Below are 57,671 nucleotides of genomic sequence, written 5' to 3' on the forward strand. Positions count from 1 at the left end.
CTCGGCTCCTCGCTTTCGAGTGGGTTTTTTATATATTTGTTGCCGCGCTCGGGGGGGGGGGTGCGTGGGGGGCGCGGGGCCCCCCCCGGCCCCCCGCCACCGACCTTTTCCGCGAACATCCACTGCGCGCCCCGGCGTTGTGCCACCATGAGGACCCCTGAGGGGCAGGCCGCCGCCGATCTCGGCCGTGCCGCCCTGCGCCGAACACGTCGAGCTGGGGGCGAGAAGTGACCGGGGGCTCGAACAGACCGGACCAGGCGTGCCCGGTCTGCCACCGACCGGACGAGGACGCCGAGTTCTGCCCGGACTGCCGGTGGCGGATCACGGGCGAGGTGTTCCTCGGCGAACCCGGACCGGACGACCTGCGCCGGGAGCAGGAGGCGCTCGCCGCGGGCCGCGCCGCCTGGGACGAACGGGCCGAGGCCCTCGCGGCCGCCGGGCCCGAACCGGGCCCCGAGCCGGGCGGGGCCTGGGACCGCCTGCTCGAGGAACTCGTCGAACTCCCCGGAGCCGTCATCTGGTTCGTCGAACTCGGCGACGAGCGGGTCGGGCTGATCAGGGCCGAGGCGGACGCCAACGGCATCCCCCTGGTCACCGAAGCCGGCGGCACCGCCTGGACCGACCTCCTCCCGGCCTTCGCCGAGGACCCCGAGCGGCGCGCCTTCCAGCTCGCCGGCGGGATCGGCGACCTCCCGCCGGTCGACCGCACCGCCCTCGACACCGCCGTCCGACGACTGCTGACCACCCTGCTGCCCACCGGCCCGCGCCAGCGCACCGTGCTGCTCGACCAGCGCCCCGACTGGCCGCTGCTGGCCAGGGCCGCCGCCACGGCCCGCACCCTGCGCGCCCCCGACGCCGAACTCGCCCCCGCCCCCGGCGGCGTCGCCGGGGTGCGCCGGCTGCTCCGGGGCGCACCGCTGCGCCGGGACCACGCGCTGGTACTGGCCGGCGTGGACGCGATCAGCGGAGCCGTCCGGCCGGAGGCCACGCTGCTCTTCCCGGCCGGCGCCCGGCTGAGACCCGGGGAGACCGTCGCCGTGCCCGTCACCGTGTACGGCTCCATCGAGGCGGACACCCTGCTCACCCTGCCGGTGGTGACCGCCGGCCACGGCACCCGGCACGACGCCGTGTCCGCCCACGGCGTGCGCCTGCCCGCGCTGCGCGCCGCCAACCTCACCTTCGTCCTGCACGGCCCCGGCGAGGTGGAGGTGCTGCTGCCCGACGGCACCGCGGCCGAGCGGATCCGCGCCGACCTCGACACCCTGATCGAGGGTCTCCCGCGCAGCCTCGCCCGGCCGCCCCGGCTGCAACTCCTGCTCGCCGTCGAACTCTGCTACGCCACCTCCCCCGACGAGGTCGCGGCCCGCGTCCGCCACGCGCGGGAGCTCGTCACCGCCCTCGCCGACCCGGCCGCCTCCGCGGCCGGCGTGGACGTCGCCCTCGTCGGCTACTACGACCACCACATCCGCGAGAACCGCTACACGCCCCGGCCCACCCTGCTGGAGACCCTGCCGCTCGGCCCGCCGGCCGCCGCGCTCGCCGCACTCGACCGGTGGGAGCCGGTGCGCCGCGGCCAGGACACCGTCTCCGCCCTGGAGGACGCCCTGAAGGCGATCCGGCTCCAGGCGGCCACGCCGGCCTGGGCGGCCTCCGGCCGGCTCCGCCCGCAGCGCACCGTGCTCGTCCTGGGCGCCCGTCCCCCCGGCGAGCCCGCCCAGCAGGGCCGGGTGCCGGCCTGCCCGCTCGGGGTGGACTGGCGCACCGAGTTCACCGCCCTGCGCGACGCCGGCGTCCGGGTGCTGACCCGGCGCGACGGACCGGTCGGCCCCCGGCCCACCGACCGGTCCCGCCAGACGGTCTGGGACTACACCGAACTGAGCTGGTGCGCGCTCGGCGCCGACGGCGCCCTTCCGCCCGACCGGCCGCCCGCCGCCACCGCCCACGACCTGGTCCCGACCTGGCACGTCGACGGACCGCCCTGCCGGCTGGCCCTGGCCCGCTCGCTGCTCTGACCGACCGTCCCGCCGAGGAGACCGCCGATGTCCGACCACCCCACCGACCCCGTGCCCGGCAAGGGCCCGGTGCCCGACCGGGACGCCCCCGCCTGGGAGAGCCCGCGCGCCGCGGGCGCGCCCGGCCTGCGCTACGGCCCGCCCGCCCCGGCGCCGCAGCCGACCGTCGTCGACGGCCACGCCGCCCCCCACGGCGCCTTCCCCGACGGCTACCTGCCCCCGCTCGAGGTGCCGGTACCGCCCGGCCAGATCGGCCCCGACGGCCCCGGCGCCGTCCGGATCGGCCTCTGGGGGGCGCCACGCTCGGGCAAGACCACCTACCTCTCCGCGCTGCCCATCGCCGCCCTGCAGCACGCCCGGCACGGCAAGGGCCGCTGGGTCATCAGCGGCATGACCCCGGAGGCCGGCGACTTCCTCAACCGCGGGGTCCGCCTGCTCGCCGTGGACCGCGGCTTCCCCGGCGCCACCACCGGTGCGCAGGGCATGAGCTGGGCCTTCCAGGGCGAGGAGCCCCGGATGATCGGCGGCACCCGGCAGGTCGGCTTCGTCCTCGACATCCACGACGTCAGCGGCGAGTACTTCCGCCCGGAGCACCCCCAGCACGCCGCCATCGTCGACCGACTGGCGAACTCCAGCGGCCTGATCTACCTCTTCGACCCCCTGCTCGACCGCGAACGCGGCACCCAGAGCCTGGAGTTCTTCTACGCGACCCTCAACGCGATCACCAGCCGGGTCCGCGACCGGCGCGGCATGGCCGGCGGCCGGCTGCCGCACCACGTCGCGGTCTGCGTCGCCAAGTTCGACGACCCGGAGCTCTTCCGGCCCTCCGTGGACGCCCGCTGGGTCACCCAGGACGGCGTCGGCGCCCGGATCCCCCGGGTACCGGCCGAACAGGCCGCCGGCTACTTCGCCTGGATCTGCGACACCTTCCGCGGCTCGACCGCCACCCTGGTGCGCGACGCCCTGCACACCTACTTCCACCCGAACCGGATCACCTACTACGCCACCTCCGCCATCGGCTTCCGGCTCAACCCCGACGGCATCTTCGACTACCGCTTCTTCGCCAACGTCCAGGACGTCAACGGGCAGCCGCAGATCGCCACCTCGCCCAACCCGATCAACGTGCTGGAGCCGCTGGTCGACCTGGAGCGGCGGATCCGCACTCGCCGGGTCAAGCTGCGGTGACCGGAACGCAGCGGCCCGGCGCCGCCCCCGTGACCGTGCACTGGGCCGTCCTCGGCAAGTACCCCGGGCGGCCGATGGGCTACGAGATCCTCGGCACCAGCCTCGATCCGGACCGCGCCGGGCGCTACCTGTGGGGCGCCCAGACCGGCACCCCGGACGTCCGCCACCCCGAGGAGACCGGCGGCCTGCCCTGGCGGATCTTCCTCAGCGGCGTCGAGGGCGAACGGACCGCGGCCTGCGCCATGGTGGAACAGGACTGGGACCGCAGCAGCCGGGACGGCACCGGGGCGCCGATCATCACCTCCCGCCTGCTCCTGCTCGAATGGCCGCAGGCCGCGGGGGCCGGCGTCAGCTGGTCCGGCCTCGCCTCGGCCGCCGCCGGCGTGCGCTGGCCGCAGCCCGGCGACCCCCCGACCGGGCCGCCGCTGCAGCTCGGCCTCCACCCCGCCTCCGCCGCCGAACTCGCCGCCGTCATCGAGGACGTGGGCTTCGACTGGGCCGCGTGCGTGGCCGCCCTGCTCACCGACGGGCACCACGTCACGCTCACCGGCGAGAGCCGCAACCTGCCCGGCCCGGAGCGGCGGGTGCGGATCGTCGACGCGATCGCCGCCCTGCTGCCCTACGGCTGCCGCAGCTGGCTCAGCGCCGCGAACTGGACCGGCGAGGCCGAGCACTGGGTCCAGCTCACCTTCGCCGAGACCGCGCGCACCGGCCGCACCGCCGTGCGCTACGGCCACCCCGCCACCCCGCCGACCGGCCACGGCGCCGCCGCCTACCTCGCCGAGCTGAAGCGCCTGCGCGCCAAGGGGCTGACGACGGCCGACCTGATCCGCCACCTGCTGGCCGCCACCACCCCGTTGCGGCGCGGCGACGGCCCCGAGATGCTGCGGGCCCTGCGCGAGCTGGACCTCGCCGAGGCCGTGCTCGCCGAGGTCCGCGAGGGCCGCGGCCGGATCGAGGACGTCGCGCGGGCCCTCGGCCTCGGCGGAGCCGCCCGGCTCGAACCCGAACACCGCCGGGAGCTCTTCCTCTTCCTCGCCCGTGCCGCCGCCCCCGTCGGCAAGACCCCGCGCGACGAACGGGCCGTCGACCTGCTGCACGCGCACCGGGCGCCGGAGCTCCCCGGGTGGCTGGCCCGGGCGGTGCTCGCCGACGCCGCCCACGGGTTCGAGCGGTGCTTCGCCTGGCTCGACCTGCTCCGCGAGCTGTACGGGCCCGGCTCGGCCGAGTTCGCGTCCATGTTCACCACCGTGATCGACCCGAGCGGGCCCGCGCCCGCCGCCGTGTCGCACTCGGCCTGGATCGCCACCGTCGTCCAACGGGCCCAGAAGGCCTACCGCGCCGAGGCCGAACCCGCCGCCCACGTCCTCGTCCGGTACCCGGAACTCGGGCGGGCCTGGGCGCACACGACGATCGGCCACGGCGGCCCCGACCCGGACGTCCTCGTCCACCTGCTGCACGCCGCCGAAGGCGAACGGCTGCGGACCACGACCGGCTGGCTGCGCTTCACCGCCTACCTGTGCGGCATCCTCGACGAGCAGGGCCTGATGGGCCCCAACGACGCCGCGGACTTCGCCCGGGGGCTGCCCGCCACGCTCTGGCCGGCGATCCTCGAACTGGCCGTGCGGCACCACCGCCCGCTGACGCTGCTGCACCTGTGGGGCCCGTACTGGGAGGTGGCGCTCGGCCCCCGCGGCCAGGAGCTCGCCACCCTGCTGGCCCGGTACGCCGAGAGCCTGGAGGAGGACGCCGGGTCCTCGCGCGCCGTCTGCGCGGCGGACCTGGACCTGCTGCGGCTCGCCGCCTCCGACCACGAGGTCCCGCTCGGCGGGCTGGAACGGCTGCTCGCGCGGGAGCCCGTGCAGCCCGCCCCCCGCACCGGCGCCCACGGCCGCGACGCCGGCTGGGCCGGCCGCTACGCCGGACGGCTGGCGGACCGGCTGTCCAACGCCGCCTCCGACCTGCTGTGGCAGCGGGTGGTGGAACAGGTGCTCGGCAACTGGCCCGACCCGGCCCGCTCCCCCGTGCTGCGGCGGCTGGTGGAGCGCCAGGCGCGGGGCGAGGAGGCCGTGGTGAAGGCCCTGGACAAGCGGCTCCTCACCGGCGACGCGGCCTGGTTCGACCTGGACCTGCCGCCCGCGGTGGTCACCGCGCTCGAACAGCGGCCCGGCAGCCGCTGGATCGTCCTCCTGACGAGGATCCGCCACGCCGCCCGCGGCCCGGCCGACCCGGACGTCCTCGCCGCCGCCCTGGTCGAGGCCCACCACGGCAGGTTCCCCGTCGACCTCACCGCCGAGGTGGTGCCCGCCCTGGGCGGCTGGAGCGCCCGGCAGGTGGACCGCCTCGCCGCCGAACTGTGGCGCCAGGCGCAGCCCCTGGCCGAGCAGCTGTACCAGGGCATGCTGCACACCACGGCGGCCGCGCGGCTGCGCGTCGGCCTCCTCGACCACGGCCACCAGGAGCTGCGGCGCCTGGAGTACGCGCAGGAGGTGCTGGCCTACGACGGCTACCGGCCGAAGGACCCGCCCGCCGGCCCACCGCCCCAGCCCTCGCGGCCGCCCACCGACCGCCGCGGCCTCCTGCCCTGGAGGTTCCGCAGATGACCCGCAGCCCCGCCCCGACGCGCCGCCGGCCCCGCCGCTCTCCCCCGGGGTGCGCCGGATGACCCTCGCCATCGACGTCGGCACGCGGTTCGTCCGGCTGGCCCACCCGGGGCCGGACGGGCTGCCCGCGCTCGCCGACCTGCCCGGTACGGTGCCCGGCGAGGGCCTGCCCGTGCCGGTCGGACAGGACCCGGCGCAGGTCCTGGCCGCCGCCTGCGCGGCCTTCCGGGAGCGGCACGGCCCGCCCGCACAGGTCGTCCTGGTGGCGGCCGAGGCGATGCCGCCCGGCCACCTGCGCCAGGTCACCGCGGCCTTCGGTGCCACCGCGCCGGTCCGCGAACTGCGGCCCGCCACGGCCGTCCTGGCGCTGCTGCGCCACCACGGGCCAGCGCTGGACGGCACCTGGGCGGTCTGCGTGCTCGGCACCGCGGCCGTCGAGGTCAGCGTGTGCGTCGTCGCCCCGCGCAGCGTGGGGGTGCGGCGCTTCGTCCGGCACACCCCGGACGGCGGGCTGGGCTCGGCCTTCGACGCCGCCCTGCTGGACGCCGCCGCCCCGGACGGCGGGCCCGGCGGCGCCTCCGACGGCGGCGCCGGGCTGGAGGCCCTGCGGGTGGCCCGGTCCGTGCCCGGCGCCGCCGCCCGCTGGGACCGCACCGTCGCCCGGGCCGAGCGGCAGCCGGCGCGCTACGACGACACGCCCGTCCTGTGGATCGGCACCCGGGAGGTCCCGGCCGGGGCGGCCCGGCGGGCCCTGGCCGTCCTGCGCGAGCAGGTCGGCCGCGCGGCGGCCGAGTCCGGGCTGGACGACCTGCCGGTGGTCGCGGTGGGCGGCCCGGCCCGGATCCCGGCGATCCGCCGCGCGGCCGCCGGGGCCGGCCGGGAGGCCGCGCTGCCCTCCGGGACGGACCCGGCCCTGGCCGCGGTGCTGGGCGCCGCCCTGGTGGCCGCCGGCCGCGTCGACCCCGCCGACCGCTACCCGTACGAGGTGCTGCTGGGGGCCCGGCTGGTCCGCCACGGCCGGCTCGCCGCGACCGAGGTGGTGCTCTGCGGCCCGGGCCGCCTCGTCCCCGGCGGCGCGACGGTCTTCGCCGAGCGGGACGGCCGCCGGCTGGCCGTCGGGGGCGCGGGCGCGCACGCCCGGGAGGCCGAGGTCCGGGTCCGCGACGCCGCGGGCGGCCGGGCCGTCCGGGTCGGCGCCGTGACGCTGCCGGCGAGCGCGGAGGGCGAGCGGTTCCACGTCGGCATCGCGATGGCCGCGGGCGGCCGGACCCGGCTCGTGCTGCGCCCGGTGGGCGGCCACGGCGAACCGCACGAACACCCGCTCGGCGACCTGCCGGGCGTCGTCGAGGGAGAGTCCCGGTGAAGCGATCCGCACCCCTGGCCCTGCTGGCCGCCCTCCTGCTGGCCCTGCTGCCGGCGCTCGGCGCGCGGGCCGACGCCGCGGGCGGCAACCCGACGCGCGGCGAGATCTACCGGTCACTCGGCCTGCAGCACCAGCCGGCCGACCACATCGTCCTCGTCGACACCTCCCCGTCGATGGCCCAGCAGGGCCGCTACGAGACCGTCCGGCAGACGCTGCGCACCTTCCTGTCCGGACTGACGTCCGCCGACCACGTCGCCCTCTACACCTTCGACAGCACCGTGGTGCCCCGCTACATCGGCGCCGCCGACGACCCGGCGGCCATCCTGGCCCGGTTGCCCGCCGCCCCGCCGGCGAAGGGCGACACCGACATCGGGGCGGCGCTCGACGCCGCCCTCGCCGAGCTCGAACGCGGCGACGCCCTGCCGGTCGCCTCCGTGGTGCTGATGACGGACGGCGAGAACGCCCCGCCGACCGGCACCCGCTACCCGACCGCCGGCACCACCGCCTGGACGGCCGCCCTGCACGAGCGCGCCGCCAAGCTCGCCGGCCGCACCGACCTGGTCGGCTACGCCCTCCCGCTGGCCACCGGGGCCACCGGCGCCGGGCTGCTGCGGCAGGTCGTCACGGACACCCGTGAGCTCGTCCCCGGCAGCATCCAGGACCTCGGCGCCTACCTGCAGCGGGCGGGCGACGACACCCGGCTGCGCCAGGCCCGCGCGATCCTGGCCGCCGACCTGGGCCAGGGCGTCGACGCCGCCTGGACCGGGCCCGACACCCTCGACCTCACGCACGGCGAGGTGGCCGGCGCGATCACCTTCACCTCGCGCACCGGCCACCTCCCGCTCACCGTCGAGGGCCTGGGCGCCACCGTGTCCGGCGGGCGCTTCCGGGTGTCCGGCCTGCCGACGTCGCTCGCCCTGGAACCCGGCGCCGGCACCACCGTGCCGGTGCGGATCGGCGGCGGCTTCGACGACGGCCCGCTGACGCCGCGGCACGTCGCGCACGCCGACGCCGTCCTGCACCTGACCGGGGCGGTCGGCTCGCCCTGGCAGCCCGCCCTCGCCCCGGACCTCCCGCTCAAGGTGCCCGCCGCCCTGCTGCACCCGGACCTCCCGGTGCGGGTCTCCGCGCAGGTCGGCTCGGCCGCGGCGCTGCCGCTGACGGTCGGCGTGCCCCTGCTGGTCCTGCTGCTGCTCGGCCTCGCGTGGCGGCGGGTGCACCGGCCCCCGCTCGACGGCGTCCTGCTCGTCGAACCGGCCTTCGGCGGGCGGATCCCGGAGCGCATCGCGCTCTCCGGCCGCCGGGTGCGGCTGCGCCCGGCGGTGGGCGGGTCCGGGCTGGTGCGCGGCCGGCGGCGGCGCACCGGGCTCGGCTCCCGGATCGACCTCAGGATCCGCTACACCCCGGACGGCGACCCGGCCCGCGCCGGCACCGTCACCTGTGCCCCCGACGGCCGGGTGGTGGTCGCCGGGACGGCCTTCCTCTACCGGCGCAACGGGTCGCAGGGCCCGACGGCCGTCACCGAGCCGGCCGGGTGGCGGCCGTGAGCGGCACCGCTGCGCGGGTGAACGTCGCCGCCACCCGGGTCGGCACCCGGGCGCTCGGCCCGGGGCTGCGCTCGGTGGTGTGGGTGCAGGGCTGCCCCTTCCGCTGCACCGGCTGCATGTCCCCCGAGTGGATCCCGGACCGGCCGGCCCGTCGCGTCGCCCCCGGGGACCTGGCCGCCGAGCTGCTGGCGGACGACCGGGTGACCGGACTGACGCTCTCCGGCGGTGAGCCGATGGCGCAGGCCGCCGCCCTCGCCGAGACCGTCGACCGGGCGCGCGAGCGGCGCGACGTCTCGGTGCTCTGCTTCACCGGGTACCGCCTGGAACGGCTGCGCGACGCCCCGCCGAACCCGGGGGTGCGCCGGCTGCTCGACCGGCTGGACGTCCTGGTGGACGGGCTGTACGTGGCCGGGCGCAACGAGGGCCGCGGCCTGCGCGGCAGCGCCAACCAGCGCGTCCACCGGCTGCGCGGCCGGCCTGAGGAGGAGCCCTACGACTACGAGAACGGCCCGCGCAGCGCCGAGATCGCCGTCGAGGGGCCGACGGCGCTGCTGGTCGGCGTCCCGCCGGAGGGCCTGCTGACGGCCTTCGACACGGCGGTCGCGGTGGTGCGCCGGCGGCTGCGGACGGCGGACGGCCCGCACGACGGGCACGACGGGCACGACGGGAACGGGCACGACGCACGGCACGACGGGAACGGCAGGAGAGGGACGGGAGAGGGACGTGAGCGGTAGGAAGCAGATCCAGGTGGACGAGTCCCAGTGGTACCGGCTGCTGCGCAGCGCGGACGAGCTGAAGGTGGTCCGCCGGGACCTCCCCAAGCTGCTGCAGGGCGTGCGCGACCAGACCCGGGCCGACCTCGCGGGCGGGTTCGACGCGGTGCGGCGGCGGCAGGACCAGAGCGAGCAGGCCGTCCGCACGCTCAGCGCCCGCAACCGCGCGCTGGAGGAGGACACCAACCGGCGGCTGCGCGAACAGGCCGCCCGGACGCAGCAGCGGATCACCGAGGCGGCCGGCCGGCTGCGGGCCGAGGCCCACGAGCAGCTCGAACGGCAGCGCCTCGCGTTCGCCGCCGAGCTCGACGGGGAACGCCGCGAGCGCCGCGCCGAGATCGCCGGACTCGCCTCCCGGGTCGAGGTGATGACGCAGGACCGGGAGCACGCCCGGGAGCTGTCGGCGGGCTGGCTGACCGACGCCGAGGCGATCGCGGCGCTCGTCGCGGACACCCTTCCGCACGAGCGCCACGCCCCCGGCGAGCTGGCCTCGCTCCGGGCCCGCCTCGACCAGGCCCGCGGCAACCACGACCTCGGCCGCTACGACGCCGCCCTGGCCGTGGCCCAGGAGAACTACCTCGGGCTCAGCGAACTGCGGGTCCGGGTCGAGCAGGCCGACCTGCACCGCCGGTCCTGGCAGGCCGAGGCCGTCCAGGCGGTGCTGCTGGTCGAGCAGCAGGTCCGGCGCAGCGCGCAGCTGCCCGTCCTCGGCCCGGACCAGCAGGAGATCCCGGACGTGGCGCTGGACGTCGACTACTGGTCCGCCGGCGGGCTGGCGGAGCTGCGCGAACGGCTCGACGCGCTGCTGGAGCGGGCCCGCGCCGAGGAGACCGCCGCCGAGGAGGCCGAACGGATCTGCCGGGAGGAGGCACCGGCCCTGGAGATGCAGCTGGCCGACACCGTCCGGCGGGCGCGCCTGAGCCAGCTCGCCTCCCAGATCCGGGTCAACCTCGCCGACGAGGTGATCCAGGCGCTGGCCGAGACGGCCTTCTACAGCTACGTGGACGACGCCTTCGTCGACGCCGACGCCCGCGGGGCCCACATCACCCGGCTCCGGCACGAGAACGGCAACGAGATCGTCCTCGACATCGAGACCGCCGACCCCGCGTCCGGGCGCAACGTGATCCGGGTGATCTCGTCCGACCGCGACACCGAGTCGGAGGCCGACCAGCGCGCCCGGGCCGACGCGGTGCACCGGCTGCTCGCCGAGAACGGGCACCAGGCGCACGCCCCCGCGCCGCTGCCGCTGCCCCAGCCCGGCGCCCCCGACCTCAGGACCGACGACCCCCGCTACGACCTGACGGCGCAGCGGGAGCCCGGCCGCCGGCAGCCCGGACCGGGCGCGTGACCGCAATCCCGCGCGGCGAGCGCTTCCGGGACCTGCGGCTGAGCACCGACGAGCCGTTCACCGTGCTCTACGGGCCCGGCGTCGACGACGTGTTCGTCGACCCGGACTACGGGGTGCGCGCCCTGGAGGAGACCCTGTGGGGGCTGCTCCGGTCCGAGGGATACCGGCGGATCGTCTTCTCCTCGCTCAGCCGCCCGCTGTACTTCCGCGATCCGGAGTCGCGTCGGCTGAGCCGGCCGGGCTGGGAACGGGCGGAACCGGACGGGCGGGGCGGCGCCGCCGAGAACGGGCCGGCAACCGGGAAGGGCGGGAGCACCGCGGGTGGGACCGGCGCCGCCCCCGCCACCGGCCGGATGCGCCGGCTCCGCGGCCCGCTCGGGACCGTCCGGCTGCCCACCGAACCCGGTACCGGCCCCGGCTCGGCGGACGCCGCGACCGCCGCGCCGGCCCGGCCGTCGAGCGCCGTCGCCGATCCGTTCGCCGTGATGACGCACCTGGGCCTGCTGCGCCGGCCCGAGCCCCGCACCGCCGTCGTCTACACCCAGGCCGAGGAGATCCTGCTGCACAACCAGGCCTCGCGGCAGCTGGCCGCGGCGCTGGCCGACCGGGCCCAGGACCGGCTCGGCCACAACCGGTGGATCTTCGTCTTCCGCGCGTCGACGCTCGAGGGGGTCGAACGGACCGTCGCCGACCGCCGGGTCTACCCCGCGCTCGCCGCCTTCCTGCGGGCCGAGCTCGACCACCCCGGCCGCGGCGGCGCCTTCCGGATCGGCTACCCGGACGAGGCCGAACTCGGCCGCCTCGTCCAGCACCTGCGCCTGCGGGACCGGCTGCGGATCGGCGACTGGCGGGAGCTGGCACCGCTGCTGCGCTCCTTCGCCGACCGCCCCCGGCGGGCCTCCGCCTGGCGCGAGGACCTGCGCCGGCTGGCCGCCGACGGCACCCCGCTGGAGCGCCGGGCCGCCCTCGACCGCGGCCTGGTGACCGCGGTGACGACGGACGGCGAGAGCCCCTGGACCCGGCTCGACGCCATGCCCGGCCTGGCGCCGGTCAAGCGGCACCTGCGCCTGCTGGCCAACCGCATCGAAGCCGAACGGGCGCTCCCGGCGCGCCGCGACGCGGCCACCCAGCACCTGGTCTTCAGCGGCAACCCGGGCACCGGCAAGACGACGGTGGCGCGGCTGGTCGGCGAGATCTACCGCGACCTCGGCCTGCTGCGCCGCGGCCACCTGGTCGAGGCGGACGCGTCCGCCCTGGTGGCCGGGTTCGTCGGCCAGACCGCCGAACGCACCAACGCCCTGGTGGACCGGGCGCTCGACGGCGTGCTGTTCCTCGACGAGGCCTACGCGCTCCACGACCAGCGCGAGGGCTTCGGCCGGGAGGCGGTCACCGCGCTGCTGGCCAGGATGGAGAACGACCGCGGCCGACTGGTCGTGGTGCTGGCCGGGTACCCGGAACGGATGCGCGAGTTCATCGCGTCGGACCCGGGCCTCGACCGCCGGATCCGGGCGTGGATCGACTTCCCCGACTACGACCCGGCGACCCTGCACACCATCCTGCTCGGCATGCTGGCCGACCGCCGGATCCACCCGGCCCCGGAGACCGGGGAGTTGCTGTCCCAGGTCGTCACCGGCCTGCGCCGGGTCGCCGGCGAGGGGTTCGGCAACGCCGGCACGATGCGCCTGCTCGCCGACGACCTGTTCGACACCTGGGCCGGCCGGGTCCAGCGGCAGGTGCACCTGCCGCTGCTGCCGGCCGACCTGCCCGAACGCTACCGGGCGCACCTCCCCCGGCCCGTCCCCACCACCGGGGAACTGCTGGCCGAACTGGACCACCTGGTCGGCCTGCGCGACGTGCGCGAGTTCCTGACCGGGCTCACCGAACGGCTGGCGATGCGCCAGGCCCGCGGCCTGCCCGACACCACCGCCCCGCACCTGCTCTTCCTGGGCCCGCCCGGCACCGGCAAGACGACGGTGGCCCGCCTGGTCGGCCGGATCTGCCACACCCTGGGGCTGCTGCACACCGACGAGGTGGTCGAGGTGACCAGGGCCGACCTGGTGGGGCGCTACCAGGGCCACACCGCGGTGCGGACCAGGGAGGTGGTGCGCTCCGCCCTGGACAAGGTGCTGTTCATCGACGAGGCCTACAGCCTCGCCTCCGGGACGGACCAGGACGACTTCGGCCAGGAGGCGGTCGACACCCTGCTGCGCGAGATGATGGAGAACCCGGGGCGGCTGGTGGTGATCGCGGCCGGCTACCCGCTGGAGATGCGGCGCTTCCTGGACGCCAACAGCGGGCTGCGCTCCCGCTTCGGCCAGACCCTGCACTTCGACCACTACCCGACCGCCGACCTGGTGGAGATCCTGCGCCGGCAGGCCGCGACGGAGCGCTACCTCCTGTCGGACGGGGCCGCGCAGCGCGCCGCCGCGTGGTTCGACGCCCGGCGCGCCGCCAGCCCGCGGGACTTCGGCAACGCCCGGGCGGTAGCCGGGCTGCTCCGGGAGATGGAGACCCGGCTGGCACGCCGGCTGGGCCCGGACGGCTGGGACGGCGCCGTCGGGGAGCCGATCACCTTCCTCGGCGAGGACGTGCCGCCGGCCCGCTGACCCCGCCGCGGGTGATCAGGCGTCGGTCCAGGGCAGGGCGGCGCGCTCCCGCCCGTCCTGCCGGTCGCGCTGATCCAGGAGGCCGGCGAGGATCCCGTCCACCCGGTCGAGCCTGGCGTCCAGCGAGGCCACCAGCGCCTCGGCCTCGGCCAGCGCCGTCCGGGCCTCCCCGGCTCCCGGCCCGGCCTCCCCGGCGCCCGCCCCGGCTGGGTCGGACCCGTCCGGGGCGAGCGCCCGCGCCAGCTCCACGTCGGCGCGGGCGTGCAGCCGCAGTGCCGCCAACTGTTCGACCCGCTGGGCGCGCAGCGCGTCCAGGCGGTCCCGCAACCCGGCCAGGCGATCCTCGCCCTCGTCGAACCTCCGCTGTTCGAGGGCCAGTTGCTCGTCCACCGCGCTCGCGCGGGCCAGCCCCTCGCGGGTCTGCGGGGCGAGCGCGGCCAACTGTTCCTCGGTCAGCCGGACCAGCCGGTCGGCGCTGGTGCGCAGGGCGTCCTCGACACCGGTGTCCTTGCCGCGCAGCACCAGCAGCCGGGCGGTGATCGCCTCCTGCTGGCACGCCAGCGCGTCCAGCGCCGAGACGATCCGCTCCAGCCGCCGCAACTCGTCGACCTGGCGCCGGAGTCCGGCCAGTTCGGCGAGCCTGCGGCGCAGCTCCTCCTCGCGCCCGGCCAGCTCGTCGAGGGCCGTCCGCTCGGCGCGCACCGCGCGTCCGGCCTCGGCCAGCCGGTCGGCCAGCTCGCCGACGTCCCGGCGGACGGCCGCCCCGGCGAGGGCCGCGTCGAACAGCCCGGCGACGGCCTCCCCCAGCCCGGCCCCGGCGGTCAGCGCGTCGTCGAGCGCGTACACCGCCTCGAGCGCGGACACCCCGCCGGGGCCGGGCTCGATCCCGCCCAGCTCGGCGCAGACCCAGGTCAGCGCCGCCCCGAGGGCGTGCAGCGAGGCCGTGCCCGTGTCGTCCCCGGCCGCCTCCAGGGCCGCCGCGATGTCCCGCCTGGCCCGTTCCACTGCCACCCCCGACACCACGCCCACCCCCGAAGTCACGCCCTCCACCGGCCCGCACCCGGGCCCCGCCGGGCCCGATGGTAGCGGCGATCGAGCCCGGGGCGCCCCGGTCGGGCCGCCGCGCGCCCGCGCCGCCCCCGCCGCCGCCTGCGCCCCGGAAGCCGGGGCGGCGAGCTCTGCGAACAGCCGCCGCCGCTCCCCGCCCGGCGCTATCCTGCGGTCGTCGAGCCGACACACCGTATCGTCAACCGGGGTTCACCATGCCGGAGTTGCTTCGCTTCCAGGGTCCGGACGACTCCTCCCTGATCGTCGAGGTCGAGGACGACTCGCCCGGCATCGAGCTGGTCTCGCGGTCCGCGGAGGGCATCGCCGAGGCCGCGCACCAGCTCGACGACGCGCTCACCGCCTGCCGGCCCACCATCGAGTCCGTCCTGGCCGCGCTCAAGCACCTCAGGCCCGAGCAGATCGAGGTCTCCTTCGGCATCAAGCTGAACGCCGAGGCCGGCGTCGTCATCGCCAAGACCGCCGCCGAGGGCCACTTCGACGTCACCATGAGCTGGCGCTCCGCGCCGGCCGCCGACGGGAGCTGAGGGGCGGGAGCCGGGGGCGGGCGGGGTCGCGACATGGCGCTCAACCCGGCCCGCGCGCCCTGGGTGGTCAGCATCCAGCCGCACGGGCGGAACCTCCCGGAGGGCGGCGGCACCCTGATCACCGACCGCCTGCTGCTCACCTGCGCGCACGTCGTCGACCCGGGCACCCCCGCGGCCGCCCCGACCGCACCGGTGCTCGTCCGCTTCCCGTTCCTGCCGCCGCACGAGCCGATCCCGGCCCGGGTGATCCCCGACGGCTGGCACCCGCCCCGGGAGTGGACCGGCGACATCGCGGTGCTGCGGCTCGACTCCCCCGCCCCGCCCGGTGCCGAGCCCGCGCCACTGCGCCGCACCGACGCCGACGTCTTCGGCCACACCTTCCGCTCGTACGGGTTCCCCGCCGAACACAAGGTCGGCGGGGTGCCGATCCGCGGCGAGATCGTCGGCTACGCCGAGGGCGACTGGCTGCAGCTGGAGTCGACCGCGCAGACCGGCTGGGCCACCGAACCCGGCTTCTCCGGCGCGCCGTTGTGGAACCACACCCTGCAGGGCGTGATCGGCGTGATCGGCCGGCGGCAGAAGCCCGGCCGGGCCGACCGCCGGGTGGGCTTCGCGCTCTCCCTGGACCCGGTCGTCCGGCTCTGGCCCCCGCTGGGCCCGCTCGTCCGGGACGTCTCCGCGCAGGAGCGGCGCCAACGCCTCGCCCGGCTGCTCGCCGTCCCGCTCGCACCCAGCGGCGAACTGCCCCGGCTCGACCAGGTCGACCGGCACGACCTCGGCGTCAGCGAGTCCGTCTACACCGCCAACGGCTACGAGCCCTACGTGCAGCGCCCCACCGCGGACCGGGAACTGGACGCGGCCCTCGCCGCCGGCGGCTTCGTGCTCGTCCTCGGACGGTCCAAGGCGGGCAAGTCCCGCACCCTGCACGAGCGGCTCGCCCGCGCCCACGGCGAGGCCCGGATCGTCGTGCCCAGGCGCGGCCGGCGGGACCTGGAGGCGCTAGCCCGGGGCGCCCTGCCGCAGTCCGCCGGCCGGGTCGTCGTCTGGCTCGACGACCTGCACCACTACCTGCTCTCCGGGGCGCTCGACGCCCACGGGCTGGAGCTGCTGCTCCGCCACGACCCGCCCTGCCTGGTCGTCGGCACCCTCACCCACCGCCACCGCGAGGAACTGACCGGCCTGGACAACGAGGTCGGGCGGGCGACCCGCGATGTGCTGCGCCGGGCCAGGGTGGTCCACCTGCCGCACGAACTGTCCGAGGAGGAACGGCGCAAGGCCTCCGAGCTCTACCCGCAGGAGGACTTCTCGCTGCGCGGCATCGGCGAGATGCTGGTCGCCGCACCCGCGCTGGAGGCCCGCTTCGAGGCGGGCCTGGACAGCTGCCCGGAGGGCTGGCTGCTGGTCCGCGCCGCCACCGACTGGGCGCGCATCGGCGCACCCGTCCCACTCGACGAGCCCGCCCTGCGCGAACTCTTCGACCGGTACCTGCCGCACTTCCCCGCGCTCGACCTGGACCCGGGCGAGGAGCGGTTCCGCAACGCGCTCGCGTGGTCCCGCGACCGCGCCCAGGCGGGCATCGCGCTGCTCGTGCGGGCCCGGCTGGACGGCGGTCAGGGCGGCTACCAGGTCTTCCCGTACCTCGCCGAGTACGCCGACGCCGCGCCCGGCGACGCCGCCGTCGCCGATCCGGCCTGGGAGACCGCCGCCCGGCTGCTCACCGCCCCCGAGGACCTGCTCACCCTCGGCATGGTGGCCGCCGTCCGCAACCGCCCGGACGTCACCGAGGCGCAGCTGCGCCGGGTCGTCCGGGAGGACCAGGACGAGGAGCTCACCGGCGCCGCGGCCCTGCTGCTCGGCACCACCCTGATCTACCGTCGGGAGTTCACCGAGGCCGAGACGGTGCTGTGGCACGCCGCGGACTCGGGGCTGCCCAGCATCTCCGAGCTGGCCCAGGGCGAACTGGCCACCCTCCTCTCGGCCCGCGGCGAGCACGAGGCGGCCCGGGCGCTGCTGGAACGGGCCGTGACCGCCCAGGACCCGGACGTCTCGCTGCTCGCCCAGATCGGACTCGCCGGCGCGCTCTGGCAGTCGGGGGAGGTCGAGCAGGCCGAGCGGATGCTGACGGCCGTGCTCGCCCACGGCGTCGAGGAGATCCCGCCGCAGGCCACGGCCCGGCTCGGGCAGGCGCTGGTCGGCCAGGGCAGCGCGGCCGTGCTGACCGACGCGCCGGGCGTCGGCACGCCCGAGTACGGGAAGCGGACCCCGGCGCTGCGCGGCACCCCCGCCGGTGAGCCGCCCGCCGACCAGCCGTGGAGCCTGTCACGGGCCGTCGGGTCCTCCGTCGGCTCGTCGATCAGCGGCATGGCGCGGGCCGGCCTCGGCGGCATGCTGGTCCTGCGCGGGGAGCTGGACCGCGCCGAGGAGCTGCTGCGCTCGGTGCTCGCGGACGGCAACCCGGAGGCCCGGCCGATCGCCCGGGCCGCCCTGGGCGAACTGCTGATCGTGCGCGGCGACCACCGGGGTGCGGCGGAGCTGCTGGAGGTCGCCGTGGCGAACGGCGGCCCGTGGCTGGAGCCCGGGGCCCGGGTCTGCCTCGGCATCGCCCGCGTCCTGCTGGGCGAGACCGAGGAGGGCCTCGCGCACCTGCGGCAGGTGGCCGGCTCCGGCCACCCCGACCGGGGCCCGGAGGCGATGGCCGTCCTCGGCCACTGCCGGCTGGCGGACGACCCCGACGACGCCGCGCGCTGGCTGCGCCGGGCCGTCGCCAGCGGCCACCGGGACTGGAGCCTGATGGGCCGGGCCGGGCTGGCCTGCCTGCTGTACACCCGGGACGGGGACGACGAGACCGCCTGCGAGCTGCTGGCCGACGTGGTCGCCACCGGCCACCGCGACCACGCGCCGCACGCGGCCGACCTGCTCGGGGACGTCCACGCGCAGGAGGGCCGTCGGTCGCCGGCCGCCCGGGCCTACCGGACCGCGATCGCCTCCGGTCACCACGCGTGGTCCTGGCAGGCCCGGGTGGACCTGGCGCTGCTGCTCGTCTCCGGGATCGGCGACGCCGGGCCCCCGGCCGTCGACGGGAGCGACGGCGGGGCCGAGAAGGGCGAGGCGGACGGCTCGGCCCTTTCTGGTGGCCTCGAACTCCCGGACGGCGCAGGGTCGTCCGCCGTACCGGAGGGCCTGGTCACCGACGCGGACGTTGCGGAGGCCCTCGCCCTGCTCGCCGAGACGGCCCGCTGCCCCCACCCCCACCTCGGCCCGCAGGCCGCCGACCTGCTCGGCGACCTCCTGGCCGCCCAGGAGCGCTGGGAGGAGGCCGTCGACGCCTACCGGCGGGCCGTCGCGACGGACCACCCGGAGTGGTCCCTCGTCGCCCGCATCGACCTCGCCGTCCTGCTGGTGGACCTCGACCGCCCCGAGGAGGCGGAGCCGCTGCTGCTCGAACTGGTCGCCTCCGGCCACCCGGTGGCCGCCGGCATCGGCACGGCGCTGCTCGGCGTGCTCCTGGTGCTCACCCCCGGCCGCACCGCGGAGGGCGTCGCCCACCTGCAGCGCGCCGTCGACACCGCCGTCGGCCCGGCCCTGCAGCTCGCCCGCTTCCACCTGTCGATCCGGCGGATCGGGGCCGGGGACGACGCCGGTGCCGAGGAGTTGCTGCGCGCGGTGGTCGAGGACGAGCCCTCCGACGTCACCGGGTTCGCGCGGGCCCGACTCGCCGCGCTGCTGCTGGCACGCGGCGACGGGCCCGCGGCGGCGGACCTCCTGGTCGACCCGGAAGGCCCGGACGGCCCGGACGGAGCCGACGGCCCTGACGGTGCGGGCGGTGCGGGCGGCACGGGTGACCCGGTCTCCGCCCACGTCGCGGCCGGGGAGCTGCTGCTGGAGGTCGGCGAGACGGAGTCCGCCGTCCTGCTGCTGGAGGCGGCGCGGGCCCTGCCGCCGGGCCCGGACACCCCCCGCGCCACGGCCCTGCTCGGCATCGCGTTCCGCGCGCTGAACGACACCGTCCGCGCCCGGGACGTCCTGACCGAGGCCCTGGAGACCGCCGATCCGCCGCTCCACGACCTGGTCCGCCGGTACCTGGGCAGCACGCTGTTCCGCCTGCGCGAGTTCGCCCGCGCCGAGGAGGTGCTGCTCCCGGTCGCCGGGTCCCTGGACAGCCCGCACCTCCCGGAGGCACTGCTGCTGCTCGCCCGGGTCGTCGACAGCGTGCCCGGCCGGGAGGAGGACGCCGCCGGCTGGTTCGAGGCCGCGATCCGCTGCGGCGACCCCGACGCCGCCGGGCGCGCCCGCGCGGACTACGCGGTGCAGCTGCAGCGCCGGGGCGAGGACGCCCGCGCCCTGGAGGTGCTCGCCGCGGCCGCCCCGGAGCCTGCCGCGGTGCCCGCGGAGCCTGCGCCGGCCGTCGGCTCCGGAGCGGCCCCCGGGGGCGCCCCCCTCGCCGCAATCGCGAAGCCGACGCCGGTGCCGGCCCGCGGACGCCCCGCCCTGCCCGGTGGCGGCCTCCCACCGGACGACGCGCTCCCGCCGGCCGTCCTGCTGCTCCTGGCCGAGCTGGCCGACGCCGAGGACGAACCGCTCGAAGCCGCCTACTGGCGCACTCGCGCCGAACCCGGCTGCTGAGCCGGCCCGTCCGGACCCGAACGACCGCCTGCCACCTGGCCGTTCACCGGCCGCGGCCACCCGGGAGGGCGCTCCGCGGGCGCCGCCGGACGGCCGGAGGGAGCCCGAAGAAGGGCCCGCCATCAAGAAGATGATGGATTGTCATGACTGAAACAGCGCCCGGATGGGCATAACGCCGTCAGCCCACCGATGGGCCCGGCTGGCACTCCCCCACGAGGCCAACCGGACCCTGGCCGGCGACCGGGCCTGGACGTGACTCCCCCCACGGAGTGGCGACCAGGCCCGCATGCTGTTCAACCAGCGACACGCAGCGTACATGCCATATCAACGTACCGCTACTGCGCGGTGCCCCGACCGGGACCTCCGACCCCACCCGACGGACGGTTTCGGGACACACCACCGGTGCACCGCCCGGGCGGCCCCGGGCACGGAACCGCAGGTGACGGCGGATTACGGGCACCCCGGCCGACGGGTTCAGCCGGTCGCGCCGCCGTCCGGATCCGGACGGCGGCGCCCACCGGCGCGCGCCCGTCCGGCCGGGCGCTCCGACGGCAGGTGACGGGTGAACAACAGCGCGCCCGCCGTGATGCAGGTGCACCCGAGGATGGCCGCCTTGAGCCCCTGGATCTGTGCGTCCTGGTAGTGCTCGACCAGGACGGCCGCCTCCTCGGGCGGCAGCCCCGGCTGCTCCGCCAGCGCCGCCGCCACGTCGTCGGCCGGGACGAAGGACAGCCCCGCCTCGACCTTGATCCCGGCCTGCTCGGCCACGGCCGTCGAGACCCGCGGGTCCTCGGCGATCAACGTGGTGACGGAACTCGCGACCGCACCGACCAGGATCGCGCCGATCAGGGCCGTCCCCAGCGAGGACCCAAGGTTCTGCGCCGTGTACTGCAGGCCGCCGGCCTCGCTCCGCTCCTCCGACTCCACGCTGGACTGCACCGTGTTGCCCAACTGGGAGGCGAGCATCCCCATGCCGAGGCCCAGCAGGGTCATCGACCCGGCGAACGAGGCCCCGTGCAGCTCCGGCCCGATGGTGGTGATCAGCCACAGGGTGGCGGCGAACAGGACCAGCAGCCCCGCCCGGACGACGGTGCGCGGCGAGGCGATCCGCAGCAGCAGGGTGCCGCACATCGAGGCGACGAGCATCGCGGCGGACACCGGCAGCAGCTTCAGCCCCGTCTCGAAGGCGTCCAGGCCCTGGACGACCTGGAGGTAGAGCGGGATCACGAAGAACAGGCCCAGCAGCACGGTGTTCTGGTTGAACAGCGTCGCCAGGCCGGAACGCAGCGTCCGGTTGCCGAAGAGGTCCAGCGAGACCAGCGGGCTGAGGCCCCGGCGCTCGCGCCGTCGTTCATACCGGCCGAAGGCGTACACCAGCACGCCGCCGAAGCCGATGACGAACAGCGTCGGCGCGAACCCCAGGACGGTGAACGGCGGATTGCGGGGTTCCACCCAGCCCCAGGTGCCGCTCTGCAGCACCGCGAGGACCATCAGGGCCAGGCCTCCGGCGGACAGCACCACGCCGCCCGCGTCCAGCCGTGGCCGCTCGGCCGGGTCCGGCTCGTTCGTCGGCTGCGGCACCCAGCCCATCAGCAGCAGGATCACCACCACCAGCACCACCTCGCCGGCGAACACCAGCCGCCACGTCAGGTAGGTGGTGACCCAGCCGCCGAGCAGCGGGCCCACCGCGATGCCCGCGCCGGCGAGCCCGCCGATGACGCCGTACGCCACGGCCCGGTCGCGCCCGGTGTACGAGCCGGCCACCAGCGCGGCCAGGGCGGGCAGCACCAGGGCCGCGCCGAGGCCCTCGATCACGGACCAGCCCAGCGCGAGCACGCCCACCGTGGGCGCCACCGCCGTCAGGCCCGAGCCGATCCCGTAGACGACCATGCCGACCACGAAGACCCGCCGCCGCCCGAACATGTCGCCGACCTTGCCGCCGGTCAGCATGAAGGCCGCCATCACCAGCGTGTACAGGGTGATGACGGCCTGGATGGCGGTCACCTCGGTGTCGAAGTCCTCGACCAGCTGGCTGATCGACACGTTCATCACCGAGGCGTCGAGCACCATCAGGAACTGGGCGATCCCGAGCACGATCAGGGTCTTCCACCGGTTCACTGCGCCTCCCGGCCGTCCGGTGCGGCAACCGGGGCAGAGCGCCGGACCGCATGCCGCCGATGCTGCCAGCTACCGGGCGTCCGCGCCTTCCGGGCGGTGGACGCCTCCGGGTGCGGGAGCCGGCGCGCCCCCGCGCAGCGGTGAGGCCCCCCGCACCGGGGTCACCCCAGTGGGGTAGCCCTGCTCGCCGAACGCCGCGCACCGTCCTTGGCTGGTGCAGTGGCGCCTCCTCTTCCGGCGCCGCCGCACCACCCGGGCCGTCCAGGACGAGGAGCACCGCCCATGCCGCCGACCGAGCCGGACCAGCCGCCGTCCGACGAGCCCCAGCCGGGCCGACCGCAGGCCGGCGAGCCCCAGCCGGGTCAACCACAGCCCGGCCAACCCCAGCCGGACCAGCCGCAGGCCGACCGACCGCAGCCGGGCGAGACCGTGCCCGGCGGGCCGCAGCCGGGGCAACCGGCACCGGGCCGGCCCCAGCCGGGCCGGCCGCAACCAGCACAGCCCCAGCCGGGCGGAGCCGAGACCGAGGAGCTGGCGACGCTGCACCGCCGCGTCGCCCAGCTGGAGGCCGACGCCCGGGCCAGGCCCCAGCACCACCGGCTGCGCACCACCGGTTCGGTCGTCCTGGCGATCGTCGCCTCCCTGCTGGCCCTGCTCTCCGTGATCGCCGTCTGGGCGCACGACGAGATCACCGACACCAACCGGTTCGTCTCGACGATGGCACCGCTGGCCAAGAACCCGGACGTGCAGAACGCGCTCGCCAACCGCATCACCACCGCCGCGACCGACCAGATCGACGTCAAGGCCCTCGTCAACGACCTCTCCCAGGCCGCCGCCGAACAGGGCGTGCCGCCCAAGCTCGCCCAGCTGCTGGGCGGACTGACCGGGCCGCTGGAGGGCGCGCTGACCAACCTCGTCCACAGCGCCGCCGAGAAGGTGGTCACCAGCGACGCCTTCGCCACCGTGTGGCAGGAGGCGGTGCGCGCCGGGCACGCCACCATGGTCAAGGCACTCACCGGCCAGGGCGGCGGCGCGGTGCAGCTCAAGAACGACGAGGTGGTGATCGACATCGGGCCGATGGTCGACCGGGTCAAGACCTCCCTGGTCGACGCCGGCTTCGCACCCGCGAGCAAGATCCCGCAGGTGCACACCGACTTCGTGGTCTTCTCCTCCCCCGACCTCGCCAAGATCAAGGGCGGGTTCCGGCTGCTGGAGATCCTCGGCCGCTGGATGCCGGTCATCACGGCGCTGGTCGCCGCCGCGGCCGTGCTCACCGCCTTCAACCGGCGCCGCGCCCTCGTCGGCACCGCCCTGGGCATCGCCGCGGCCATGCTGCTGCTCGGCATCGCCCTGACCGTCTTCCGCTCGTACTTCCTCGACCACCTGCCGTCCGACGCCTCCCCGTCCGCGGCGGCCGCCGTCTACGACGCCCTGGTGACCTACCTGCGGACCGGGGTCCGGGTGGTCGGCTTCCTGGCCCTCGTCGTCGCGCTCGGGGCGTTCTTCATCGGCCCCTCCCGCGCCGCAGCGACCGTCCGCTCGGTGTCCGGGCACGGCGTCGCGGCGCTGCGCTCCTCCGCCGACTCGGTGGGCTTCCGGGGCGGCCCGGTGGAGCGCTTCGTCCGCCGCTACAAGCGCTGGACGGGCGTCGCGATCCTGGTCGTCGCCGCCGTGATCTTCGCCTTCTGGGACCACCCGACGGCCATGGTGGTGTTCTGGTTCGCCGTGGTGGTGCTGCTGGCCTTCGCGATCCGCGAGTTCCTCGCCCCGGCCTACCCCGTCGCCCCGGCGCCGCCGAAGGCCTCCGCACCGCCCGCGCCCCCGGCGCCGCCCGCTCCCCCGGCCGGTCCCGCCGGTCCCGCCGGTCCCGCCGGTCCCGCCGGGAGCGCCACCGCCTGACCGGAGGGACGGGTCCACCGTCCGGCGCCGGCCGCGCTCCGTCGACCGGCCGGCGCCGGTGGCACTCCGTCGACCGTCCGCGCAACCGCACGCGCACCACGCGCGTCTACGGCGCTGTAGACGTTCACTCCCCAGCCGACTGCCGTTAACCTGAACGACCGGCCGGGGAGAGGACCCGTTCGCCACGGCGGCCCGCCAGCCGCCCGCACCCTTCGGAGAACAGCGCACCCATGACCACTCCCGCCCAGCTCGCCGCCCTCGACGGCGCGGGCATCGACGGCAGCCTCTACACGACGGTCACCGACTTCGCCCGGCACACCGCGTGGCTGAACGGCCCGATGACCGCCTACACCAGCTACGGCATCGGCCTGTTCGCGCTGTTCATGCTGGCCGGCTGGTGGACCGCCCGCCGCGGGAGCGACCGCGTCATGGCCGCCGCGCTCGCCGCCCCCGTCGCCGCCGTCCTCGCCTACCTCGCGAACGACGCCATCAAGAGCGTCTTCACCGAACCCCGCCCGTGTCGCGCCCTGCCGCACGACTTCCTCCTGGAGGCCTGCCCCGCCCCCGACGACTGGGCCTTCCCGTCCAACCACACCACCGTCGCGGCCGCCGTCGCCGCAGCGCTCGTGCTGGTCGACCGCCGGCTCGCCGCCGTCGCCGCGCTCGCCGCACTGCTGATGGCCTTCTCCCGGGTCTACGTCGGCGCCCACTACCCGCACGACGTCGGCGTCGCGCTCGTCACCGGCGCCCTCGTCTCGCTCGCGGTGACCGCCGCGGCCCGCAGCCTCGCCGCACCGGCGGTCGGCCGGCTGCGCGGCGGGGCGCTGCGCCCGCTCCTGCGGGCGGCCTGACGCCGCCGTCCGCCCCCGCCGTCCGCACGCCGGTGCCCGGTCCGCTCCCCGTCGGGAGCGGACCGGGCACCGGCGCGTAGGCCCCGCTACGAGGTGTCGCCGCGCCGGGGCGCAGGTGGCCGCCGCGCGGGCGCCTGCCGCGCGGGCGCCTCCGCCACCGGGAGGCGGGGCAGCGCGTAGGGGTGGTGGTCGCGCAGGTAGCCGATGAGGTGCTCGCGCAGACGGCAGCGGAGCTCGAACGCGTCGTCGGCGTCGGCCGCCGTGGCCAGTGCCCGGACGACGATCGTGGTGGGGGTGGTGTCGACGACCTGGAGGGCGCTGCCCCGGCCGTCCCACAGCTCGCTCTTGGCCAGGAACTCCTCGAACTCCTCCCGCAGCAGGCCAACCGGGGCATGGTGGTCCAGGTGCAGCAGCGCCGTCCCGGTGATCCGGCTGGAGCGGCGGGACCAGTTCTCGAACGGCCGGCCGACGAAGTAGGACATCGGCATCACCAGCCGGCGCTGGTCCCAGGTCGCGATCACCACGGCCGTCAGGGTGATCTCCTCCACCGTTCCCCACTCGCCGGCCACCACCACGACGTCGCCGATCCGGGCCAGGTCCCCGAAGGCCATCTGGACCCCGGCGAAGACGTTGGCGAGCGTGCTCTGCGCGGCCACGCCCGCCGCCACGCCGACCAGCCCAGCCGAGGCCAGCAGACTCGTCCCGACGACGCGGACCACCGGGAAGGTCATCAGGACGGCGCCCAGGGTCGCGACGGCGACGATCGCCTGGCCGATCCGGCCGAGCAGGCTGGCCTGCGTCCGGGCACGGCCCGCCCAGGCCGGGTCGCGCCGGTGCACGGCGAGCCGGACGGCGCCGTCCACGAGGAGCACCACCAGCCGGGCGCACAGCCATCCGCCCGAGGCGATGGCGAGGATCACGCTCAGGTGCCGCAGGCCCTCGCGGGCGGCGGGCGGCGCGTCGATCCAGGGCTGCGCGGCGGCGAGCAGCAGGCACCCGGTGAGCGCCAGGACGGGCCGGCGGCACCTGCGCACCGTACTCAACACGCCGGTGGCGCTCCCCGGAGCCTCCAGGCGCCGCGCCACCACCCGCGCCAGCCGGTCGAGGCCGTAGGTGACGAGGGCGGCTGCGACGCCGACGACGGCGAGGCGGAGCAGACTCCACCACATCTCTCCTGCTCTCCTTCCCGCTCCGGGTTCTCACTCCGGTTCCCACGTCGGCGGTTCGGGCGGCTCGCCCGGCTCGGGCGGCTCGGGCGGGCGGCTCGGGCGGGCGGCTCAGTCGGGCGGCTCGGGCACCCGGGGACGGACCGGTTGCGGCGTGTCCGGGCCACCGGGCCCCGGGGCCGGATCCGGCGGCGGCACCGGCGAGCCGGGCGGCGCCGGGGGGTCGGGCACCACCGGAGGGCCGGGCGGCCGGGTCGGTGCCGGGGGCTCCGGGGGCGGCGGCGGGAGGCCGGGCTGGGCGGGTGCGACGGTCATCGGGTGTTCCTCTCGGTGGTGCGGCGGGTCAGGCGGCCAGCAGGTCCGCCAGGCCCTGGTCCCAGTCGATCCGGGTGTGCTCCGACCCGGGCGGGACGACCCGGGCGGTCGCGGCCAGGAACCCGTCGACCGCGTCGACGGAGGCGGCGAGCAGGGCGATGCCCTCGGCGCCGGCGAGCGCGATCAGCACGCGGGTGTCGTCGAACAGCTCGATGTGCACGTCCCCCTCGCCTGCGGGCGCCCGCAGGCCGGCGATGAGCAGGTCACGGGAGAGCGTCCACACCGAGCCCGCCTGGTAGGAGCCGAAGTCCAGGTCCACGGTGTGCGGGGCGTCGGCCCGGAAGGACCAGTCGACGTCCAGGTCCCGGCTGCGTTCGTCGCCGGTCATCAACCGCATCGTGATCCGGGCCGTAAGACGTTCCATGGAGTGGGTTCCCCTTTCCCGGGTTCCGCCGGTCCGGGGCGGCCACGGACTCCCGTGACCGTCCCGGACCGGCCCTTCATTTCCGGCGCGTCCGGCGGGCCGCGCCGGGCGGGTGTGGCTCGTGGGCTGTGCATGCGGTCGTTCCGCGCGTCCGGCGCGTCACCGCTCCTCGGTCACATGATCCGACCGCCGTAGAAGGGGTCGTAGTAGGCCCCGAAGCGTGCGCGGCTGTCGGCCTCCTGCTCGGGACCGTCCTCGTCGATGTCCGGGCTGTTCTTGATCTCGTCCTTGGACCGGTCGACGTAGACCCGCTGCTCCGCGATCTCGATGCGCGTCACCGTGCCGGCCGGGAGCAGCACCCGCCGGCCGAAGATCCACGGGCCGGTGTCGACCACCAGGTACTGCTCACCGACCACCTCGGACAGCTTGTCGACCTTGCCGATCGAGCCGTCGGTGGCCTCGACGTGGAAGCCGATGAGGTCGGTGCCGGCGGTGTGCCCGGCGGCGGTGCGGAACTCCCAGATGTCACGGCGCTCGGTCATGACTGCCTCCGTTCGTCTCCTCGCGGACCGGGCCGCCCTCGGCGGGCCCGGTGTGTCGTGACGGCTCGGCTGCCCCCGATCCCGCACTTCATGCCACCCGACTTCCGACGGCCGGGCGTCAGTCACCCTGCGGCCCGGCCGCCGCCCGCTCGACGTGGTGCTTGAAGTCGTTCAGGTCGTCGATGACCCGGCGGTCGACGAAGCCCAGCGCTTCCGCGAGGTGCTCCCAGATCCCGTGCGGCTCGATCTCCAACTGCAGCATCACCCGGGTCGTCCGGTCGTCCACGTGGTGGAAGGTCACCACGCCGCTGTGCCGCACCTCCCCGGCGCCGCCGTCCCAGGCCACCCGCTCGCCCTCCACCACCTCCGTCGTCACGGCCTCGAACTCCCGCCGCCCGCCCGCCGTCCCGACCACCCAGCTGCTGCTTCCGGGGCCGGACACGTCGACGCTCACCACGCCCCGCATGAACTGCGGGAAGTCCTCGCACCGGACCCACTGCCCGTAGACCTCGTCGAGCGGCGCCGCCACCTCGACCGACTCCTCGATCCGCCCCATCGTCGTCTCCTCCTCATCGGGAAACCGCTCCCCGCGGCCGCCGCCGACGCGACGGCCCGCGCGGATCCGGGTGCCCCGATCCCCGCCCGGCATGCACGGAGCGCAGCGACTCCGTCACGCCCGCGGCCGCCCGGCGCCCACCACCCGCCCGGGCGCCCCGCCATGCACCCGCCCGATCGTCCACACACAATCCTCACACCCGGAAGACGCATGCCTCCGGCCTCGGCGGGTACCCAGGGACGGACCGTACGCCGAGGGGAAAGGACCGACATGGCCACGACCAGTGACGAACTCCTCCACCGCGTGACAGCCCCGACCGGGAACGAGGCCCCCGCGGTCGACGTGCCCGGCGTCGCCGGATCCGGCGCCCGGGAACTCGCCGTCGCGCCGGAGCTCGCCGGGATCGAGGACCCGCGCAAGGTCGCACCCGCCGACGCGCGCGAACTGACCCGGGTCCTGCTGGCCCGGCTCGCCACGCTCGAGGAGGGCACCCGCGAGTACTCCTACGTGCGCGGCACCCTGATCGAGCTCAACCTGTCCCTGGTCCGGTTCGCGATCCGGCGCCTGGGCAACCGTCAGGAGCCCGACGAGGACCTGATCCAGGTCGGCTCGGTCGGCCTGATCAAGGCGATCGACCGCTTCGACCCCGACTACGGCGCGGAGTTCACCACCTTCGCCCTGCCGACCATCCTCGGCGAGATCCGCCGCCACTTCCGCGACACCACCTGGGCCGTGCACGTCCCGCGCCGCATGCAGGAGCTGCGCATCGACCTCGCCAAGGCGCGCGACGTGCTGGTCCAGCGCCTCGGCCGCGCACCGACGGTCCGCGAGCTCTCCGAACACCTCGACCTGGCCGAGGAGGAGGTGATCGAGGGGCTCGCCGCCGCCAACGGCCACACCGCCGGCTCGCTCGACTCCCCCGCCATCGAGGGCGAGGAGGAAGCCAGCCCGCTCGCCCAGCGCCTCGGCCTGGAGGACACGCGGTTCGCCACGATCGAGAACCTGGTCGTCCTCAAGCCCCTCATCGCCGCCCTCCCGGAACGCGACCGGCTCATCCTGTCCATGCGCTTCGGCGAGGAGCTCACCCAGTCCCAGATCGGCGCCCGCCTCGGACTGTCCCAGATGCACGTCTCGCGCCTCCTCAGCCGCACGCTGAGGAAACTGCGCGAGGACCTCACCACCACCGCCTGAGCCGGAACGCGGTGCGAGAAGCACGCCCGACGCTGCGCACGTCACCCGGGGCCTGGCCGAGCCCCGGGTGACGTGCGTAGGCTCGTGGAGCACACCCGTGGAGGGGACACGACGACGATGCCAGCCGAGATGACGATGCCTGCAGAGAACGAGTCCACGACCGTGCCGGTCGCCGGCCACTACCAGCCGAAGGCCCTGTCCGAACCCGACCTGGACGTCCGGACCTGGCACACCGACGACCGGGCGGCCGTGTGCGCCCTCGCGGGCGACCTCGACATCGAGACCCTGGCGCCCGCCAGGGCGGCGCTCGACGACCTGCTGCGCGGCCACCCGCCGCTGCTCGTCGTCGACCTCGGACGGGTCGACTTCTGCGACTCCTCCGGCCTGAACCTGCTGCTGCAGTCCAGGATGGCGGCCACCACCGCGGAGGTGGAGTTCCGCCTCGCGGCCCCCTCGGCCACGGTCCTCCGGCTGCTTGAACTGACCTGCGCCGACACGGTGTTCTCCATCCACCCGACCCTCGACACCGCACTCACCGCACCGCTCTGACCGGCCCGCTCCCGATCGACACCGGCCCCCCCGGGGACGGAACCGGCCCACGACACGCATAATCCGTCAGTGACCGGGAAACCGAGCAGGCAACACGGACCACAGCGCCGACTCCGAAGGGGCCCCCGCACATGACGACGAGCCGGGCAACCCTGGACGACGACCGTCCGGACGCCGGCCCCACGCTGCCACCCGGCGGACAACGCCGGCGACTGCACCTGGCCGGGCTGCCCAAACCCGTCGCCCGCGCCAGGGCGTTCACGGCCCAGGCCATCGCCGACTGGTCGTGGCCGACGGACGCCGAGGGCGCCGACGACATCGTCCTGCTCGTGGCCGAACTGGTCGCCAACGCCATGCTGCACGCCGGCGGCCCCGTGTTCCTGCTCCTCGACGCCTCGGAGACCCGTCTGCGCATCGAGGTCGCCGACGGCTCGACGACCCTGCCGGAGCCCCGCGTGCCCCACCGCCCCGGCCTGCCCGGCGGCTACGGGCTCTTCATCGTCCAGAAGGCCGCCACCCGCTGGGGCGCCGTCCCCCACGCCGACGGCAAGTCCGTCTGGGCCGAGATCGACGCCCTCCCGACCCCCTGACCCACCCGCCCCCGCCGGCCCGCGGCACCGCTAGACCACCGACACGCCGGGTCACCCGTCCGAGTCGGGGCGTGGTCAGGGAGTGGACGGGGTCGAGGGTGAGTTTGTGGCCGCGGTGGACGGGGTGGTGGTGGGTGTCGGGGAGGGGGTGGTGGGGGCGGGGGCGACTTGGAGGCCGGTGATGTGGCCGTCGGCGGTGAGGAAGTACTGGAGGCCCGCGTAGCCCGGGGTGACGAGGATGCCCTGGGTCATCTTCGGCAGCTGGCTGGAGCGGGCGAGTTCGGCGCCGCTGCCGGCGTCGCGCCACACGACCTGTTCGGTGGTGTACTTCTTGAGGCCCTGGAAGAACTTGACGGGGATGTCGGTGCCGATCAGGACGCGCTGGTTCGTGGGGCCGAGCAGGGTGGTGAAGCTGAGCGTCGTCTGGTCCTGCGTCCAGGCGACCGACAGCGTGCCGTTCGTGAGGTCGAGTCCGGCGAGCTTGCCCGCGCCCGCGTCCATCGCGTAGACCCGGTTGTTCTCGGGGTCGACCGAGACCATCGACGGGATGAAGCTGTTCTTGGTGCCGCTGTCGGCGAAGGGCTGGACGTTCGCCACCTTGGTCGAGTCGCTCTGGGAGACGGCGACCACGCTCATCGGGGTCGAGGTCGGTTTGCCGCCGTTGGTCATCGCGACGACGTGGTCGTTGATGACGGCCATGGCGGAGGCGGCCGTCTGGCCGTCCTTGAGGTAGGGCACCGGCCCCCAGGTGGGGTCGGGGGCGAAGGCGGCGTTCTGGTAGGTGTAGCGGTAGAGCTTGGTCGCGCCGGGCAGGTAGATCTCCTGGGTGCCGTTGAGCGTCGCGGTGGTGACCCGCCCGCCCATCATCTCGGGCAGGGTGACCTGGGAGACCACCTGGAGGCTCTTCGGGTCGATCGCCACCATGACCGAGGGCGGTGCGGACATCGGGTCGGGGCAGTTCAGGAAGGCGCTGAACCCCTGCTCCGTGCAGCCGGGTTGGCGGTTCACGGTCTTGGCGACGATGGTGCCGTCGGGGAGCGCGTCGTAGCCGTTGTAGGCGGTGTCGCGGGGGGCCGACTGCCCGGTGGGGAGGGTGGTGCGGGCGAGGACGTCGCCGGTCGCCGGGTCGATCCGGGCGATGTGGTAGCCGTAGATCACCACCAGGCTGCCGTCGGCGAGGACGTTCAGGACGCCGGGGTAGTTCCATTCGTCGGTCGCGTTGGTGTTGATGAGGACGCTGCGCCAGACCTCGTTGTAGGTGCCGGGTTCGACCCGGGAGACGAAGGAGCCGGAGGCGCCCGGGTCGTCGCCGTAGCCGCCGCCGTAGACGTAGAGCTCGTCGGGGCCGCGGTCGACGATGTTGTACGGCGTGGCGTAGACCTGCTGCGAACTGTACGCGTACACCTGGTTCCCGGACGGCGCGCCGGTGTAGTGCGCACAGGCGTAACGGTGCGTCCGGTTGGAGTCGTGCACCTCGAAGGCGGCGATGGTCGGGTACCAGGGGGCGTTGCCCTCCTGGGCGGCGCAGGACCGCTCGTCCTGGACGAGGGCGGGGTCGCCGACCAGCGGGCCGCCGGCGGCGGTCTCGTCGGCGGGCGGGGAGCTTCCGTGCGATCCGGCCGGGCGCGGCGCGGAGCCGGAGCTGGAGCATCCGGAGAGCCCGAGGAGCACGGCCATGGCGGCGGCGGCCAGCCGCGGGAGGGACGACCGGATGCGCAAGGGGGCTCCTGGGGTCGGATCGGGGTGCCGGTGTGCGGCCCGGTCCGACACCTGGCCGCGGACCAGGCTCGCAGCGCGTCCGCGGTCGGCCGCACCGACACGCCGGGCCGCTCACCCGTGCGGGCGCGACGGCTGGCGCGGCGGCGGCGGTCGCGCGGAGGGCGCGCGGCAGTCGCGCGGAGGGCGCGCGGAGGGCCCGGGACGGCACAGGGGCCGGGGCCGCCACCGGGTGGTGGCGGCCCCGGCCGTACCGGGCTCCTCGTCCGGGCCGACCGACCGCAGCCCGGCCGACGGTGCGGGTGTGAGCCCTACGGGTAGGCCACCACGGTCGACGGCGTGGTGGAGGTCCCGGAGGTGGCGGCGCCGGTGCCGTCGATGACGTGGTTGTACTGGCCCTTGCCGCCGAGGGAGACGACCAGCAGGTCGTGGAACCGGACGCCGGCACGGGTCGGCGCCTCGAAGCCGTGGTCCATGCGGATGGTCGGGTCCACGTTGAAGTAGCAGTAGCTGCCGAGGCCCCAGCCCTCGTGGACGGTCACGTTGTCGTCGACCTTGTAGGCGGCGTAGCCGAGGGTGGATCCGTTCTGGATCGAGGCCTGGTCGGGGGCGTCGTAGGCCTTCTCGTTCTGGAAGAAGACGGTGCGGCCGCGTTCGCCGGACCACTCGACGTCGTACTTCTTGAAGTGTTCGACGAACAGCCCGGTGCCGAGCACGTCGGCGCCGCGGACGACCAGGCCGTAGTCGGCGGGGTTGACGTCCCAGCCGACGCCGGTGCCGTGGTCGGCCCGCCAGATCCAGGTGTGGTCGACGATCACGTCGTTGCTGTTGACGACGATGCCGGTGGTGGTGGCACCGGCGCCGGCGCCACCGACCCGGACGAACACGTCCTGGAGGGTGGTCGGGTCGGCGGCGTGGTTGCCCTTGGCCCCGTCGGGGCCGACCTGGACCAGGACGGAGGAGCGGACCGGGCCGGCGTCGACCAGCAGGCCGGCGAGCCGTACGCCGTCGACGTCGCCGACCTGGACGGCCGTCACCCCGTTGTCGGGCACCAGGGTGGCCAGGCCGAGGCCGAGCACCACGGTGTCGGGCCGGGTGACGGCGATCGGCCGGTCGAGGTGGTAGACGCCGGGGGTGAACAGCAGGTCGAGGCCCTGGGCGAGGGCCGCGTTGACGGTCGCCGCGGTGGCGCCCGGCTTCACGACGTAGAAGTGGCTGAGCGGGCGCGACTCGCCCTGGGGGGTGCCGTCCCAGGAGACGCCGCGGGCGTCGGTGCGCTTGGCCGGGACGAACACCTTGTAGTCGGCGCCGTCGAGGTAGAGGAAGGGCTTCTCGCGGGAGATCGGCGTGGTGTCCAGCGTGGTGTAGGGCGGGTTGGGGAAGCTCTGGGCGGGCGCGCCCTGGACGCCGGAGAACACCTGGTTCCAGACGCCGTTGGTGAATCCGCCGATCGCGCTGTCGCGGGTGTACCACTGCTGCTGGGAGTAGTTGCCGACGCTGCCGTCGATGCGGCTGTCGGCGATGTAGCCGCCGCTGGCCCAGCCGTAGCCGGCGGGCGAGAGGTTGAGGCCGCCCTTGACGTGCATCCGGCGGAACGGGGCCGCCTGGGCGACGGCCCAGCGGTCGGTGCCGTTGACCGGGTTGAGGGCGAGGTTCTCGGCGGAGCGCCAGAAGTTCTGGGTGGCGTTGCCGTTGAACCAGCCGGCGTCGACGGTGACGTCCCCGTTGACGGTGGTGTCGTCGGGTCGCAGGCCCAGGCCGGCGATGGAGGTGTAGAACCCGAGTTGGACGTTGAGGTTGCCGCCGTACGTGCCGGGCTTGAACAGCAGTGCGTAGCGCTCGGAGCCGAACTGGTTGGACTCCTGCTGCTTGAAGACCCGGTCGACGGTGGCCTGGATGCCGGGCGTCGACGGGTCGAAGACGAGCACGTTGGGCCCGAGGTCCCCGCCGCCCTGGACCGGCGGCACGTCGGAGGTGCCGACCTGGAGCTCCCACAGCGAGTAGCCCCATTCGGTGCCCCGGGCCTGGCCGTTCAGGCGGAGGTAGCGGCCGCTGCCGGTGACCGGGATGGTCTCGGTGCCGCCCTTGCCGCTGGTGGTGCCGTACAGGGTGCGCCAGGAGGAGCCGTCGTCCGACACCTGGATCTGGTACGAACTCCCGTACGCCGTCTCCCAGGCGAGGACGACCCGGCAGACCTGGCGGACCGCGCCGAGGTCGACCTGCAGCCACTGGGGGTCGGCGAAGGCGGAGGACCACCGGGTGCCGGGGTCGCCGTCCACGGCCGCGCCGGCCGGCGTGCCCGCGTTCTCGGTGCTCGAGGCGGTGGCGGGCCGGCCCTTGGCCGCGTTGTCGGTGCCGCAGTCCGCGCCCGCGGCAACGGGGGCGGGGACGGGGGCGCTGGCGGCACCGGCGGCCGGGCCGGAAGCGGCGGCGGCCGGGTGGGCGGGGGTGGCGGCGGCCGGGGAGGGCACCGCCAGGGCTGACACGAGGAACACGAGCAGGCCCAGGACGGCGCCCGGCAGCGGACGCCGGCGTGCTGAAGAATGCCTCATCGGCATGTCCCTTGGTGAGGTGGGTGGGGGTGGCCGGTGGCGCACGGCCGCGGCACCGGCCCTTGGGCGGGCTCACCGGGCCACGGCGATGGGGGTCCACCGGCGGGACGGGTCGGGGGATCGCCCGGGCCTCTGGTCCGGGGACCGTCCCTGACGGGGAGTCTCCGGCCGCCGCAGCGCACTGTCAACCCGTCCTGCCCCACTTTCGTCATGGCGTGAACTATGCGCTGGCATCGGAGAGATGCGAACGATCCGGGGTCCGCCCGCCGGAATCCAGGAAGTCCGACAGCGGCAGGGTGGCGGCCCCCATGGTCACGGCCTCCGGCCCCAGGGTCCCGAGCACGATCAGGGCGTGCTCGTACGGGAAGCGCAGCGCGTACCCGGTGGCGGCGGCGCGGATGCCGGGGAGCAGCCGGGGCCCGAGCCGCAGTCCGGCCCAGCCGCCGATCACGATCCGCTCCGGGTTGAACAGGTTGACCAGGTCGGCGATCCCCGCCCCGAGGTACTCGGCGGCCTCGTCCAGCAGTCCGACGGCCGCCGGCTCCCCGGCCTCGGCCGCCGCGAGCAGCGCCGCCAGCCCGGCCTTCTCGTCGCCCGGCGGGGCCGCGCCCCAGCGTTCGACGAGGGCCTCGGCGCCGACGTAGGCCTCCAGGCAGCCACGGGCGCCGCAGCGGCAGCGCCGCCCGCCGACGTGCACCTTGGTGTGCCCCCACTCCCCCGCGCTGCTGCTCGCCCCGCGGTAGCGCGCGCCGTCGGCGATGACGCAGGCCCCGACGCCGGAGCCGAAGAGCGCCACCACCGCGTGCCGGGCACCGCGCCCGGCACCGAACCACATCTCGGCCTGCCCGAGCGTCTTGGCCCCGTTGTCGACGAACAGCGGCAGCGCGGTGCCGGCGCGCAGCAGGCGGCCGAGCGGGACGGCGTCCCAGCCGACGGTCTGGCCGTGCACGACGACGCCCAGCCCGTCCGTACCGGGGGCGCCCTGGTCGACGATGCCGGGCACGCCGACGCCGACGCCGAGCACCGCCCCGGGAGCGGTGCCGGTGCGTTCGAGCACGTCGGCGAGGCCGGCGAGGATCAGCTCCGCCACGTGGCCGGCGTCGCGCCCCCGGTCGGTGAGCGGCCGGTCGCTGGCGGCCAGTTCGGTGCGGGTCAGGTCGAACAGGCCGACCCGGACCTGGGTCTCGCCCACGTCGACGCCCACCAGTCTGGCCCGGCCGGCGGCGACCCGCAGCATGGTCCGCGGACGGCCGCCGTCGGAACCCACCGAGCCGCACTCCTCGATCAGGCCGTCGGCCAGCAGCTCACCGGTCACGTTGCTGACGGAGCCCGCGCTGAGCCCGGTGAGGGCGCCCAGCTCCTGCCGGCTGAGCGGCCCGTCGAAGTACAGCCTCCGCAGCACGGTGGACCGGCTGCCCCTGCGCAGGTCGCGCACCGTGTTCCAGCCTCGCCCGGTCACGGGCACCCCTCCTGACGATCAGTCACCGATGGTCCGATCCCTTGACGCGTGGCGACCCACGGCCTTTAAATCACGCCGTGAAGTAAGCCGCTGCACAGCGTACTTCCCTTCGTCTCCGGATCGCATTCCCTCCCCCGAACCCGTCCGAGAGGGGCGCCACCATCATGCCCATCAGCCGCACGGCCGCGGCCGCCTCGCTGGCCGCCGCACTGGTCCTCACCGCCACCGCCTGCGGCGGCCAGGGCGCCGGCGACAACAGCAGCCCCACCGCGCTCACCTACTGGGCGTCCAACCAGGGCACCAGCCTGGACGACGACCGCCGGGTCCTGGAACCCGAGTTGAAGAAGTTCGAGCAGCAGACGGGGATCAAGGTCAAGCTGGAGGTCGTCCCCTGGTCCGACCTGCTGAACCGGATCCTCGCCGCGACCACCTCCGGCCAGGGGCCCGACGTCCTCAACATCGGCAACACCTGGTCCGCCTCCCTGCAGGCGACCGGCGCCCTGCTGCCCTTCGACGCCGCCGCCCTCGACCGGACCGGCGGCAAGGACCGCTTCCTGCCCTCCGCACTCGCCTCCACCGGCGCCACCGGGCAGGACCCGGCGGCCCTGCCGCTCTACTCGATGGCCTACGGCCTGTACTGGAACAAGCGGCTCTTCGCCGAGGCGGGCATCGACCACCCGCCCGCGACCTGGGAGGAGCTGGTCGCCGACGGGCACCGGCTCACCTCCGGGGACCGCTACGGCCTCGCCCTCGAGGGCGGCAACGTCTCCGAGAACGTCCACCACGCCTTCACCCTCGCCAAGCAGCAGGGCGCCGACTTCTTCGACGCTTCCGGCCGGCCCGCCTTCGACAGCCCCGGCGCGGTGGCCGCGGTCAAGCAGTACGTCGGACTGCTCGGTACCGAGAAGATCGCCGCCCCGGGCAACGCCGAGTACGGCAACAACCAGTCCGTCACCGACTTCGCCACCGGCCGGGCCGCCATGCTGCTGTGGCAGTCCGCCGGGGCGAACCTCGCCTCGCACGGGATGAAGCCCGAGGAGTACGCCGTCGCCCCCGTCCCCGCGCCCGCCGGCGCCGCCGGGGCCCGGGCCACCACCTCCATGGTCGCCGGCATCAACCTCGCCGTCTTCCGCAACAGCCACAACGCCGACGGCGCGCTGAAGTTCGTGAAGTTCCTGACCGGCACCGAGGAGCAGGTCCAGCTCAACCGGGCCTACGGCTCGATCCCGCCGGTCAAGGAGGCCCAGGCCGACCCGGCCTTCGCCACGCCCGAGCTCAGGACCCTCGCCGACGTGCTCAGGACCAGCTCCGCGCCGCTGCCCCAGGTCACCGAGGAGAGCCAGTTCGAGACCCTGGTCGGCACCGCGGTGAAGAACCTGATGGGCGCCGCCGCCGCGGGCCGGCCCGTCACCGACGACACGGTGCGGGCCGAGCTCGGCAAGGCCCAGCAGCAGATGCCGGCCCGCTGACGTGTCCGGACCCGCCACCGCCCGCCCGCCCGCCACGCCGGCCGCCTCCCCCGCGCCCGCGCCGCCGCCGGCGGCCGGCCCCCAGCGCCCCGACCGGCGCGCCCGCCGCCGCGCCGCGCTGCCCTACCTGCTGCTCCTGCCGGCCCTGCTCCTCGAACTGCTCGTCCACCTGACCCCGATGGTGGTCGGCGCGGCGATGAGCTTCAGGAAGCTCACCCAGTTCACCCTCCGCGACTGGTCCGCCGCGCCCTGGTCAGGGTTCACCAACTACCGTGTGGCCGTGGACTTCCACGCCCCGGTCGGCCGGGCGCTGCTGCACTCCTTCTGGGTCACCTGCGCGTTCACCGTCCTGGCCGTCGGCCTCTCCTGGCTGCTCGGCACGGTGGCCGCCGTCCTGCTGCAGGACGCCTTCCGCGGCCGCGCCCTGCTGCGCGCCCTGTTCCTGCTGCCGTACGCGCTGCCGGTGTACGCGGCGGTCATCACCTGGTCGTTCGTGCTCCAGCGGGACACCGGCCTGCTCAACCACGTCCTCCACGACCAGCTCCACCTGGTCGACGACAAGCCGTTCTGGCTGCTCGGCGACAACAGCTTCACCGCCCTGGTCACCGTCTCGGTCTGGCGCAGCTGGCCGTTCGCCTTCCTGACCGTGACGGCCGGACTGCAGAACATCCCGCGCGAGCTCTACGAGGCGGCCGCCCTCGACGGAGCCGGCATCCGGCAGCAGATCCGCCGGATCACCCTGCCGTCGCTGCGGCCGGTCAACCTCGTCCTGGTGCTCGTGCTGTTCCTCTGGACCTTCAACGACTTCAACACGCCCTACCTGCTCTTCGGCAGGTCCGCCCCGGAGGCGGCCGACCTGGTGTCCGTCCACATCTACCAGTCCTCCTTCGTCACCTGGAACTTCGGCGCGGGCTCCGCCATGTCGGTGCTCCTGCTGCTCTTCCTGCTGCTGGTGACGGCCGGCTACCTGCTGCTCACCTCCCGGCGGGCGGCCCCACGACGGAGGAGCGCGCGATGATCGGGGCGTCCGCGTCCTTCCGGTGGCTGCGCCGGATCCTGCTCGCCGGGCTGGCGGTGTTCGCCGCCACCCCGGTGCTGGTGATGCTCTCCAGCTCGCTCAAACCGCTCCGGGACGTCCAGGGCCCCTTCAGCTGGATCCCCAGCACGGTAACGCTCCGGCCGTACCTGGACATCTGGCACACCGTGCCGCTCGGCCGCTACCTCGTCAACTCCCTGATCGTGGCCGCCGGTTCGACCGTCTGCTCGGTGCTGGTCGCGATCCTCGCCGGGTACGCGGTGAGCCGGTACCGGTTCCGCGGACGCCGGCTGTTCACCGTGACGGTGCTGTCCACCCAGATGTTCCCCGGGATCCTGTTCCTGCTGCCGCTGTTCCTGATCTTCGTCAACGTCGGCAACGCGACCGGGCTGCCGCTGTACGGCAGCCGCGGCGGACTGATCCTCACCTACCTGACCTTCTCGCTGCCGTTCTCGATCTGGATGCTGGTCGGCTACTTCGACTCCATCCCCCGCGACCTGGACGAGGCCGCCCTCGTCGACGGGTGCGGGCCGGTGCGGGCGCTGGTGCGGATCATCGTCCCGGCGGCGCGCCCGGGCATCGTGGCGGTCGCCGTGTACGCCTTTATGACCGCGTGGGGCGAGGTGCTGTTCGCCTCCGTCCTCACCGACGACTCGACCCGCACGCTGGCCGTCGGCCTCCAGGGCTACGCGACGCTCAGCGACGTCTACTGGAACCAGGTGATGGCCGCGTCCCTCGTGGTGAGCGTGCCCGTCGTCGCCGGGTTCCTGCTGCTCCAGCGCTTCCTGGTCGCCGGGCTGACCGCCGGAGCCGTCAAGTGACCGGACGCCGCCCCCGCACCTGCCCCTCCTCCCGCCAGCCGACCCGCCGAAAGGCCGCCCCGTGACCGACCTCAGCGCCCTGCCCGCCGACTTCCTGTTCGGGGCCGCCACCGCCGCCTACCAGATCGAGGGCGCGGTGGACGCCGACGGCCGCGCACCGTCCATCTGGGACACCTTCTCGCACACCCCCGGCCGGGTCGCCGGGGGCGACACCGGCGACACCGCCTGCGACCACTACCGCCGCTGGCCCGAGGACGTCGCCCTGATGGGCTCCCTCGGGCTGGACGCCTACCGGTTCTCGATCGCCTGGCCGCGCGTGGTGCCGCTCGCGGACGGCCGGGTCAACCAGGCCGGCCTGGACTTCTACGACCGGCTGGTCGACGGCCTGCTCGCCGCCGGCATCGAACCCTTCCCGACCCTCTACCACTGGGACCTCCCGCAGGCCCAGCAGGACCGCGGGGGCTGGCCGGTCCGCTCCACCGCCGAACGCTTCGCCGAGTACGCGGCGGCGGTGGGCGAGCGGCTCGGCGACCGCGTCACGCACTGGGCCACCCTCAACGAACCGCTCTGCTCCGCCTGGATCGGGCACCTGGAGGGCACCATGGCCCCCGGGCTGACCGACCTCACCGCGGCCGTCCGGGCCTCCTGCCACCTCCACCTCGCGCACGGCCTGGCGGTCCGGGCCCTGCGGGCGACGGCGCCCGGCGCGCGGATCGGCATCGTCAACAACCTCAGCCCGATCGAGCCCGCGACCGACGCTCCGGCCGACCTCGCGGCCGCCGTCCGCGCCGACGGCCACGTCAACCGCTGGTGGCTCGACCCCGTCCTCGGCCGCGGCTACCCGGCGGACATGCGGGCCGAGTACGGCGTCGACCTGCCGCTGCGGGACGGGGACCTGGAGCTGATCGCGGCGCCGCTGGACTGGCTGGGCCTCAACTACTACTTCCGCCAGATCGTCGCCGACGACCCGCACGGCCCGGCCCCCCGGTTCCGCCAGCTGCCCGGCCCCAACCCGCGCCACACCGCGATGCCCTGGGAGGTCCACGCCCCGGGCCTGGAGGAGCTGCTGGTGCGGCTGGCGCACGACTACGGGGTGCGGCGGATCTTCGTCACCGAGAACGGCTCCGCCTACCCGGACACCGTCGCCCCCGACGGCGCCGTGCACGACCCCGAGCGCGCCGACTACCTCCAGGAGCACCTGGCGGCCTGCGCCCGGGCGGCCGCCCGGGGGGCCGCGCCGGCGGGGTACTTCGCGTGGTCGCTGCTGGACAACTTCGAGTGGGCGTACGGCTACGACAAGCGCTTCGGCCTGGTCCACGTCGACTACCCGACCCAGCGGCGCACGGTGAAGACCAGCGGCCGCCGGTACGCCGAGCTGATCGCCACCCGCCGCACCGGCGCGGGCCGGTCCGGCTGACGGCACCGGTGGACCCGCCGCTTCCCGGCACTCGCAGAGCCGGTCCGGCGAGGATGCCGTCCTGGCCCCGGGGCGCCCGGCGCCCGTCCCCGCGCTCAGCCCTCCCCGGGGGCGCCCCGGGTCCGCACCCGCGCTCAGCCCTCCCCGGGGCCGGCGCGGGTGCGGTGCTTGGCCAGCGCGGTGAGCGCGAGCACCACGGCGGCCCCGACCCCCACCGCGCCCCAGGCCGGCAGCAGGACGGCGGCCGGGGCCAGCGCCCCCAGGACGAGGACCAGGGCCGGCGCGTACCAGCCGAGGACGGTACGGGCCCGGTCCCCGTAGCGCAGCGAGATGGCCGCGTTGGCGGTGTAGAAGGCGAGGATCCCGCCGCACAGGGCCCAACGGGCGCCCGGCGGCAGGGGGTGCCGGGGTTCGGCGACGGCCGTACCGAGCGCGCCCGAGAGCACCGTGACACCGGCGACCAGCACGAACGGCAGGTACATCACGGTGTCCCGGATCGTCGTGTTGGCACCGCCCGCCTGGGCCCGGTCGAGCCCGCGGACGGCGGCCGACGTCCCCCAGCGGAAGAACGCCTGGGCCAGCTCGGCCACCACCACGAAGCCCAGCAGCGCGGCGGCGGCCGAGGCGGCGGTGAAGTGGTCGGCGAGCGTGGAGACCACGGTGAAGACGCTCTCGCCGAGCACGATCACCACGAAGAGGCCGATCCGCTCGACGAGGTGCTCGATCGACATCCGCTCGTAGAACTCCGGCGACACCCCGGCCCGGACGGCCAGCAGCACCGCCTCCAGGGCGATCCCGACACCCCACAGCACGAACCGCTCCGGGCTCGGCAGCACCGCCGAGACCCCCCAGATCACGGCCGGCAGCAGGCAGTACGCCAGCGGGCGCCACAGCGGCAGCGGGGTGTCCCGGCGCCGGGCGTGGCCCCACCAGATGCCGAACAGGGCCAGCCGGACCCAGGCCGCGCCCAGCGCGTACGCCCACGCCCGCGCGCCGAGCCCCTCGGGTGCGGCGGCCGCCATCAGGCCGAGTCCGGGCATCGCCACGAGGAGGACGGCCTGCATCCGCGGCGCCGCCGAGCCGAACACGTTGACGGTCACCGTCAGGTTCGCCCAGGCCCACCAGGCCGGGAAGAACAGGACGAGGAACCTGCCGAAGTCCGCGGCGCCCGGGTCGCCGTGCAGGCCGTGGGCGAGCACGGCGACGGTGACCACGAACACCAGGTCGAAGAACAGCTCGAACCAGCCGGCCCGGTGCTCCTCGCCGTCGACCGGCGCAGCGTTCTCACTCACGGAGCCACTCTGCCCCCGGGTGGCGGCTACTCCGCGGTTCCGGGGCCGCCGTGTCGCGCCCGGGGTCCGGCCGCCGGGCGGGGGCCGTTCGGGTCGGATCGGGGCGGTGGGCGGTTGGGGACGGCCGCGGGTGGGACGGTAACAGGTCGTCGACCGCTGTCCGGGCGACGGGCGGGCGCCTGGCCGCGCCAACCCGTTTCGGTGTTTCGGTGTTTCGGTGAGGAGCTCCCGTGGATGACCGACCCTTGGACGAACAGCCCCGGAACGACGGGCCCGAGGGTGGCCGGGCCGGGACCGCCCGGTCCTCGGCTGCCGCAGCCCCGGACGAGGGGCACTACGGCACGGACCTCTTCCCCCCGGAGGAGACCGGCGAGGGCGAGCGCATCGACTACGGCGCCCTCGCCTACGACGCGGTGACCCGGGCCAGGCTCACCGCCCTGGGTGTCGGGCCCGGGTGGCGCTGCCTCGACGTGGGAGCCGGCACCGGGACGATCAGCCGCTGGCTGGCCGGGGAGGCCGGCGTCGACGAGGTGCTGGCGCTCGACCGCGACCCGCGGTTCGTGAACGCCCACCCGGTCGGCCGCCTGCACACGATGGCCGCCGACGTCAATGATCCGGCGCTGGCACCGGGCCGCTTCGACCTGGTGCACTGCCGCTTCGTCCTGATGCACCTGCCCCAGCACGCGGAGGTGCTGGCGCGCCTGGCCGACTGGGTGGCCCCGGGCGGCTGGCTGGTCGTCGGCGACGCCGTCGACCTGACGACGGCGGACTCCCCGCAGCTCGCCTACCGGCACACCATGGCGGCCATGTGGCAGGCCCTGCGCGAGCGGATCGGCACCGACGTCACCTGGGTGACCCGCTACCCGCAGGTGCTGCGGGGCCTGGGCCTGCGCGAGGTCGGCGCGGAGGTCCACGTGCCGCCGCTGACCCCCGACGCGCCGGTCACCGCCTTCTGGCGGAGCACCTGGCTCAGCATGCGCGACGCCCTGGAGGCCGGCACCGCCCTGGAGCCGGGCGAGCTCGACCGGGCGCTCGCCTACCTGGCCTCCCCGGAGCTGGCCGACCTCTCCCCCGGCATGATCACCGCCTGGGGCCGCCGCCCCTCCGCGGACGGGGCGGACCGGCTCTGACCCCGAGGGCCCGAGGCCGCCGCGCCCGCCGTCGGGGCGCACCGGCTCCGGCCGTCAAGGCGTGCCGGACTCCGCGGTCAGCGCCGTCAACAGCGGCTCCAGGAAGCGCTGTTCGAGCCTGCCCGGCGGCAGTTCACCGGGTTCGACGTAGCTCTGGGCCAGTCCGCCCTCGCGGATCGCGACCAGCAGGCGGGCGACCTCGTCCGGGTCCGCGGTGAGGGTGCGCCCGGCCCGCGCCAGGTGGTGCGTGAGGGCCCGGGCCAGCTGGGCGCGCAGCCGGGCGTCGTGCTGGGCGAGCACCCAGGCGGCCTGCGGGTCGCGGATGGCGTGCAGGGTGAACTCGGTGGTGACGAGGTACCAGTCGCGTTCGGCCGGTTCGACCTCGCAGAGGACGTCGACCAGTGCCTGCACGGTGAGGTCCTCGGTGGCGATCGAGTCGACCAGGTCGGTCATCCGCCGGACGATGCGGTCGCTGTGCTCGTCGAACAGCGCGAGGAACAGCTCCTCCTTGCTGCTGAAGTTGGAGTAGAACGCGCCGCGGGTGTAGCCGGCCCGCTCGCAGATCTGCTCGATGGTGGCGGCCCGGAACCCCTGTTCGGCGAAGGTCTCCAGCGCGGCCCGGAGCAGTGCGGCGCGGGTGCGCGGACGTCGTTTGGTCTCACCCTTGGGCATCGGTGGCGTCCCGGTTCACTCGGAGCCGGCAGATCCGGTCCCACGCCGGTCGCGTCGCCGCCGGTCGGGTCCGCCGGCAGATCGGATCCATTGTCGTATCGGATACATCATTGTATCTTCTGGGCCCATGAGCACCCCACCGCCCTCCGGCGCGGGCACCCCGCTGCCCGCCGCGCTCGCCGCCGCCGTCGGACCACTGCCCGCCGGTGTCACCCTGCCGCTCCCGCCGAGCTTCGACTCGGTGGCCGCGGAACGCCGGTACCGGAAGGAACAACTCGCCGCCGGGTTTCGGTTGTTCGGCCGGTTCGGCTTCTCCGAGGGGGTGGCCGGGCACATCACCGTGCGCGACCCGGAACACCCCGACCGCTTCTGGGTGAACCCGTTCGGGATGCCCTTCAGCATGATCAAGGCCTCGGACCTGATCCTCGTGGACCACGAGGGCACCCTGCTGCACGGCAGCCGGCCGGTGAACCGGGCCGCGTTCGTGATCCACTCCCAGGTGCACGCGGCCCGCCCGGACGCGATCGCGGCGGCCCACGCGCACTCGCTGCACGGCAAGGCCTTCTCCAGCCTCGGCATCACCCTCGATCCGCTCACCCAGGACGCGTGCGCGTTCTTCGAGGACCACGGGCTGTACAGCGACTACCGCGGCGTGGTGAACGAGGTCGACGAGGGCAAGCGGATCGCGGCCGCCCTGGGCGCGCACAAGGCCGTGATCCTGCAGAACCACGGCCTGCTGACGGTCGGCGGGTCCGTCGCCGAGGCGGTCTGGTGGTTCGTCACGATGGAGCGCTCCTGCCAGGCCCAGCTGCTCGCGATGGCGGCCGGCAGCCCGAAGTCGATCGACCGGGAGACCGCGCTGATCACTCGCGGGCAGGTCGGCGGGCAGCTGGCCGGCTGGTTCCAGGCGCAGCCGCTGTTCGAGCAGATCCGCGCGACCGACCCGGACCTGGCCGGCTGACCGGGCGTCGGCGGCCGGACCTCGGGAGGGAGGAACCACGGGTGGAGCGGGAACCACGGATCGCGGTGCTCGGCGCCGGCAGCATCGGCTGCCACCTCGGGGGCATGCTCGCCGCCGTCGCCGACGTCACGCTGATCGGCCGGCCGGCCGCGATGGCGGCCGTCGGGCGGGACGGGCTGACGCTGACCGGGCCCGGCAGCGCGCGGCGGGAGGTGCGCGGGCTGACCGTCGCCACCGACGCGGACGCCGCCGCGACGGCGGACTACGTGCTGGTGACCGTCAAGTCCGCCGACACCCGGGCGGCCGCCCGCGAGCTGGCCGGCCGGCTGGCCCCCGGCGCGGCCGTGATCAGCTTCCAGAACGGCCTGCACAACACCGCGGAACTGCGGGCCGGGCTACCGGGACACCGGGTGCTCGCCGGGATGGTCCCGTACAACGTGCTGCGCAGCGGGCCGGCCGCCGTCCACCAGGGCAGCGGCGGTGCGCTGATGCTGGAGGACGCCCCTGAGGCGCGGCCGTTCGCGGCGGCGGCCCGGGCCGGCGGCCTCCGGCTGGTGCTGCGGGCGGACATGCCCGCGGTGCAGGCCGCGAAGCTGCTGATGAACCTGAACAACGCGGTGAACGCCCTCTCCGGCCTGCCGCTGCGCGAGCAACTGGGCACCCGGGCGTACCGGGCCTGCCTGGCCCGGTGCCAGCGGGAGGCGCTGGCCGCCTTCCGGGCGGCCGGGGTCGCGCCCGCCCGCCTCGGCCCGGTGCCGCCGCGCTGGACGCCCGGGCTGCTGGGGCTGCCCGACGCGCTCTTCCGGCGGGTGGCGGCGGCCGGTCTGCGGATCGACGAGCGGGCCCGCTCGTCCATGTGGGAGGACCTGGAGCGCGGCCGCCCCACCGAGATCGACTCGCTCCAGGGCGAGGTGATCGCCCTCGCCCGGCGCCACGGTCTGCCGGCGCCGGCCAACGGCCGGTTGGTCGAGCTGGTCCGCGAGGCCGAGCGGGCCGGTCCGGGCGCGGCGCGGCGGTGGTCGGGCCCGGAGCTGCTGGCGGCGCTCGACCCCGGCTGAGGGTCCGGCTCCGACCGGCAGGTCGACGGCCCCCACCGCGACCCCACCGCGACCCCGCTGCGACCCCACCGCGGCCCCACCGCGGCCCCGTCGCCGCCCGGCCCCGGGCTCGCCCGGCTCAGGCGGTCGCGGCGAGGGTCCCGTCGAAGGTGGCCGCCGCCAGGCCGAAGGACAGCGTCATCCCGATGCCCGAGGTGACGGAGACGGCGCGCACGCCCGGCGCCAGGTCGCGCACCAGCAGCGGGCCGCGCGGGCTGCTGGCGTAGACGCCCTGCCAGCGCTCGAGGATCCGCAGGCGCGGCACGCCGAGGACCCCGGCGACCGCGGCGGTGAGCAGTTCGAAGGTGCGCTCGTCGATGAACGGCGGGGTGGTGGCGTCGTAGTGGTGCGAGTCGCCGACCAGCAGGGTGCCGTCCGGGAGCCGGGTGAACATCACGTTGGCGCCGATCTCCAGAAGTTCGGCGCTGTGCCCCAGCACCTCGGCCTTCAGCTCGGCGGCGGACGGCCGGGCGGTGAAGGCGTCGTAGCGGAGCATGGAGGTCGCCGTGAGCACCGCGGAGTCGGTGCGGAAGGCCGCCGGGGCCTCGGCCCGCGCCATGGTGAGGCGGCAGCGCTCGATGCCGTGGTCCTCGGCGACGTCGGGGAACAGGTAGTCCAGGTCGTGGCCGACGCAGACCAGGATGCGGTCGCCGTGGACGGGGCCGCGGGTGGTGTGCACCGTGCCGGTCTCGACGCCGGTGACGGCGGTGCCCCACAGGATCCGGCCCTGCGGCTGCCCGGCCACCCAGCGGGCCAGGCCGGGCGCCGCCTCGCGCGGGTTCACCCGCAGGTCGGCGGGCAGGACGGCGCCGCCCACCAGGTCGCCGTCGGCGCCGGGGGCGCGGCCGAGTGCCGCGGCGGTCTCCGCGGCGGTGCGCAGCCGGACGGCGTCGCCGCCGCGCTCGGCGTGCAGCTCCTCCAGGACGGCCGCCTCGGTCGCCGACCGGGCCACCACCAGGGTGCCGGCCTCCTCGGCCCAGATGCCGGCGGCCGCGGCGGCGCGCAGCCAGCCGGGCCGGGAGCGCTGGGCGAGCGCGAGCAGCTCGCCGTCCTGGGCGCTGATACAGCAGTGGCCGAAGTTGCGGACGGAGGCGCCGACCGGCTGCCGGTCACGGTCGACGACCGTTACGGACAGCCCGTTGCGCAGCGCCTCGAAGGCGTGGGCCAGGCCGATGATGCCGGCGCCGACGATCACCACGTCGCTGCGGCCGGGCGTGCCGGGCGCGGTCGCGCGGGGGGTGGTCGGGCGGGGGGCGGCGGGGGCGGCGGTGGGTGGGGTGCTGCTGCTCATGGCTCCAGATTCCGGTCTCATCGGCGTCGACGTCAAGAGATGTCTGTACAAGTTACCGCCTGTTCACCCGTTCGACGACCAGCGGAGACAGCTGTCCACCCGGCGAATACCCAGGTGAGCCCGCCTTGAGAAGTTCCGGGCCGAGTGTCATAGTCAACTTGTGAAGACAAGTGAGGAGCTCCCCCTCCACCAGCGGCTCGGCGCCGAGTTCCGGCGCCGCATCGAGTCCGGCGAGTGGCCCGAGGGCGAGCCGGTGCCCAGCGAGTCGCAGCTCTGCGCGGAGTTCGGTACCTCCCGGGGGCCGGTCCGCCAGGCCCTGGCCCTGCTGCGGAGCGAGGGCGGGCTCGTCGGCGGGCGCGGGAAACCGCCCGTCGCCCGGCGCACCGCCCCCTCCCAGCCGTTCGCCACCTTCCTGTCCTTCACCCAGTGGGCCCACGGCATCGGCCGCGAGCCGGGGCAGAGCACCGTCGAGGTCGCCCGCCGCCGGGCCTCCCCGGAGACGGCGGCCCGGCTCGGCCTCGCCGAGGGCGCACCCGTCGTCGAACTCGTCCGGCTCCGGCTCCTGGACGGCGTCCCGGCCATGCTGGAGCGCTCCGCCTTCGTCCACGAGGTGGGCCGCGTCCTGTTCGACTTCGACCCGGACTCCGGATCCGTCTACGCGGAACTGCTGCGCCGCGGCGTCGACCTGCACCACGCCCGGCACACCATCGACGCCGTCGCGGCCGAGCCGCAGGACGCCGAGCTCCTGCGGATCCCCGCGGGCGCCCCGCTGCTGCGGGTGCGGCGGCTCACCACGTCGAGCAGCGGCGTGCCGCTGGAGGACGCCGACGACCGCTACCTGCCCGCCATGGCCACCTTCACCATCGAGAACACCATCGAAGGCCGCACCGTCGTCGGCCGCTACCGCACCGAAGAGGACTGACACCGTGATCGAGCTCGCCGCACTGGACATGGCCGGCACCACCGTCAACGAGTCCGGCGCCGTCTACCGGGCGCTGCGCACCGCCGTCGAGCGGACCGGCGTGGCCGTCGCCGAGGCCGACCTCCAGACCTGGATGGGCACCGACAAGCGCGAGGCCATCGCCGCCCTGGTCCGCCTCGGCGGCGGCACCCCCACCCCGGAGCTCGTCGAGGAGAGCTACGCCGCCTTCGCGCAGTACCTGCGCGAGGCCTACCGGGCCACTCCCCCGCAGGCGATACCGGGCGTCGAGGCCGCGCTGGCCGAGCTGCGCCGACGCGGCATCAAGGTCGCCCTCACCACCGGTTTCAGCGACGACGTGGCGTACCCGCTGCTGGAGTCGCTCGGCTGGTCCACCGGCGAGGGCGGCAACCTCGACGCGGTCGTGACCTCGGACGAGGTCCCGCGCGGGCGCCCGGCGCCGTACATGATCCACCGTGCGATGGAGAAGACCGGAGTCGTCGCCACCAGCCGGGTGCTGGCCGCCGGCGACACCGTCGTCGACGTCGAGGCCGGCAGCAACGCCGGGGCCGGCGTGGTCGTCGGCGTCCTCACCGGGGAGCTCACCCGCGCCGACTTCGAGGGGCACCCGCACACCCACGTCCTGGCCAGCGCCGCCGACATCCCCGGCCTCCCCGAGACCCGGCCCACGGCCTGACCCCCGCGCCACCGCTGCCCGGTGCCGCCGGCCCACCACCGGGCAGCGGCACCGGCCACGGGAGCCGGCCCCGTGATACGTTCCGTGGCCGGGGGGCCGACATGGACGAGACTTCGACGGCGCGTGCCGAACTGGACCGGCTGGGCCGGTCGCTGCGCGGACAACTGGTCGCGCTGATCACCGATCTGACCGTTCGCGTCCACCTCCGCCGGCTGACCCTCGACGAACCGAAGGTCGCCGACGGGGGCGAGCCGTCGCGCCACCACTACGCGACGGACTACCAGGGCAAGCGTCCGACGACCAGTACCGCCGCCGGGACGGCCGCCCGTGCGACCTTCCTGCTCCGCACGGCCGGTTGGGACGTCACGGAGTCGGAGGAGGACGACGACGGGAGGCTGTGGACCGTACTCCTCGCCCGGCGGGACGGCAGCGTCATCCGCATCCTGACGAGCGAGGACACCCTCGCCGTGGTCTTCCGCGGCCGGACGCCCGCACTGGCGCTGTGCCCGCCACAGCCGGACCCGCCGCAGCCGAACCCGCCCCAACCCGTCCAGGACCCGGAGCCGATCGGGGAGCCGGAGCCGATCCGCGACCCGGAGCCGTTCCGGGACCCGGAGCCGGTTCGGCAGCCACAACCGGTCCGGGAGCCGGAGCCGGTCCGGGAGCCGGAGCCGGTGGAGCAGCGGGAACCCCTGCGGACGCAGGAGACCCTCACACCCGGCTACGTCCTCTGCTACGAGTGCGACGGCCACTGCCGGTGCCCCCGGTGCGGTGGCCGCGGGTGGTTGCCCGGCGAAGCCGGCCGGAAGCGGCGGTGCGCGGAATGCCGAACGACGAAGGTGTGTCCGATCTGCTGGGGTGCGGGTGAACTGGCCGTCTCCGACCTGTCGACGTACCAGCACGGCTACTACCCGGAGCTGGGCGGGCGCTGACGGCGTGTTCGCCGGCCCGTACGCCTCCCACCGCCCGCTCCTGCCACCGGCCACGCCGCCCGGCGTCGGCGGGCCCGGACGGATCGAGCCGGCGCCCCGTCCGGGGCGGCCCCGGTCATCATCCGACGCGGGTCGCGGGCGGGTCGGCCCGTTGGGCGTCCAGGTACTCCTCCCGGATCTCCCTGGGCCCGAACGGCCAGGCGCCCTCGACCCTCGACCAGACCAGGTAGGCGAGACCGCCGAGGGCGACCCAGGCCAGCGACCACTCGACGGGGTGGACGCCCTCGTTGGCCTTGTCCGCGTATCCGTAGATGACCAGCCAGCCGACGGCGGCGACGATGCTCGGCAGCGGGTAGAGCACCATCCGGTAGGGGCGGGCGAGTTCCGGCTGCCGTCTGCGGAGCACGGTGACCGCGGCGATCTGGGCGAGCGCCTGGACGATCACCATGACGCTGGTCAGCAGGGCGATCAGGACGCTCAGCGGCGGGTGTTCGACGCTGCTGCCGATGTGCCGCGCGAAGAGGAAGCCGGCGGCGGTGACGGTGCCCATGGCGACCAGGCCGAGCACCGGGAAGCCGTGCCGGGGGTGCAGTCGGGCGAAGGAGCGGAAGAACATCCCGTCCCGGGCCGCGTCGTAGGGCACCCGGGAGCCGCCGAGCAGGCCGGTGAGGACGGAGGCGAAGGCGGTGATCAGGATCAGGACCGTCACGGTGTCGGCCGCGCCCTCGCCCCAGGTCCGTTCGAGGACCGCGGAGGCGACCGACTTGGCGGCCGCGCTGTCCGGGTCCAGCATGTCCCGCCAGTCGACGACGCCGAGGACGCCGATCTGCATCAGCAGGTAGATGCCCATGATGGCGGTGATCGAGTAGATGATCGCGCGCGGCATGACGCGGCCGGGGTCCCGGATCTCGGCGCCCAGGTAGGAGGCGGTGTTGTAGCCGAGGTAGTCGTAGATGCCGATGGTCAGGCCGGCGGCGAAGCCGATCCAGAACTGGCCGTGGGTGACCTCGACGGCGTGGGCGGGCCAGGTGAAGGCCCGTGCGGGGTCGAAGTCGGTGAAGGATGCGGTGATCACCGCACCGACCGAGACGATCATCACGACCCACATGGCGACGGTGATCGTGCCGATGGCCTCGACCCGGCGCCACAGCAGCAGCACGACCAGGGCGAGCACCGCGACGCCGACGACGTCCCCCTGGAGGGTCGACATGCCGGGCCACAGGTAGGCCAGGTACTGCACCAGGCCCTGCACGCCGGTGGACATGATCAGCGGGATGAAGAGCATCGCCGTCCAGACGAACAGGAACGGCATCAGCCGCCCGGTGCGGTACTGGAAGGCCTCGCGCAGGTAGACGTAGGTGCCGCCGGCGCCGGGCAGGGAGGCGCCGAGTTCGGCCCAGACCAGGCCGTCGACGAGGGCCAGCAGCGCGCCGGCGATCCAGCCGATGACGGCCTGCGGACCGCCGAAGGCCACGACCATCAGCGGGATCGTCACGAACGGCCCGATGCCGCACATCTGGCTCATGTTGATCGTGACGGCCCGGAAGAGGCCGATTCTTCGGGTGAAGCCTGAGGACACGGACGGCTCCGAGGGGGCGTGGGGGGCGAACCGGGGAGGTGGGGCGCGAGGATGAAGTTAAGTATCATTACTTAATCCGTCAAGGGACTGCGCACGACCTCCGCGGAACGATCCCCGGCCCCCCGACCCGGGCCGGCGGCCGACGGGCCGGCGGGCCGGCCGCCGGGCGGATCCTCCGTCAGGTGTCAGGACGGGCTGGTGGCCGACAGCGCGGTGGTGGTCACCTTGTTGTCGCACTCGGCGAAGAGGCCGTCGTCCAGGGCGACCTGGTGCGCGCCGGCGCCCGGCAGGCCCAGCACGAGCGTGGGGTAGACGACCGGCGTGGCGCCCGAGGTGCAGTAGCCGTCGGCCTCGCCCTGGACCTGGACGAAGGTCAGCTTCACCCAGGCCTTCCCGCCCGGCGCCAGCCGGACGGGTGCGGCGGTGCCGCTGTGCGTCACCGCGAGCGGGGCGTTGCGGTCCGGGGAGCCGTTGGCCGCACCGGCCACCGTCGGGAAACCCTGCAGGGTGCACGGCTGCGCGGAGGAGTTGGTGAACGCGACGACCGCCGCCCCGATACCCGTGCCCGGGGGGCGCTGCTTCGCCTGGTGGGCCTCGCCCTTCAGGTCTCCGGCCGCGCAGGCCGGCGCCGTCGCACCGGCGGAGGTCGCGGAGGCGGTGCCGCCGGACGGCGCGCCGCCCTTGGTCGGGGCCGGGGCCGGGGTCGCCGCACCCGACGCGGCCGGGGAGGCCGGGGCCGCCGTGACCGGGACCGCCGCGGACGGGGCCGCGGAGCCCGCGGGCTCGTCGTTCCCGGGCCCGCAGGCCGTGATCACCAGGGCTGCCGCGGCAGCCGAGACCACGGCGGCCGCGGCTCTTCGGGCCTTCTTCCCGCGCTGCGTGACCTGCATGACGCCTCCTTGAGGGACGGAGCGGTGCCGGTCCGACGCCGGCACCCGCCCCGTACACACCGCCGTTGCACGGCCGGTTCCCCGGGCGGCCGGGCGTGACAGGACGGTGACGAGACCGGGAGGCGCCCGTCGCACGGTCACGACCCGCCGGGGGCCGGGAGGCTCGGGCCGGCGGGCCGCCGGCCCCCTCAGCCCGTCAGCCCGTCGACCCGTCCGCCACCCGGGGGCGAGGCCTCGCCGGTCAGAACCACTCCGGACGGCAGTCCGCCGCGGTCCGGTCAAGGCTGTCCAGCAGGTCGAACTGAGGCCCGGTCCGCGGGAGTTCGTACCGGAAGAAGTACCGGGCCGCCTGCCGCTTGCCCTCGTGGAAGGCGTCCGTGCCCTCGCCCAGCGCGAGGAACTGCTCCAGCCAGATCCAGGCCAGCACGACGTGGCCGACGGCCTCCAGGTAGACGGTGGCGTTGGCCAGCGCCGTCCCCGGGTCCCCCGTCGACCAGAGGGTGGCGGTGGTCCGCGCGATCCGCTCCGCGGCGGCGTCCAGGAGGGCGGCCAGCCCGGCCGCCTCGCCGCCGGCGGCCGTCGCCCTGCGGGTGGTCGCGGCCATCGTGTCGAGGAGCAGCCGCAGACCCGCGCCGCCGTCCATGACGACCTTGCGGCCGAGCAGGTCCAGGCCGTGGATGCCGTGGGTGCCCTCGTGGATGGGGTTGAGCCGGTTGTCCCGGTAGAACTGCTCGACGTCGTACTCGCGGGTGTAGCCGTAGCCGCCGTGCACCTGGATGGCGAGGTCGTTGGCGGCCAGGCACCACTGCGAGGGCCAGCTCTTGGCGACCGGCGTCAGCACGTCGAGCAGCAGGTGGGCGCGGGCCCGCTCGGCCTCGTCCTCGGCGGTGCCCTCCTCGTCGAGCAGACGACTGCAGTACAGGCCGAGCGCGAGCGCCCCCTCCACGTAGCTCTTCTGCGCCAGCAGCATCCGCCGCACGTCCGGGTGCTCGATGATCGGCACCTGCGGGGCGTTCGGGTCCCGGCCGGTGAGGGGGCGGCCCTGCGGGCGGGTGCGGGCGTAGTCGAGGGCGTGCAGGTAGCCGGTGTAGCCGAGCGCCGTGGCGCCCTGGCCGACGCCGACGCGGGCCTCGTTCATCATGTGGAACATGTAGGCCAGCCCGTGGTGCGCCTCGCCCACCAGGTGTCCCACGGCGCCGGGGGCGCCGCCGGGGGTGTACCGGCCCTCCCCGAAGTTGAGCATGGTGTTGGTGGTGCCGCGGTAGCCCATCTTGTGGTTGAGGCCGGCGAGCACCACGTCGTTGCGCTCCCCCGGGGTGCCGTCCGCCCGGACCAGGAACTTGGGCACGATGAACAGCGAGATGCCCTTCACGCCCGCCGGACCGCCGGGGATCTTCGCCAGCACCAGGTGGACGATGTTCTCGCTGAGCTCGTGGTCGCCGCCGGAGATCCACATCTTGGTGCCGGTGAGGCGGTACGTGCCGTCGGCCGCCGGCACCGCCCGGGTGGTGATGTCGGCGAGCGAGGACCCGGCCTGCGGCTCCGACAGGCACATGGTGCCGAAGAACCGGCCCTCGACCATGGGCGGCACGTAGGTGTCGATCTGCTCCCGACTGCCGTGCGCCAGGAGCAGGTTGGCGTTGCCGACGGTGAGCAGCGGGTACGAGGCGGTGGCGATGTTGGCGGCCTGGAACCAGGCCCGGCAGGCGTTGGCGACGACGACGGGCAGCTGCTGACCGCCGACCTCGTGGTCCATCGACGCCCCGACCAGACCCGCCTCGGCGTAGACCCGCAGGGCCTCCCTCACCTCCGGGATGAGGTGCACCCGCTCCCCGTCGAAGCGGGGCTCCTCGGCGTCGCCCTTCTTGTTGTGCGGGGCGAAGTGCCGGGTGGCGACGGCCTCGCTGAGCTCCAGCACGGCGTCGAAGGTGTCCCGGTCGTGCTCGGCGAACCGGGCGCGACGGGTGAGGGCCGTGACGTCCAGCCAGTCGTGGAGCAGGAAGTCGAGGTCGCGGCGGGAGAGGAGGAGAGAGTCCACGTAGGGCCATCCGATCGGACGAGGCGGTCGCGCTGCTGCCGGCGGGGCGGGCAGCGGGAGCCTTCCCCCGTCCGCCCCGGCACCACACTCCCACCACGGCCGCCGGAGGCCGGCGCCGGGGGCCTCGACCGGGAGTTCGACCGGCGCCGGAGGGCTCGACCGGCGCCCGGCCCGGTGTCGGCCGGCGCCCGGCCTGCTCACTGCCGACACCTTGCCGGGCACCGCCGACGGTCAGAGCTGCGGCGTGCGGTGGAGGGAGATCAGCAGCCGCCAGACCTGGTGGGCGATCCGCTCCGGGGCCGCCTCGATCCGGCCGTGCAGCCAGTCCGCGAGGACGCCGGTGAAGGTCCCGGCCACCGCGGAGGCCACCAGCTCCGGCTCCGGGGCGCCCGCGAGGGCCCGCTCGGTGCGGCTGCGCTCGCGCAGGTCGCGGGTGAGCACCAGGCCGAGCGGGCCGCCGCCGCCCGGCGCCAACAGGGCCCGGTAGAGCGCGGCCCGCGGGAGGAGTTCGGTGAAGAAGCCGGTCAGCGCGGGCGGCGGGGAGGCCGGGTCGGGCAGGCCGCGCCAGGCGTGCAGGGCGTCCACGGCCTCGCGGACGATGTCCGCGCAGGCGTCCACGGCGAGCGACTCCAGGTCGGCGTAGTGGACGTAGAAGGTGGCCCGGCCGACCCCGGCCCGGCGCACCAGCGCGGCGACGTTCAGCTCCGCGAGCGGGCGCTCGGCGCACTCCTCCAGCAGGGCCCGGCGCAGGGCGGCCCGGGTGCGCTCGGCCCTCGGGTCCTGGGCGGGCGCGGGGGCCGGGGCGGGCGCGGGGGCCGGGGCCGCGCCCTGGCCCTGGGCGGGGCCGTGCTCCTGGGCGGGGCTCATCCGGCGAGCAGGACGGCGCCGAGCGCGAGCGCCCCGGGCAGCGCCTGGGCGGCCAGGATTCGGCGGTTGGCGGTGGCGCCGCCGTACAGGCCCGCCACCACCACGCAGCACAGGAAGAAGGCCTGCACCTGGCGCCCGGTTGAGCCGCCGGCGACCAGCCCCCAGAGCAGTCCGGCGGCCAGGAAGCCGTTGTAGAGGCCCTGGTTGGCGGCGAGCGGTGCGGTGCTGCGGGCGAGTTCGGCGTCGAAGCCGGAGAGTTCCCGGCCCGGCCTCCGCTCCCACAGGAACATCTCCAGCACCAGGAAGTACCCGTGCAGGGCGGCCACCAGGGCCACCAGGACGTCGGCGGTCACGCGCATCATCGACTCCCAAGCTTCATGGACAGGTGTCCATCATAGCTGGACACATGTCCATGAAGTCCAGGCCCCGGCCTCCGGCCACCCCGGCGCTCAACCGCCCGACGAGGCCGTCCCGCCGGTCACCGCGCGGGCCGCCCCGCCCACGCGCGCGGCCGACCCCCCGGCCGAGGTCCGCACCGCTCCGGGGACGGCCGAGGCCGCCGCCGCCCGGTGCGCGGCGGCCGTGGGCCGGGCGACGGGGGCAGCCGGTGCGACGGGGCGCTCGGCAGCACCCGCGCTGATCCGTTCGATGCGGAGCACCAGGTTGCGGTCCTGGCGGTCGCCGGGCACATCCCGGTTGCGGCTGAATACGACCTGCGTCGGCACACCCAGGGTCTCCTGCCAACGCCCCTGGACGGCACGAATGTTGGGGCACCACTCACCCTGGTGGCGGTGTTCCAGCTCCAGGTGCCAGCTCTCCGCGTCGACGACGTGCACGGCGCCCACGTCACCGGCGAGCTCCACCGGCGCCGCGCCCCGCACGGTCACCACCGCCCGCTGCGGCCACCGGCCGTCCACCGCCGTCACCGTGATCCGGCTCGGCCCCTGGTACCAGGCCATCCTCGTCCTCCCGCGTCCGTCCGCACCGCGGCCGCCGACCGGCCCCACCCGGTAGCACGGCCGACGAGCGCCCGCGGGTTCGGCCCGCACGCTACGGGTACGGGGAAGCGCCCTGCCTACGGCGCGCAGTCCGCACCTGTCGCGGCCCCGCGCGTGCAGGGAATCGGCCCGGCACATCGCCCAGCCCTTGAGACTCCTCCAGGGAGCTTGGAACACCCCGTCAGAGCGCGCCGAACTCCCCGCCCCGCACGGCCGAAACGAAGGCCGACCACGCCTCGACAGGGAAGACCAGAGCCGGGCCATGAGGGTCCTTGCTGTCACGGACGGGCACAGCGTCGGCGGCAGTCAGATTGCCCGCCACCTCTACGCAGTTCCCGCCGTTGCTGCTGTGACTGGACTTGAACCACGTGGGTTCGCTGGCGGTCACGGTAGTTCCTTCCTTAGCTGCCGGATCAGGGCCACGGAGTCCGCCTGTGAGAGCGCAAGGGCCTGCAGCTGATAGTAGGCCGTCAGCAACGGCGGCACTGCTCCGCTGTCTCGCTCCAGGTGTCCTTGCTGCGCCGATTCGGCATAGGACATGAGCGAGCGATCGGCGAGGGTGATGATGTTCACCGGAAGGTCGAACGCCCGCTGTTCACCTATGGCATACGGGGCCACCTGGAAGACCGTGTGCGGCAGACCTGCGAAGGCGACGAGCTCATCGAATTGGGCGGCCATGACCGCCGGCCCGCCGACAGGCCGGCGGATACAGCTCTCGTCCAGGACGGCGTGGATCAGTGGTGGGACCTCTCGGCGCAGCGACGCCTGTCGACGCGCGAGATAGGCCACCCGTTCGTCAGCCTGAGCCCGCGTAATGCTGTTCCGGAGCACTGCTCCCGCCGCAATGGCCCCTGCGTAGTCGGCGGTTTGGAGCAGTCCCGGAACGATGCCGAGGTCGAACAGCCTCAGTTCCACGGCCTTCGACTCCTGCGCCACGTACTCCGGGAAGCCTGCGAGCAGCGCCGAGTCCTTGACGTCGAGCGCCTTGCGGACGAACACGCGGTCCAGCCCGAACGCTTTGTCAAGTTCACGTGCGAGTCGAGGGGTTGGGGGTCGGCGACCGGTTTCCACGGCCGACACGTGGGTCGGCGAGTAGCCGATGGCGACTGCCAGGTCTTCCTGTGTCCACCCCCGTTCCTCGCGCAGCCCGCGCAGGAACACGCCGAACTTCGCCGCAGGGCCGGAGTCGGGGTTCAGCTCGACCTTGTTCACGGCACCTCTCCGAGCAGATCCGACAAGTTGAAGGACTTCCGAGCGTAGAGGACAGTGGGCGCTCCCGGTAGTCGTTTCACTACACAGAGGAGCGAACGTTGGTGCTGCACAGTGTTCCGTCGGCCGCGCAGGCCCGCGAAGGGATCGAGCGATTCCGGGTGGTGATCTACCTGGCCAAGTCCACCGCCGCCTTCCCGGAGTTGGAGATGCGGAGCTGCGAGGACCACGCGCTCGCCTTCGGCTGGGAGGTGTCCCTGACCTTCGTGGACGACGAGACGGACAGATGCCCGGAGCAGCGCCCCCTGTTGCTGGCCGCGCTGCAGACGGTCAGGGACGACAGCGCGGGCGCGATCCTGGTCCCGTCCAGGGCGGCCGTCTCCCCCATCGACGGCGAGTACGACGACTTCTCCGCCCTGGTCGAGAAGGCCGGCGGGTTCGTCCAGGTGGCGCGTCGATGAGCGACCGGGCCGAACCGGCCGGCCACGGCCTCCGGTTGGAGGTCCGTGCGATCGACGCCACGAGCCCGCACTTCCTCCTGCTGGAGTGCTGGGCCCTGTGGGACCTCGACCGGCACCAGTACGTCCGTGCGCCCGGCTCCTCGGGCCGGATCAGGCGCTTCTACACCCGCGCGGCCGCGGAGGCGCACCTCCGTTCCTCCGCCCGCGGTCGCACGGTCGGCTGACGGGCCGCCCCGACCCTCAGAGCAGTGCGACACCCACCGCCGCAGTCGCCGCCAGGACGACGACCGCCAGCACGTGGTACGCCAACTCCTT

The 57,671-nt window shown here is 75.2% G+C and carries 48 protein-coding genes (1 of these 48 running past the window's edge); 27 read left to right on the forward strand and 21 right to left on the reverse strand.

Annotated elements, in window-relative coordinates:
- Positions 1–227 precede the first annotated feature (227 nt).
- Genes ACIRS1_RS21780 through ACIRS1_RS21815 form a run of 8 tightly spaced genes read left to right on the forward strand, consistent with a single transcriptional unit; the run spans position 228 to position 13,437 of the window.
- Positions 228–2,012 (forward strand): hypothetical protein, encoded by a 1,785-nt coding sequence (locus ACIRS1_RS21780; protein ID WP_402842285.1) that lies wholly within the window; start codon positions 228–230, stop codon positions 2,010–2,012.
- 27 nt (positions 2,013–2,039) lie between these two features.
- On the forward strand, positions 2,040–3,197 hold the full coding sequence (locus ACIRS1_RS21785; protein ID WP_402842287.1) for a hypothetical protein: 1,158 nt from the start codon (positions 2,040–2,042) through the stop codon (positions 3,195–3,197).
- Entirely contained in the window at positions 3,194–5,800 is a 2,607-nt protein-coding gene (locus ACIRS1_RS21790; RefSeq protein WP_402842290.1) for a hypothetical protein, read from the forward strand. The genes ACIRS1_RS21785 and ACIRS1_RS21790 overlap by 4 nt, the downstream gene beginning before the upstream one ends.
- Positions 5,801–5,858: 58 nt before the next feature.
- Positions 5,859–7,163 carry a hypothetical protein gene (locus ACIRS1_RS21795; protein WP_402842293.1) on the forward strand — a complete coding sequence of 435 codons (1,305 nt, stop codon included), beginning with the start codon at positions 5,859–5,861 and terminating at the stop codon, positions 7,161–7,163.
- Positions 7,160–8,710 (forward strand): VWA domain-containing protein, encoded by a 1,551-nt coding sequence (locus ACIRS1_RS21800; protein ID WP_402842296.1) that lies wholly within the window; start codon positions 7,160–7,162, stop codon positions 8,708–8,710. Before ACIRS1_RS21795 ends, ACIRS1_RS21800 begins: the two co-directional genes overlap by 4 nt.
- Positions 8,707–9,444 carry a 4Fe-4S single cluster domain-containing protein gene (locus tag ACIRS1_RS21805; protein ID WP_402842299.1) on the forward strand — a complete coding sequence of 246 codons (738 nt, stop codon included), beginning with the start codon at positions 8,707–8,709 and terminating at the stop codon, positions 9,442–9,444. The genes ACIRS1_RS21800 and ACIRS1_RS21805 overlap by 4 nt, the downstream gene beginning before the upstream one ends.
- A complete protein-coding gene (locus ACIRS1_RS21810; RefSeq protein ID WP_402842302.1) occupies positions 9,434–10,831 on the forward strand; it encodes a hypothetical protein in 1,398 nt (465 codons plus the stop codon). The genes ACIRS1_RS21805 and ACIRS1_RS21810 overlap by 11 nt, the downstream gene beginning before the upstream one ends.
- A complete protein-coding gene (locus tag ACIRS1_RS21815) occupies positions 10,828–13,437 on the forward strand; it encodes an AAA family ATPase (protein ID WP_402842305.1) in 2,610 nt (869 codons plus the stop codon). The genes ACIRS1_RS21810 and ACIRS1_RS21815 overlap by 4 nt, the downstream gene beginning before the upstream one ends.
- A 15-nt stretch (positions 13,438–13,452) precedes the next feature.
- Here ACIRS1_RS21815 and ACIRS1_RS21820 read toward each other — a convergent pair whose 3' ends face one another.
- Complete coding sequence (locus ACIRS1_RS21820; RefSeq protein ID WP_402842308.1) at positions 13,453–14,448, reverse strand: hypothetical protein; 996 nt, start codon at positions 14,446–14,448, stop codon at positions 13,453–13,455.
- 251 nt (positions 14,449–14,699) lie between these two features.
- On the opposite strand from ACIRS1_RS21820, the gene ACIRS1_RS21825 reads away from it, so the two are divergent.
- Both ACIRS1_RS21825 and ACIRS1_RS21830 read left to right on the forward strand, forming a co-directional pair.
- Positions 14,700–15,029, forward strand: a complete 330-nt coding sequence (locus ACIRS1_RS21825; protein ID WP_402842311.1) for a CU044_2847 family protein — start codon at positions 14,700–14,702, stop codon at positions 15,027–15,029.
- Positions 15,030–15,062: 33 nt separating this feature from the next.
- Positions 15,063–19,652, forward strand: a complete 4,590-nt coding sequence (locus ACIRS1_RS21830; RefSeq protein WP_402842314.1) for a tetratricopeptide repeat protein — start codon at positions 15,063–15,065, stop codon at positions 19,650–19,652.
- 474 nt (positions 19,653–20,126) lie between these two features.
- Here ACIRS1_RS21830 and ACIRS1_RS21835 read toward each other — a convergent pair whose 3' ends face one another.
- Positions 20,127–21,770 (reverse strand): MFS transporter, encoded by a 1,644-nt coding sequence (locus ACIRS1_RS21835; protein WP_402842317.1) that lies wholly within the window; start codon positions 21,768–21,770, stop codon positions 20,127–20,129.
- Between the two features lie 282 nt (positions 21,771–22,052).
- Between ACIRS1_RS21835 and ACIRS1_RS21840 the strand changes: the two genes are divergently transcribed.
- A complete protein-coding gene (locus ACIRS1_RS21840) occupies positions 22,053–23,669 on the forward strand; it encodes a proline-rich domain-containing protein (RefSeq protein ID WP_402842320.1) in 1,617 nt (538 codons plus the stop codon).
- Positions 23,670–23,899: 230 nt separating this feature from the next.
- Positions 23,900–24,520, forward strand: coding sequence for a phosphatase PAP2 family protein (locus tag ACIRS1_RS21845; protein WP_360214729.1), 621 nt, complete (start codon positions 23,900–23,902; stop codon positions 24,518–24,520).
- An 86-nt stretch (positions 24,521–24,606) separates the two neighbouring features.
- Here ACIRS1_RS21845 and ACIRS1_RS21850 read toward each other — a convergent pair whose 3' ends face one another.
- The 4 genes from ACIRS1_RS21850 to ACIRS1_RS21865 all read right to left on the reverse strand — a co-directional run bounded on the left by ACIRS1_RS21850 (position 24,607) and on the right by ACIRS1_RS21865 (position 27,523).
- Positions 24,607–25,689 carry a mechanosensitive ion channel domain-containing protein gene (locus tag ACIRS1_RS21850; RefSeq protein ID WP_360214727.1) on the reverse strand — a complete coding sequence of 361 codons (1,083 nt, stop codon included), beginning with the start codon at positions 25,687–25,689 and terminating at the stop codon, positions 24,607–24,609.
- 340 nt (positions 25,690–26,029) lie between these two features.
- Complete coding sequence (locus tag ACIRS1_RS21855; RefSeq protein ID WP_363365384.1) at positions 26,030–26,425, reverse strand: SsgA family sporulation/cell division regulator; 396 nt, start codon at positions 26,423–26,425, stop codon at positions 26,030–26,032.
- Positions 26,426–26,598: 173 nt separating this feature from the next.
- The gene (locus ACIRS1_RS21860; protein ID WP_360214723.1) at positions 26,599–26,967 is read right to left on the reverse strand and encodes a PRC-barrel domain-containing protein; all 369 of its coding nucleotides are present in this window, start codon (positions 26,965–26,967) and stop codon (positions 26,599–26,601) included.
- A 118-nt stretch (positions 26,968–27,085) separates the two neighbouring features.
- Positions 27,086–27,523, reverse strand: a complete 438-nt coding sequence (locus ACIRS1_RS21865; RefSeq protein ID WP_402842325.1) for an SRPBCC family protein — start codon at positions 27,521–27,523, stop codon at positions 27,086–27,088.
- Positions 27,524–27,793: 270 nt separating this feature from the next.
- Here ACIRS1_RS21865 and ACIRS1_RS21870 point away from each other — a divergent pair, with 270 nt between their 5' ends.
- From ACIRS1_RS21870 to ACIRS1_RS21880, 3 genes are all read left to right on the forward strand, one after another.
- Positions 27,794–28,714 carry a SigB/SigF/SigG family RNA polymerase sigma factor gene (locus tag ACIRS1_RS21870; RefSeq protein WP_402842328.1) on the forward strand — a complete coding sequence of 307 codons (921 nt, stop codon included), beginning with the start codon at positions 27,794–27,796 and terminating at the stop codon, positions 28,712–28,714.
- Between the two features lie 129 nt (positions 28,715–28,843).
- On the forward strand, positions 28,844–29,263 hold the full coding sequence (locus ACIRS1_RS21875) for an STAS domain-containing protein (RefSeq protein WP_360214718.1): 420 nt from the start codon (positions 28,844–28,846) through the stop codon (positions 29,261–29,263).
- Positions 29,264–29,394: 131 nt separating this feature from the next.
- Positions 29,395–29,853 carry an ATP-binding protein gene (locus tag ACIRS1_RS21880; protein ID WP_402842330.1) on the forward strand — a complete coding sequence of 153 codons (459 nt, stop codon included), beginning with the start codon at positions 29,395–29,397 and terminating at the stop codon, positions 29,851–29,853.
- A 75-nt stretch (positions 29,854–29,928) separates the two neighbouring features.
- Here ACIRS1_RS21880 and ACIRS1_RS21885 read toward each other — a convergent pair whose 3' ends face one another.
- From ACIRS1_RS21885 to ACIRS1_RS21895, 3 genes are all read right to left on the reverse strand, one after another.
- Complete coding sequence (locus ACIRS1_RS21885) at positions 29,929–31,572, reverse strand: hypothetical protein (RefSeq protein WP_402842332.1); 1,644 nt, start codon at positions 31,570–31,572, stop codon at positions 29,929–29,931.
- Between the two features lie 308 nt (positions 31,573–31,880).
- Entirely contained in the window at positions 31,881–34,121 is a 2,241-nt protein-coding gene (locus tag ACIRS1_RS21890; protein ID WP_402842335.1) for a discoidin domain-containing protein, read from the reverse strand.
- A gap of 220 nt (positions 34,122–34,341) precedes the next feature.
- Positions 34,342–35,580, reverse strand: a complete 1,239-nt coding sequence (locus ACIRS1_RS21895) for an ROK family protein (RefSeq protein ID WP_402842338.1) — start codon at positions 35,578–35,580, stop codon at positions 34,342–34,344.
- A gap of 164 nt (positions 35,581–35,744) precedes the next feature.
- On the opposite strand from ACIRS1_RS21895, the gene ACIRS1_RS21900 reads away from it, so the two are divergent.
- The 4 genes from ACIRS1_RS21900 to ACIRS1_RS21915 all read left to right on the forward strand — a co-directional run bounded on the left by ACIRS1_RS21900 (position 35,745) and on the right by ACIRS1_RS21915 (position 40,323).
- Positions 35,745–37,049 (forward strand): ABC transporter substrate-binding protein, encoded by a 1,305-nt coding sequence (locus ACIRS1_RS21900; protein WP_402842340.1) that lies wholly within the window; start codon positions 35,745–35,747, stop codon positions 37,047–37,049.
- Position 37,050: 1 nt separating this feature from the next.
- On the forward strand, positions 37,051–38,067 hold the full coding sequence (locus ACIRS1_RS21905) for a carbohydrate ABC transporter permease (RefSeq protein WP_402842343.1): 1,017 nt from the start codon (positions 37,051–37,053) through the stop codon (positions 38,065–38,067).
- The gene (locus ACIRS1_RS21910; protein ID WP_402842344.1) at positions 38,064–38,906 is read left to right on the forward strand and encodes a carbohydrate ABC transporter permease; all 843 of its coding nucleotides are present in this window, start codon (positions 38,064–38,066) and stop codon (positions 38,904–38,906) included. The genes ACIRS1_RS21905 and ACIRS1_RS21910 overlap by 4 nt, the downstream gene beginning before the upstream one ends.
- 61 nt (positions 38,907–38,967) lie before the next feature.
- Positions 38,968–40,323, forward strand: a complete 1,356-nt coding sequence (locus ACIRS1_RS21915) for a GH1 family beta-glucosidase (RefSeq protein WP_402842347.1) — start codon at positions 38,968–38,970, stop codon at positions 40,321–40,323.
- Positions 40,324–40,457: 134 nt separating this feature from the next.
- Here ACIRS1_RS21915 and ACIRS1_RS21920 read toward each other — a convergent pair whose 3' ends face one another.
- Positions 40,458–41,615 (reverse strand): low temperature requirement protein A, encoded by a 1,158-nt coding sequence (locus tag ACIRS1_RS21920; protein WP_402842349.1) that lies wholly within the window; start codon positions 41,613–41,615, stop codon positions 40,458–40,460.
- A 230-nt stretch (positions 41,616–41,845) separates the two neighbouring features.
- Here ACIRS1_RS21920 and ACIRS1_RS21925 point away from each other — a divergent pair, with 230 nt between their 5' ends.
- Positions 41,846–42,745: a class I SAM-dependent methyltransferase gene (locus tag ACIRS1_RS21925; RefSeq protein WP_402842352.1), complete on the forward strand. Its 900-nt coding sequence runs from the start codon at positions 41,846–41,848 to the stop codon at positions 42,743–42,745.
- Positions 42,746–42,799: 54 nt separating this feature from the next.
- Here ACIRS1_RS21925 and ACIRS1_RS21930 read toward each other — a convergent pair whose 3' ends face one another.
- Positions 42,800–43,417 (reverse strand): TetR/AcrR family transcriptional regulator, encoded by a 618-nt coding sequence (locus tag ACIRS1_RS21930; protein WP_402842354.1) that lies wholly within the window; start codon positions 43,415–43,417, stop codon positions 42,800–42,802.
- A 127-nt stretch (positions 43,418–43,544) separates the two neighbouring features.
- On the opposite strand from ACIRS1_RS21930, the gene ACIRS1_RS21935 reads away from it, so the two are divergent.
- Together ACIRS1_RS21935 and ACIRS1_RS21940 are read left to right on the forward strand one after the other, a co-directional pair.
- Positions 43,545–44,378: a class II aldolase/adducin family protein gene (locus tag ACIRS1_RS21935; protein ID WP_402842357.1), complete on the forward strand. Its 834-nt coding sequence runs from the start codon at positions 43,545–43,547 to the stop codon at positions 44,376–44,378.
- A 41-nt stretch (positions 44,379–44,419) separates the two neighbouring features.
- On the forward strand, positions 44,420–45,436 hold the full coding sequence (locus tag ACIRS1_RS21940; protein WP_402842360.1) for a 2-dehydropantoate 2-reductase: 1,017 nt from the start codon (positions 44,420–44,422) through the stop codon (positions 45,434–45,436).
- 118 nt (positions 45,437–45,554) lie between these two features.
- On the opposite strand, the gene ACIRS1_RS21945 is transcribed toward ACIRS1_RS21940, so the two are convergent.
- The gene (locus ACIRS1_RS21945) at positions 45,555–46,766 is read right to left on the reverse strand and encodes a TIGR03364 family FAD-dependent oxidoreductase (RefSeq protein WP_402842362.1); all 1,212 of its coding nucleotides are present in this window, start codon (positions 46,764–46,766) and stop codon (positions 45,555–45,557) included.
- Between the two features lie 160 nt (positions 46,767–46,926).
- Here ACIRS1_RS21945 and ACIRS1_RS21950 point away from each other — a divergent pair, with 160 nt between their 5' ends.
- The 3 genes from ACIRS1_RS21950 to ACIRS1_RS21960 all read left to right on the forward strand — a co-directional run bounded on the left by ACIRS1_RS21950 (position 46,927) and on the right by ACIRS1_RS21960 (position 49,314).
- Complete coding sequence (locus tag ACIRS1_RS21950) at positions 46,927–47,688, forward strand: GntR family transcriptional regulator (RefSeq protein WP_402842365.1); 762 nt, start codon at positions 46,927–46,929, stop codon at positions 47,686–47,688.
- Between the two features lie 4 nt (positions 47,689–47,692).
- The gene (locus ACIRS1_RS21955; protein WP_360214684.1) at positions 47,693–48,382 is read left to right on the forward strand and encodes a phosphonatase-like hydrolase; all 690 of its coding nucleotides are present in this window, start codon (positions 47,693–47,695) and stop codon (positions 48,380–48,382) included.
- 101 nt (positions 48,383–48,483) lie between these two features.
- Entirely contained in the window at positions 48,484–49,314 is an 831-nt protein-coding gene (locus ACIRS1_RS21960; protein ID WP_402842369.1) for a hypothetical protein, read from the forward strand.
- A gap of 118 nt (positions 49,315–49,432) precedes the next feature.
- Here ACIRS1_RS21960 and ACIRS1_RS21965 read toward each other — a convergent pair whose 3' ends face one another.
- The 8 genes from ACIRS1_RS21965 to ACIRS1_RS22000 form a co-directional block, all read right to left on the reverse strand.
- Positions 49,433–50,839 (reverse strand): APC family permease, encoded by a 1,407-nt coding sequence (locus tag ACIRS1_RS21965; RefSeq protein WP_402842613.1) that lies wholly within the window; start codon positions 50,837–50,839, stop codon positions 49,433–49,435.
- 239 nt (positions 50,840–51,078) lie between these two features.
- A complete protein-coding gene (locus ACIRS1_RS21970; RefSeq protein WP_402842372.1) occupies positions 51,079–51,783 on the reverse strand; it encodes a DUF4232 domain-containing protein in 705 nt (234 codons plus the stop codon).
- Between the two features lie 241 nt (positions 51,784–52,024).
- Entirely contained in the window at positions 52,025–53,821 is a 1,797-nt protein-coding gene (locus ACIRS1_RS21975; RefSeq protein ID WP_402842375.1) for an acyl-CoA dehydrogenase, read from the reverse strand.
- A 231-nt stretch (positions 53,822–54,052) separates the two neighbouring features.
- Complete coding sequence (locus ACIRS1_RS21980; protein WP_402842378.1) at positions 54,053–54,688, reverse strand: TetR/AcrR family transcriptional regulator; 636 nt, start codon at positions 54,686–54,688, stop codon at positions 54,053–54,055.
- Positions 54,685–55,047: a DUF1304 domain-containing protein gene (locus ACIRS1_RS21985; protein ID WP_402842380.1), complete on the reverse strand. Its 363-nt coding sequence runs from the start codon at positions 55,045–55,047 to the stop codon at positions 54,685–54,687. The genes ACIRS1_RS21980 and ACIRS1_RS21985 overlap by 4 nt, the downstream gene beginning before the upstream one ends.
- 90 nt (positions 55,048–55,137) lie before the next feature.
- Positions 55,138–55,647: a hypothetical protein gene (locus ACIRS1_RS21990; RefSeq protein ID WP_402842382.1), complete on the reverse strand. Its 510-nt coding sequence runs from the start codon at positions 55,645–55,647 to the stop codon at positions 55,138–55,140.
- 220 nt (positions 55,648–55,867) lie between these two features.
- Entirely contained in the window at positions 55,868–56,074 is a 207-nt protein-coding gene (locus ACIRS1_RS21995) for a DUF397 domain-containing protein (protein WP_402842385.1), read from the reverse strand.
- The gene (locus ACIRS1_RS22000; protein WP_402842388.1) at positions 56,071–56,898 is read right to left on the reverse strand and encodes a Scr1 family TA system antitoxin-like transcriptional regulator; all 828 of its coding nucleotides are present in this window, start codon (positions 56,896–56,898) and stop codon (positions 56,071–56,073) included. The genes ACIRS1_RS21995 and ACIRS1_RS22000 overlap by 4 nt, the downstream gene beginning before the upstream one ends.
- 101 nt (positions 56,899–56,999) lie before the next feature.
- Between ACIRS1_RS22000 and ACIRS1_RS22005 the strand changes: the two genes are divergently transcribed.
- Positions 57,000–57,356, forward strand: coding sequence for a hypothetical protein (locus tag ACIRS1_RS22005; protein WP_402842391.1), 357 nt, complete (start codon positions 57,000–57,002; stop codon positions 57,354–57,356).
- The gene (locus ACIRS1_RS22010; protein ID WP_402842393.1) at positions 57,353–57,580 is read left to right on the forward strand and encodes a hypothetical protein; all 228 of its coding nucleotides are present in this window, start codon (positions 57,353–57,355) and stop codon (positions 57,578–57,580) included. The genes ACIRS1_RS22005 and ACIRS1_RS22010 overlap by 4 nt, the downstream gene beginning before the upstream one ends.
- A 16-nt stretch (positions 57,581–57,596) precedes the next feature.
- Here ACIRS1_RS22010 and ACIRS1_RS22015 read toward each other — a convergent pair whose 3' ends face one another.
- A protein-coding gene (locus ACIRS1_RS22015; RefSeq protein WP_402842395.1) for a DUF3592 domain-containing protein crosses the window boundary here: on the reverse strand, positions 57,597–57,671 show its 3' end. It continues 789 nt past the right edge of the window; 75 of the gene's 864 nt are visible here — the last part of the coding sequence; its start codon lies beyond the right edge, outside the window — the gene reads right to left on this strand; the stop codon is at positions 57,597–57,599.

The organism is Kitasatospora sp. NPDC101176, assembly GCF_044768035.1.
Taxonomy (GTDB): Bacteria; Actinomycetota; Actinomycetes; order Streptomycetales; family Streptomycetaceae; genus Kitasatospora.

Coding starts and splice junctions, on each gene's coding strand:
- ACIRS1_RS21785 (WP_402842287.1), top strand. CDS start 2,040: ATGTCCGACCACCCCACCGACCCCGTGCCCGGCAAGGGCCCGGTGCCC.
- ACIRS1_RS21795 (WP_402842293.1), top strand. CDS start 5,859: ATGACCCTCGCCATCGACGTCGGCACGCGGTTCGTCCGGCTGGCCCAC.
- ACIRS1_RS21825 (WP_402842311.1), top strand. CDS start 14,700: ATGCCGGAGTTGCTTCGCTTCCAGGGTCCGGACGACTCCTCCCTGATC.
- ACIRS1_RS21830 (WP_402842314.1), top strand. CDS start 15,063: ATGGCGCTCAACCCGGCCCGCGCGCCCTGGGTGGTCAGCATCCAGCCG.
- ACIRS1_RS21840 (WP_402842320.1), top strand. CDS start 22,053: ATGCCGCCGACCGAGCCGGACCAGCCGCCGTCCGACGAGCCCCAGCCG.
- ACIRS1_RS21845 (WP_360214729.1), top strand. CDS start 23,900: ATGACCACTCCCGCCCAGCTCGCCGCCCTCGACGGCGCGGGCATCGAC.
- ACIRS1_RS21850 (WP_360214727.1), bottom strand. CDS start 25,689: ATGTGGTGGAGTCTGCTCCGCCTCGCCGTCGTCGGCGTCGCAGCCGCC.
- ACIRS1_RS21855 (WP_363365384.1), bottom strand. CDS start 26,425: ATGGAACGTCTTACGGCCCGGATCACGATGCGGTTGATGACCGGCGAC.
- ACIRS1_RS21860 (WP_360214723.1), bottom strand. CDS start 26,967: ATGACCGAGCGCCGTGACATCTGGGAGTTCCGCACCGCCGCCGGGCAC.
- ACIRS1_RS21865 (WP_402842325.1), bottom strand. CDS start 27,523: ATGGGGCGGATCGAGGAGTCGGTCGAGGTGGCGGCGCCGCTCGACGAG.
- ACIRS1_RS21870 (WP_402842328.1), top strand. CDS start 27,794: ATGGCCACGACCAGTGACGAACTCCTCCACCGCGTGACAGCCCCGACC.
- ACIRS1_RS21875 (WP_360214718.1), top strand. CDS start 28,844: ATGACGATGCCTGCAGAGAACGAGTCCACGACCGTGCCGGTCGCCGGC.
- ACIRS1_RS21880 (WP_402842330.1), top strand. CDS start 29,395: ATGACGACGAGCCGGGCAACCCTGGACGACGACCGTCCGGACGCCGGC.
- ACIRS1_RS21890 (WP_402842335.1), bottom strand. CDS start 34,121: ATGAGGCATTCTTCAGCACGCCGGCGTCCGCTGCCGGGCGCCGTCCTG.
- ACIRS1_RS21900 (WP_402842340.1), top strand. CDS start 35,745: ATGCCCATCAGCCGCACGGCCGCGGCCGCCTCGCTGGCCGCCGCACTG.
- ACIRS1_RS21910 (WP_402842344.1), top strand. CDS start 38,064: ATGATCGGGGCGTCCGCGTCCTTCCGGTGGCTGCGCCGGATCCTGCTC.
- ACIRS1_RS21930 (WP_402842354.1), bottom strand. CDS start 43,417: ATGCCCAAGGGTGAGACCAAACGACGTCCGCGCACCCGCGCCGCACTG.
- ACIRS1_RS21935 (WP_402842357.1), top strand. CDS start 43,545: ATGAGCACCCCACCGCCCTCCGGCGCGGGCACCCCGCTGCCCGCCGCG.
- ACIRS1_RS21945 (WP_402842362.1), bottom strand. CDS start 46,766: ATGAGCAGCAGCACCCCACCCACCGCCGCCCCCGCCGCCCCCCGCCCG.
- ACIRS1_RS21960 (WP_402842369.1), top strand. CDS start 48,484: ATGGACGAGACTTCGACGGCGCGTGCCGAACTGGACCGGCTGGGCCGG.
- ACIRS1_RS21965 (WP_402842613.1), bottom strand. CDS start 50,839: ATGAGCCAGATGTGCGGCATCGGGCCGTTCGTGACGATCCCGCTGATG.
- ACIRS1_RS21970 (WP_402842372.1), bottom strand. CDS start 51,783: ATGCAGGTCACGCAGCGCGGGAAGAAGGCCCGAAGAGCCGCGGCCGCC.
- ACIRS1_RS21980 (WP_402842378.1), bottom strand. CDS start 54,688: ATGAGCCCCGCCCAGGAGCACGGCCCCGCCCAGGGCCAGGGCGCGGCC.
- ACIRS1_RS21985 (WP_402842380.1), bottom strand. CDS start 55,047: ATGCGCGTGACCGCCGACGTCCTGGTGGCCCTGGTGGCCGCCCTGCAC.
- ACIRS1_RS21990 (WP_402842382.1), bottom strand. CDS start 55,647: ATGGCCTGGTACCAGGGGCCGAGCCGGATCACGGTGACGGCGGTGGAC.
- ACIRS1_RS22010 (WP_402842393.1), top strand. CDS start 57,353: ATGAGCGACCGGGCCGAACCGGCCGGCCACGGCCTCCGGTTGGAGGTC.